This is a genomic window from Bacillus sp. FSL H8-0545 (genome assembly GCF_038006105.1).
GTDB lineage: Bacteria > Bacillota > Bacilli > Bacillales > Bacillaceae_G > Bacillus_A > Bacillus_A cereus_U.
Map to the genome: position 1 here is coordinate 2,547,987 of NZ_JBBOUO010000001.1, position 57,671 is coordinate 2,605,657.

Sequence of the window (57,671 nt, forward strand, 5' to 3'; positions counted from 1 at the left end):
TAAATCTAAATCAGTGTATGTTTCTTTCACTTCTTTTTTAATGAGAACTGACGATTGATATGTACCAGACAATTCAGATGAAAAGGCTAAATATATACAAGGGTTACCTTCTTTTGCATAGGAAACAAATTTTTCTTGGAATGTTTCAAGTGAAGGCAATGACGTTTTATAAACTGCGCCTTCTCTCATTTTTTGCAATAAAGTAACTGATTTTAATGTAACCCCATCTAAATACTCTGTTTCTGCTTCATCATATACACGGAGTGGAATTAAATCTATATCATATGCTTGCAGCAATTCTACCGGTAAATCCGCCGCACTATCCGTAATGATTTTAACACTCATTTTTAAACCTCTATTCTGTTATAAATATATAAAAAAATAAAATAAAAATATTACTTTTAAATTATATACGTAAAACAAGAATGAAGAAAGGGAAAGTACTTTATATTGTATGCACTCTTCCTCAAAACTTGAACTGCTAAGAAAAATGATTTTGATTTATCCTCTTTCCACTAGTTATTGAGCTATATATAATGAGAATATTAATACTTTTCCAAAGGGGGTTACTTATGAGTATACAACTAGCTACTTCTAAAGATTTAGAATGGATTAATAATCAATACGAATCAATAGGATTTGTACCAAGTGATTTAAAACGGGATAAAGTTGCGATTATTACATACAACGGCGAGTTTGCAGGTGTAGGTCGTTTAGTTCAAATTGATGAAGATACTATTGAAATGGGTGGTATTTTCATACTTCCTAAATTTAGAGGCTTACAATTAGCCGGAGAACTCGTTTTATTTTTAGTACAAACAGCGAAGGAATTACATATTCAAAATGTATTTTGTCTCCCTTTCGAGGAATTAAAAAACTTTTATAAAAAATACGGTTTTACTGAAGTCGATACTACGCAAGAGGTTGTCCATCCAATTATTCTAAAAAAATATAATTGGTGTTTAAAAACTTATGATAAAGATGTATTACTTTTTAAGTTGTGAGTTTTCTATAATTAAAGGGGATACACATTGTATTACACCTCATGTTTTAACAAAGATTTATCCGTTTCATCTATCTTAATAACTAGTATTTTCAATCGATCCATCAGTTATAGTTCACATCTTTTCCCACGCCTTATTAGCTAGCTCGTTTGCAAACTTGCTAGCACTATTTTTAAATTTCTCTATTACATACTCCTGAAGAAATTTTTAGCTAATCGATGGAGATATGATTATTTATGTAATCCGCACACGAACTTCCTGTTCTTGCAATAATTGAATAGTCAATTCCAATACAATATTTTGCATTAACTGATAGAGCTTATCATGAGATGTACTTTGTTCTGAAATAAATTCAATACATTGAAATATATAGCCCTCTACAAATAAGCTCCCTTTTTCAATTATAGATGGATTATGTCCTTTCTTTATTATTTTTGGCAATAAGAATTCTTTTTTGGTCAAAATAATTTCCTGTGATACCTCTTTTATTCCTATAACTTTTTCTTTAAATACCACCTTTTCTTGTAAGCTAATTTCACCTTTATATCTCCCTATTTCTATTGGTAGTTTCCCAGTTATATAATTATTTACGTCTGCTTCATCTTCCTTCTCTAATATTATACCGTGGATAGGAATCCACGAAGATGTGCCTATCCAATTCTCTTCCATATTCCCTTTTACTTTTTGATTAGAAAATTCTAAAAGCACTCTCTTTTCATGAAGATTTGAAGAAACTAAATTACAATTAACTTCTCCATGATAATGTTGCACTGTAGTTAATAACTTAGCATCCAGTTCACGACCCCTAGCATCTTTTTCATTACGAAATACAAATGCTTCTTGTTTTTTTACATTAATATTAGGAAATTTTATAAAACTAGTCACATCCGAAATAATAGAAAATGGAGTTTTCACTATTATTGAACGCACTGAAGTCACTATTTTTGATCCTGAATCTATACTTTCTTTCTTTGATTCATTTGTTACTTCTTCTTTTGCTGGTTCAGTCTCTTTACTTTCTTTCTCTAATTCAATTGTTTTATCTTCTTTTTTTGACTCTGTCTCTTTACTTTCTTTCTCTAATTTAATTGCTTTATCTTCTTTTTTTGACTCTGCTTCTTTACTTTCTTTCTCTGATTTAATTGCTTCTTCTTCTTTTTTTGATTCAGTTTCTTCGCTTTCTTTCTCTAATTCAATTGCTTTATCTTCTTTTTTTGACTCTGTCTCTTTACTTTCTTTCTCTAATTCAATTGCTATACCTTCAGTCTCTGATTTTGTTTCTTCACTTTCTTTCTCTAATTCAATTGCCTCTTCTTTTTTTGATTTTGTTTCTTCACTTTCTTTCTCTAATTCAATTGCTTCTTCTTCTTTTTTTGACTCTGTTTCTTCACTTTCTTTCTCTAATTCAATTGCTTCTTCTTCTTTTTTTGACTCTGTTTCTTTCCTTTCTTTCTCTGATTTTATTGCTGTATCTTCTTTTTTTGATTCTGTTTCTTCACTGTTCTTCTTTTCTCTTATTTTGCTTGAATCATCTTGACCATTCAGCATTTTCCCTTTATAAACTTTGTTCCATATTCCCTTACCAATCCATGGCTTATTCATCACCATCCCCCCATCCGATGAAATTCATAAAAATATGTTTTTTGTACGCGACCATTTCATCATTATATATGTTTTATAATAATAAAAAAGACATTGTCTTTTTAGTTCTATACTCGTACTTGTTGTACTTGTAAAACTTTTAAAGTAAGGTCTAGTACAATTTTTTCACGAAGAGTATCAAATGGTTCATTTAAGTCTGTTGGACAAGGGGAAAAGTCTAATTCGAAAAATTGAGCACTGACTAATTCGCAATATGGTTGTTCGTTATAAAAAACTGTATTTTCGAAGAAGTATTTGTCTAAACGTGGTATATCACCATTTTTAGGATTAATAAAGTGAGAAGTAGTATCTGAAGAAGCAGCTACTAAAGCTTGTGATAGAAAATCTGCTGCTGTTAAATCTGCAAAACCAGAAAATGGAACATTTGCAATACGGTCATATAGCACTCCTTTACACTCATCATTTGCATATTCAATATTTTTACGAATATATCCTTGTACAAATAATTTTGCTCTTGTAACTCGGCGGTAATTTGTACCTTCTACTGGAGTAAATGCTACAGGAACTAACTTACATTGTGTTAAAAATGCATTTTTTAAAATACGTTTAATTTCAACTGCTGGAGGATCTAAATAGATATCGGACTCTACAACAATTTGAATTGTTCTTTCTGCTAATACAACTGGTATTTTTACAATCGGTGCTTCTGGAGTAAGAATTGGTGTTGCAGCTGCATCACTTAATGGTGTTTGAGTTTGTCCATCTACCTGACATGGTACATTAATTGGGCATTGTTCGCTCATATTTTATAAGCTCCTTTATACAATATTTTGGAGTTTTTAACTCTCTATACTGTATATGTATCTATTCTATTAATGCGTGGGTTCCTATAATAGTTACTTTCATCATTTACAAAAAAATAGAAATTTTATTGTTAGTTAAACACTCATAACTAAATATATTGAGCCTTTATATGTATCTACCTATATAAAAAGAGAATTTCTGAACCCTCATCGTGGAAGTAGGAACTGATGTGTTAATTATATTCAATAGTAAAATCAATATTGGTATCACTCTACTGTTGAAAAAAATAAAAACCGACTAAAAAAAGTCGGTTTTTATACCCAAATTTTTGCAAAATCCCTTCATCCTTATCATTAATATCATTGTTTTATTCTCAAATTTTTCACTAGAATTTATCAACTCTTCTTAGGAAACCAATCTTGTCGTCATTCTTTTCCCTTAATTTCATTTATTAACATCTCTTTTAATGCCTTTTTATCTTTGGTTAGTTTAGTTTTTGTTTGCAATTATAAAAAATAAGACTACTAAACGTTAATTTACTAGTCTTATGACCTTTTACAATCCGTACACGCTCCCGTTCATTCACCTATTGTTTACAAAATAAGTATCATACGCCTTATCAAAAACATATCCTAATTTTTCAGCTAGTTTAGCAGAAGTGCTATTGGCTGCATCCCAGTTTGGATATTTCCCATTTTCTAAACAATCCAATATTAACGCTGCACTAACTACAGTTGCCAATCCCTTTTTTCTATGCTTCGGGTCAGTAGCAACTTCAATTTCAATACCATCATCATAAATACTATATGATGATGCACCACATACAACTTCTCCATTATACAAAATACAATAACCTATACCTCGATTTACATAATCATCTATTGAAAGGAATTGGCTTATAAAATCTTCAGAAACCTTGTGTAATGATGGGTTATTCGCGATATGCTCATCTATCTTTCTTAATTCATACCCTTTTGGAAGTGCCGATATAAAAGATTGTAATTTTGTATGATTAAACAATTCTGGATTCCGTTTGAATTTATACCGTAAAAACTTATCTATTTTTATTTCGTGGAATGTTTCTAAACGCTTTTTCCATTCATCACTATTTACGATTACCAAAATTCTTTCAGGGATGTTACGTAATAACTCTTCTGTCTCTTTCGCATTTGGATCCCCAGCGTAAAATGTGAAAATTCCTACCGTAATCTGTGCTACTGTCGGGTTTTCAAGATTGTTCACCCAAGCGATGCCCATATGTCCTTGTAAATAAGAAAGTAGAACAACATTATTAAAATCCTCGAACATAGAAACTAATTTTTTTCTTGTATGTATATTTGCTTCATATATCATTTACATTCCCGCTTTCTTTAAAATCAACTAGGCTCAACATTTTCATGAGTTAACTTTTATTAGTATTTTTATACACACTTATTTATTATCTAAGTAAATGTCTATGAAACTCAACCTTCAAATATCAAATAATTATAAATTATACGTAAATGCAAATTTATTATAACATCTAATTCTATTGAAATGATTTTCCTATAAAAAAATGCTACATACTTATCTACTCATTAATTTAGAATTAATATTCCTACTTTCTGCAAACTTTACTCAGTTTCAGTAAAAATTTAAAGAATTAGAGCGATGGGATCCAAGATACATTTAATCGATTAATATATTTTATGTAACAACTCTCATACATAGCATAGTATAGTGTATGAGAATTAATTGAAATAGATACGTTATACCTCCTTCTTAGAAGTATAAGATTCCGTCTCACCATTTATATATAGTTTAGTTAACTTAATAATTGAATTGTACATCATACTACTGTCGTTAATAATCTCTTTTTTCATCTCTTCTATTTCGACATTACCTGTTCCACTCTCTATTTTTAAACAGTTCGTTATATTGAGGTATCCCCTTGATGCGAAAAGAATGATAAACGTAATATCAGGGAAATTAATAAATAGTAATCCGAATTTCAAAGGATTCCCAGCTGTATCCGATAAGATTAATCGAAAATCTAACAGTTCAGGTACCGAAACGAAATCTTTAGAAACAACCGCTTCACCTACTATAGTAATTTGCTTTACTACATTCCCAAGCTCATCTACAAATTCAACACATCTAGGTGGATTAATCGTTTTTGCTTGTAAAGATAAATTTAAGTCAGGATTATTAAAATCAAAAAAAAGTGTACTTCCCTCAGTTAAGCATTGTGGACAAACATTTCCAAGTAAACTGAATTCCTCTTCAATAAATTTAACTTTCGTTTTACAACTACAAACTTTCCCTATGCGAATCGCATCAATTCTTGAACAATCTACAAATATTACCTCACTGTCTTCTTGTGCAAACGACACTATACCTTTTATCTCATTAAATGAAATAAAATAGGATACAACTATTTCGTTTCCGTCTATTACGATACTCTCAACTCTAGAATAAGGATTTAAACTTTTCAAAAATTCACATATACTATTTTGACAACATTGACAATCACGTTTCGGCTCACAATCCACTGATTCTCCATTCCTTTCCTATATGTTTTACCTAATAAATATAATATGAAAGGCATGTAAGAAAAGCTTGGACAATATAACTCTAATATTAGTCTAGATAAGTATACAGACATATGCCTGTCAAATTAAGAAACTAATCGTTCCTCAAATAAGTAATAAAATATACTTTTCACTATAAATGCATATAACAATTTCATCTTTCAACAAAAAAGCGTTATAATAAAGTGAAACTTCTATTAGCGGGGAGCTTTATCTCCTACTAATGGTTAGCCCTCACCAATCGGGCTCTTACGGGCAGTTATCTCCCACCGTCCTCATCATTTGCTTCTTCATCTTGAGGTGGGAGTCTACTGCCCGTTATTGCGGGATGAATTGCAGCCTCTAAGATTACGTTATAAAGGAGATTAAAACAATGACTAAAATTAAAGTATATCAAGTAAAAGAAGAAAATATGGAAGCAGTAAAAAACATTATTGATGTTGAGGAACAAAATCCAACTGCTGAAAACCTACAAAATCTATACGCATGTGTATTAGATACTGAAGATATGGCATTGCCTGAATCATACATTGAAGAAGATATCTTAATTGATTCTATGGAAGTTATGGTTAACGCTTCTCAAAGCAAGCTAAGAGACTTAGGTACATATGATGTAATCGAAGTTCAAAACAAAGGTAAGAAAACACACATTTTATTATTAGCAGACGAAGAATACGAAATTATCGAAGGCTAATTCGACTCCGTACATAAGAAAAAGCTCCTTTCAAAATTGAAAGGAGCTTTTTCTTTACGCTTTTGATGTTTCACTTTTCACCTTGTTTTGTTCTTTCTTATATACCATGCGCTCATTTCCCATAAAGAAAATGAATACGAACGCTAAACTTGCTGGGACTAACGCCCACATAAATGTCTGAACGATTGAACTAGAAAGAGCTTCAATAATTTTATCTAATATTTGCGGCGGAATTTGAGATCTTGCCGATTCTGATAGAATAGCTCTTGAATCTCCTAAAGCGTTTGTATTCATTCCCCCGCTCATACCTTTAAACGCTTCTTCTAATTGATCCTGGAAACCAGTTCTTTGAATCATTCCGAAGATTGTAATACCAAGTGTCATACCTAATGAACGAATGAAGTTACTCGTTGAAGTCGCAGAACCGCGTTGCTCCATACCGAAGTTATGAATAGCAGCCATACTTAGTACAGAGAATGAGAAACCAACTCCAAAGCCGATAATAACCATATAAATTGTTAATAATATACGACTTGTTTCTGGCGTTAATGTACTTAATAAGAATAATCCGATTAGCATAATTACAGCAGAAATAATCATAATGTTTCGGTAGCTAAGTTTCGATGTTAAAAATCCACCTAACTGTGCTGTAACTACTGATCCTAACATCATTGGTAATAACAATAATCCTGAGTTTGTTGCCGTACCACCGTATACACCTTGAATAAATAACGGAATGTACACAGTTGCTGACATAAATGCCGCCCCGTAACATAAGGCAATAATTGTACTCATTCCGAATAGACGTTGTTTAAACATCTCAAATGAAATGATTGGTTCTTCTACTTTTCGTTCAATAACAATAAAAGCAATTACTAAAATAGCGAACCCAGCAAATAAACTTAAAATAAAGCTAGAATCCCAATCATACTTTTGTCCGCCTAATTCTAAGGCGAACATTAAACAAATTACTGCACCAACTAAAGTAATTGCGCCAAACCAATCAATCTTTTGTTCTCTATGAACTCGTGACTCTTTATAAAATAATGTAATAAAAATAAGTGCTAAAATTCCAAGTGGTAAGTTAATATAAAACACCCAGTGCCAGCTAATATAATCCGTAATATATGCGCCCAGTAGTGGCCCAAAAATACTTGATAAACCAAATACTGCTCCGAATAAACCACCCATTTTCCCGCGCTTTTCTGGAGGGAAAATATCAAAAACGATAGTAAATGCGATCGGCACTAGTGCCCCACCGCCAATACCTTGAATGGCACGATAAATGCCTAACTGTGTAATATTTTCAGCAGTACCACAAAGTGCCGAACCAATCATAAAGACGATTAAACCGAAAATAAAGAATCTCTTTCTACCATACATATCTGATAGTTTACCGAAAATCGGCATACCTGCCATTTCTGCGACCATATAGGCAGAAACGACCCATACAAAGTTTTCAAGGCCTCCTAAGTCACCAACAATCGTTCCCATCGCTGTTACGACAATGGTATTATCCATTGATGCCATTAAGATACCTAGCAATAAACCGGTAACAACGAAGCCGAGTTTATTATTCTTCTCAACCATATTTCTTGCTCTCCCTCATACTACTTATATTTGTTTGTTTTCTTTTACGACTGAATTCCCTTTTTGGTTAAAACTAGTATGATATTCTACAACACTAATTTCACAGCCAGGGCCAATCATAACATGATTTCCTCTTACTACGTCTGCTATTGTATGTTCTAAATAAATATCATCCCCCTCAATAATTGATGTTTGAAGGCTTCCTGCATGACTTGTAAAAGGAATAAATCTCGCTTTTTTACGTACTGTAATCTTTTTCCCACCGATTTCTCTCACTTTACTTCCTTCATAACGAAGTGAGATTTCAATATTTTCAGCATTAAGCAAACCATCACTTTCAAGACCACCAGTTAGTAATAATTCCTCTACTTCTATATCTCCCTTCACATTTAAAGCGCCTTTCACATCTACGAAATCACCGGATAGCTTCCCTTTAAATTCTATCATACCTCTAACTTTTGTTTTATTAATTTGTCCGTCACCTTGTACTTGGGCATTGCCATATACTTTTACATATTCCGCCTCCATATTCCCCTGTACTTCACTATCTCCATACACGACATAATTTTTCGCTTTCATATTGCCACGTACTTCACTCGTACCATACGTTTTAAAATCATTACAACTCATATGATTAGAGATTGTTCCTTCGCCGCGAATCTTCACTTTATTATAATCTCCACCTGCCGAGCTACCTGATCCATTTACAGTAAGACTATGTTGATTTTCCATATCGATTGCTCCCTTCCTTTAAACCTGCTTAATTTCTTTCACACTTGCATTTTTATCAACATTAAGTACACCTGTATATTCAATAAGATCAATCTCACAGTTCGGTCCTACTGTAACATTGTTTCCTCTTACCGTTTTAATGTGAGCATAATCAATATCGATATTGTCACCTTCTAACAATTCAGCCTCTAACTGCAGGCCAAATACTGTTTTAAAAAGTTTACTAAAAGTACTCAATCTATGTCTTACTTTAATTGTTTGACCGCCAATTTCTTTCGCTCTACATGTACCGTGAATATTAATATTAATTTCATCTGCGCTTAATAAACCACCTACCGTAAACTGTCCCTCTGAAGAAAAAACATCAACCTCGCAATTACCATCAATCGTCGCTTGGCCATTGATTTTAAATTCTTCACCGGTGACATTTCCACCTATCGTACCTTTTCCTGCAATTTTTAAACTGTTCGCCTTTACATCTTGTGTAATTGTCGCTTTCCCATCGATTCGCATCATTTCTGCGCTAACTGTACCATCAACTTTACCCGATCCGCTAATTCTTGCATTACTACTTTTCAAATCACCAGTAACTGCACCGTAACCATTACATTCAAATTGCTCACATTCAACGTTTCCATTAACAGTTCCTTTTCCGTTTAGCTGTACTTTGTGAAACTCACCGCCATTCGATGTACCGTAACCGTTTATAATTAAATTTTCTGTACGCATGATTTCTCCTCCACTACAACAGTTTAGTTTTTAATGCTTCGGTATATTTCGTAATCGCTTCACGTAAAACAATTTTTGTTCCCTTTTCAAAAATTAAATCATCCACATTTGAAACTAAGAAACATGTAGAAATCCCTAACTTTCGAACGATAATTACGTCACAATTTTTATGCTTAATCGCTTCGTAATTTTCACTTAATACTTGTAAGACCATTTTCCCCTCTTCTAAACTAACGTCTCCTGATTGAAGAAGTTCTTCTAACATATACACGTAAAGAATATCTGCAAATTGAAACTCTGCCGTTTTATTCGTTTGTTCTATAAAAAATTGTAAGACTGGTTCTGATGCAATACCCTTACGTAACAAATCATCCTTTGTTAAAAGAATTTCTGTCACGCTCGGTGAAAACATATTTGCTAATTCATCAAGTGATAAATCCTCTTTCATCGTTTGGATTTTATTAATACGTTCTAATATCTTTTCTTTCGGAAAAAATGTTTCCTGGCCTGTGAACGTTGACTTCCGTACAAACCAATCTTCCGGTATTAAATTTTTTCTCTTCCACCTATATAACTGTCCGTATGAAATACCAGTTAGTTCTAATAAATCTTTTTTTGAAATTAAATCTGTACTCAACTGTATAACACTCCTTCCTGATAACAATGTAACATAACACTGTTACGCTGTAAACGGACTTTTATAATAAGTAGCGTAACAATGTGTAAAACAAACCTCCTTTTTATATGAAAAAAGGTTCTTGCGCATTTCATCAAAATGCATAAGAACCTTTATATATCAAGCTTTAAACCATATATCGTAATAATCAATCCAGCCTTGTGAATTAATCATTACATTTTGTATTTTTTCGTGTGAACTTACTCGCTGTTTATTACGATATAAAGGAATGATATGTATTTCACGTAACAGTGTGCCCTCAATATCGCGTAACAGTGTCACCCGTTTCTCTAATTGATTTTCTGTAAAATAAGGCTGCAATACTTCGTTAAAGTTTATATCGCTATGCTGATGAATAAAGCTGTTTTTTGTAAGAAACATATATAGTAAACTATCTTCTATCCGTTCGCTAATTGTCGCACTATCGTGCATTATATCAGCCTTTTGTATCGTACTCATTTGCAATAACTCTTCTTGTTCAAGAAACTCAATATCAATTTTAATTCCGTATTTTGCACATTCTTTTTGTATCCAATGCGCATCTTCAACGTGATCTTGCCCTGTAAATGTATATAATCGCAGTGTTTCATTACGGTAAGAGCTGCATTTAATAAGTGTATGTATATCCCTGTTAATTTGAATTGTACCGTTCTTTGTGAGTACTAATTCATCCGCTACTTCTCCGCGCTCTCCCTGTAATTCTTCAACAATTTTATTACCATGAATAATTTTATATAAAGCTCTACGAAACATCACATTTTGCATAGGTCCTTCTTTTGCAGTATTTAACGTAATGTAAGTTACATTCGACTCAAGTCTAGATACTTCTTTATGATGGTTTTCTATATTTTTATAACGTGCTTTCGCTAATATATCGCACGTATTAACTCTGTGCTCTACATTCCATAATTCAATTCGGTCGAGAAAAGGTCGCTCGCGAAAATATAAATCATTTGCTTCTAATACGAATACATCCTCATTCTTTTCACATAACCGAAACGGTCCAGTACCGATTAACTTCCCGTCTTCATCTTCATTTACAATCGAACACTGTTCTGTACTTAAAGCATGTAAAAACAACTTATTATCTGTAGATAAACGAATCTGCACAATATAGTCATCAAGAATATGTAAACTTTCAACGTGCTGTAACATCCAAGCATGTGGATTATTTTTCGCTTTCAAGAATCGTTTAAATGTCTGTTCAACATCATAAGCGGTTAGTTCTTTTTTATTATGAAATTGAACACCTTTTCGTAAGTAGAAGGTCCATATATATTTCTGGTCATCATATTCCCAATAAAACGCAAGTCTTGGCTCTACACTGTTTGTATTTCCGTCTACATACACTAATGTGTCGTATATATGTTTTACCATATGACATTCCGAACGCATCGTAGCGTATACAGGGTCTAATGCAATATCTAGATTCATTTGCACTTGCAAACGTAGCACATCTTTTCTTCCTTGAGACGTCCTCTCAACTTGATAACCGAATATCGAATCTATCCAAGTTTGAAATTGAGTTTGAAGCGATGGGAAATATGAGCTATACCTTTCAATAAATGCACTCCCGCTTTTTACATCCCCTTGTTTCGTTATTTCTTTTCCTCTTTCTAAAATTAAAGAAAGTGGATGTTTTTGAAATAACAACTTTGAACGATTCCCTCTCCCTCGGCCTGGAAACCACATAATCCAATTTAATTCTTCTAATTTTTTTATGATTAATTTACTATTTCGCTCTGTACAAAATAAAGTTTCAGATATATTTTGTATTGTTATTTCTAATCTTTCGTCCTCTGCTCTCCCTTTTCCATACTGGAGCCAAAGGTGCATATATTGCTCCAAAATAGTCATAAAACGCCCCCTAAAAGATGAAAAATCTTCCTCTTTCATTCTACCCTTTTTCATTTCTAGCTTCCATCTTATCATTTCAATATAGAAAGGAGGAAATAAAAATGAAGTATCTTTTAAAACGTTATAATAAGCCTATTCTCATTCGATTGTTCGGTGAATTGTTAGTCCGAACGACTGAAGCAATGTTAGCTATCATTTTTATTGTTCATGTTAATAAAGCTTTAAATGGTAATGTCATAGTTACAATGCTTCTTTTCGGATTACAGCCTCTCGCTGATATTGTGTTTACATTAATCGCTGGGGGTGTAACAGATAAATACGGCCGAAAGAAAATAATGTTACTCGGATTACTTTTACAAGCTTTTGCCGTAAGCGGATTCGTTTTTGCTGAATCGGTCGCCTTTTTCGCCTTATTGTATGTAGTAAATGGTATTGGCCGCTCTTTATATATTCCGGCACAGCGCGCACAAATCGCTGACTTAACGAAGGAAGAACAACAGGCAGAAATATTTGCTGTTCTGCATACTACTGGAGCGATTGGCTCTGTAATCGGACCAGTAATTGGTGCCTTTTTCTATACTAGTCACCCTGAATATTTATTTATTTTGCAAGGTGTAGCCCTTACGCTATATGCTATTCTCGTTTGGACGCAGCTTCCTGAAACCGTTCCACTTAGACAAAACGTTAATAAAACTAAAGAAGTATATCCGCCAAAACAATTTATTTCGAAACATTATGCTGTGTTTGGGCTAATGGTTTCTACGCTACCGATTAGTTTTTTCTACGCTCAAACCGAATCCAATTATCGTATATTCGCCGAAAGTGTATTTCCAGATTTTTTATTCATACTCGTGTTTATCTCAACTTGTAAAGCAGTCATGGAAGTGCTTCTTCAAATTTTCCTTGTGAAATGGTCAGAACGATTTTCTATGCCTAAAATCATTGTTATCTCCTATACTTGCTATACGTTAGCTGCGATTGGCTACGGTTATTCCACAACAATATGGTCATTATTCTTCACATTGCTCTTTTTAGTAATTGGGGAAAGTATCGCTTTGAATCACTTACTGCGATTCGTTTCACAAATGGCTCCAAGTCATAGTCGCGGATTATATTTTTCTATATACGGTATACATTGGGATATTTCAAGAACTTGCGGGCCTTTTGTAGGAGCATTGTTATTAAGCAAATTAAGCGGTAGTACTCTATTTTATATTTGTGCCTTCTTATTAATAATTGGCGGTATCATTCAATCTGTTTTTGTTCAGTCATTAGAGAGAACAAAAGCAAAAGAGCTGTCCCTATAGGAGCAGCTCTTTCATTTAACCCGCCATTTTATTAATACTATCCTCCGGTGAAAACACAGAAATATGATGTACTTTACCAGTTGAATTTGGAATAACGAATTTCAATTCAAACTGGTTATTTACTTTATAAACGTAGATTTTGTCATTACCATTTACTTTAATCGACGTCGGTTTTCCTAAAGCCTTTTCTATTTCTTGTAACGTAATCACCTTAAGTTCTGAATGGTAAGATTGCACGTCAAAAACTTGTGATCCTTTATTAAAGCCAAATGCAACATTTTTACTTGTAAAAGTCGCATACGTCCCGTTCCCTGCTTGATCAGTTTTATCTGCTTTTCCCCACGCTTTTTCTATTTCCTCGATATCACCTGTATGTGCTGCATATGGTACATTAGGTACTTTACCTTCTTTCGCTTGCTCAAATAAATCTTTTACATGGTTAATTGATTTTTGATTAAGCACTGTATTTTTCGAATTAGAATCTGCTGTAGGTTTTGCTGAATCTTGATCTTTTGGTTTTTCCATAGGTTCTTTCTCTGTTTTTGGAGCGGTGTCCTCATTCTTTTTACTGGTTTCTGACGTATCGCTCTTTTTTTCCGTACTATTTTCTGATGTTGAATTCGTTTGTTTCTTTTCCTCAGCGTTATTACACGCGGTTAAAACAGCTACACACGTTAAAGTTAGGAATAATATAAGCACTTTCATATATACTTTCATCATTTTCAGCCTCCCTCTTCAACATATTCACTTTTGCAACCATTCCATAACACTGTCCCTTAAATTATTTTTGGTCCATAAAGGAAGTACTTCGGTTTACGAAAGTTTTAAAAAGCTTGGAATTGTATTATTAATCCTCTTATTGATCTCCTTGTATACACTTTCTCACCTTAATTGTTATATCCTTCTTTTATTACTTGACATGCGCTGTCACAAAAGCTCATTTCAATTAATAAAACGACAGTTAGTGGTGTTGCAACTGAAACATAGCAGGAATAAACAGCCCCCGTAACGATTGAATTTCCACTCTCAACTTGTTTAACCTATAAGGCTTGAGGGAATGGCACTTGAAATAATATCTTAATAAAATTAAAAAAACTGCCCTATTAAAGGACAGCTTCAAATATGTATTTTATACTTCGATAGATTTACCATCTTCAACGATATGGTAAAGTAAATGCGCTAAATGATGAATTGGACCATTTTCTTCCTCTTCTTCATTTGTCTCACCTTGGAATTCAAGATCATTTAAGTATAGTGCTAAAAATTGATAGAACAATTTCAAATCAAATCCGTAGCAAGCACTTGGTTCTTCATGATCTCCTTCATATTGTAACATTAAGTATTGCTCGTTTCCTTCTGCATCTTCAGCATCAAAGAATACGAAGAAACCAACGTTTGTATCTAAATCAAATAGATGACGAGTACCTTTTTCTGTTGCTTTATCGAAGTCCTCTTCACTTAATTTATGTACTGTTGTTGCCTTTGCATTATCCTCTTGATGAAAATTTACTGTAAATGATTTCAATGCTGACACCTCCTGATTGTATAAAAGTAGCATAACAGATTAAACAACATAATACAAAGGGACTGCTCACAAATGTAAACAGCCCCTTATTATTTATTTCCGTATAGCTCGTAATAAGAAGCTCACAATGAAAATTAATATGACCGCACCTATTAAAGCTGGAATAATTGCAAATCCGCCAATAACAGGACCGAATTTACCAAGTAATAACGAACCAAGCCAAGAACCAATAATACCAGCAATAATATTACCAATTACACCGCCCGGTACATCCTTTCCAGTGATCAGACTTGCAAACCATCCTAAAATACCACCGACGATTAAATACCAAATCATATATTTACCTCCTTTATTTTTGAACAATAAAATTATAATCAGAAACAATTGCTTACCATTAGTTATGTTACATTTTTCATAAGTTATTCGTCTTATGAAAATCATTCAAATCTGCTCAACATATTAAGGACAATCTGGCTTCAATATTGTTCTCATAAATTCGTCTTTAAACGCTTGATAATTAAATTCAACGGCAATTCTTTGTATAGGACGATTATCAAACGTCGTTGGCTCAGCTATTCTTCTAAAATCTGCAACACTTTGCCCTCTCGTTACATCATTTGTCGTACTTATCCAAACTGCTGATTTTTTATATTCAAAAATATCATCATTCATAAATGAAATGAACGGAAGTAAATCGTGAATCGGACTCCCAGCAATACCTGGATATTCTTTTTTGTAAAAATTTTCGTAATAAAAATCGATCATTGGCTTAATAAGTTTCGCCTGTCCTGTTCCTTCTTTATCAATAATATCGACCATTTCAGGAGTAATAAGTGCTTCTTGCGTTACATTTAACGGATATATAGTAGCGTTCTTCGCATATCTCATTACGATATTTGCCGCAATTGGATCGCCGTAAAAATTAGCTTCCGATACTGGTGTAACGTTCCCCGGAAAAAGAAAAGCACCACCCATTATATAATAAGAACATACTCGATTCATTAAATTGGGGTACAATAAAAATAATGTTGCAAGTGTTGTTAATCGTCCCGTCGCCACTATAATAATATCTTCAGGACAAGGCTCAATTAATTTAATCAATTCGCAAAAATTTTCGCTCTCACAAATTCTCATTTTCGGTGGAATGATTGGACCTAAACCGTGATCCCCATGAATTTCCGGGAAAAATAAAGGTTCTTCAGCTGTCATCGGTCTACTGGCACCTTCAATAATTTTTACTTTTGTAGCATAGTATCTTTCTAAAAAATAAACATTTTCCGTTACAATTTCTCTTGATACATTTCCATACTCTGCAACGATACCTATAATATCTAATTTGCATGTTTTATTCGCATAAATTAACGTTACTGCATCATCAATACCAAAATCTCCGGAAAAGATTATTTTTTTATTAACTTTTCTCACCCCTCTCCAGCATAATCTACTATCATTATTATGCAAAAAAGACAAGGCGGTGAAACGGAGATAATTAAAAAAGCCGCCTATTTATTGGCGACTTCAATCTTCTTATACGATAAATATGCTAGTACATTTTTGCTTGAATCATATTTCGGATTATTCCCTTTTCTCGGTTCTCTCATATGTGTTTTTTCAAACCCAGGAATGTCAGGCATTTTCTCTAAAAATTCAAGCATCTCTTCCTCAGTTCCCTCAATACGTACACGAATCATTATTGCTATTCCTCAATTCTCATTTTATCTGTACTAAGTATATCGTACATCAGAAAGACTGCAAGAAATTTATCTTTTTAATGTTGAACTTTTTTTACATATGAACAGTGCCATTTCAGTATAGAACGATTCTATTTTATTGTTTTCAAATTGAATTTTGAAAAATCCCTGCATTTCATTTGATGTTTTCATCATACACTCTGTTATCTTTACACGTTTTTGCATAGGTACATCCATCATATCGCACCACCAATCAAAATCGAACTTCTTGTCAAAAGTATGACATGACTGCATTTGTAAACCATGTTTCTCTAATAAAGTAATCCATTCTGTTTTTTTCAAAGCTCGTTCATGGCTCGGATCTCTCTTCTTTTCGATAAAGTTATAAAATGTATCAAATTCATTATTTTCTGGTGAAACATTATCAATTAATATAAATAATCCATTATTTTCTAACGTTCGATGTACTTCAAAAATAAATTGCAAAGGATCAACAAAGTGATGTGCGGCAATTCGGCATGTAATTGTATCAAAGGCTTCATCAGCAAATGGTAAATTTTCTGCATTTCCTGCTACAAATGATACATTTTCATGCCCGTTCCCTTCTATAAAACCTTTTGCTTTTTCTAACATTTTTTCTGTTAAATCAAGAGCGACTACCTCTTTAAACATTGGGGCTAACAAATTTGCAACATGTCCACCACCAGTAGCAATATCAAGAAGACGAGTATTATGACGAGTTTCAACTTGCTGAACTACATATTGTAAATCCGGTCCATTTGCATGAATTTTACTTTTCACATACTTCTCTGCATTACTACCAAATTGTTGTTTCACAAGTTCTTCTTTACTCATTTTTATCATCTTCTTTCTATAAAGTATTATATTTAATTTATAAGTTCTCTCTATATAATTTCAAATCCTCTTTTAGTCTCGTCTCTTCTATTAGAGACCTTCTATCAAAAAAATTTAACTCTTTTATTTTTAAGTACAAAACAAAAAAGGTTATGGGAACTTATCCCACAACCCCACAAAGTATCTCTTATATTTGAGGATCTTCTTACACGTCTAAATAGCTTAATCCCCCTGTAACTTCACAAGAACTTCTACTTCGCTATTAGTAGCCTCTCTTGCATGAAATCCATATTGATCCATGCCAATCCATATCCACCCAGGACTATCATAAAGAATATCTATGTTGAAATGCTCCAACTTAGTAAGTTCTGACCTAATAAATTTATTCCTACTAGCGATTTGCTTATCAAGCAAACCATATTCTTTCCCATTTTCAAATAGCGCTATAATCTTTCCTGCAAGTGGATGTATACGAACAATAAAGTGATATTCCTTTTCATTTATATTCGCCACAATCTTACTAGAATCAGGTACATCCCATCTAGAATTAGGCATATTCATATCAATCAGCTCCTTTATTGGTTTCATTAACATCATAACAGATGAATATTTAAATATTATTAATATAATGTAAAAAATATAAAAGCTGACTTCCCTTTAGAAATCAGCTTTTACACATTGTTTATCTTTAAACTTTCTACAAATTTTATAATGTTTCTTTCTCTTCATCATTTCCGGAAACTAAATCTCCTAAAACATCCACCGTAACTTCAACTACAAATTCACAAATCCCTGCTACAACTTCTCCAATTACTTCCTCCATCTTTCTACCTCCTTGTTTTATGTAACTTATTTGTAGTATAGGAGATATTGGTTAATTTTAACTATCGTTAAAGGTGACAAAAACATTACAGATTTGTAAGCTGTTTCAATGTTTTTTTGAATTTATACTTCTTCCCTTTGAAACTTTAAGTATTATTAACAACCAGATAGGTCATCATAATAGAAAGTATTTAAGAATCCTAATTTAAAGGAGGCGTGTAAAATATACTACGTAAAATTAATTAAAGGTCAATCTTTCTATGCTTTTGATCATCGTTTCTTAATATCTCAAGAAGAAGCGGTTTCGGAAAAAATTTTTAATTACTTACGCCGTAATGAATTCTTTGAAGTGCGTAAAGAAGAATATTCTGCCTAATGTACAAACAGCATCAAGAAACAACTCACAGTATTGTGATTCTTTCTTGATGCTTTTATATTATCGCCCTATATTCAACTGTATTCTCAATTCTATTAACATCTTCTAGTATATGTCCAAGCTAATACATCGTTACTTTCATATTTTAGTATATGAGGAGGTGACGAACATGACTCATATCATTGATTACCAAGCTACTCAACCAATAAATAAAACTGGTGAAACTACTTTTACGATTCCCCATTCCCCAAACAAAGCAATTCTAGCTAATATTAAATTAAAAATTTCTAGAGGAGATGCATGTAATAATCGAGTAGAATTAATTGCTACAGTTGGAGTTGAAGGTATAACTGAGATTTCACAAGTTTTATTCCGAATTTTCCGTGACAATACAGAAATCTTCAACGCTCAAGTAGGAATTGAATCTACAGATTCTGAGCAATTTTACGCGCAAACATTTCAAGCTATAGATCAAAATGTTAGCTGCGGGACTCACGAATATTCATTAACTGTAGAAAACCTTACTAGTGGTGCAAGTGCAGATGTTGTTGGTCCACTATCTTTTAGCGGTTTAGCTATTGGACAAGATCATAAGTGTTGCTAAAAGAATCTAGTGTTTGATGTTGCATTTGAGAAAAGTGAGAAGTAGTAACTACGTTCTCACTTTTTTATTTTCTCTATGTTTTTCTTTATTTTCAATTTGTATTTAATCAAGAGTTTTTCACATTTTGAATTACTTATTTCATCATATAATTAATCAAATTTTCAACAAATCAAAAAAATTGAAATCCATTAATGAAACACGTAATATAGACTCTGACTCTAAAAAAGCGCGTTAAAAAATAATGAATAAAATACGGAGGTTTTATATACGAGTTTTTAATTTCAAAAGACTGAGAGGTTTAAATTATGTGGCGTAATAAAAATGTTTGGATCGTATTAATTGGGGAGTTTATTGCTGGTCTAGGGTTATGGCTTGGTATTCTTGGTAATCTTGAATTTATGCAAAAATACGTCCCTTCTGATTTTATGAAATCCGTTATATTATTTATCGGACTGTTAGCTGGTGTTCTAGTTGGTCCAATGGCTGGACGTGTCATTGATCAATATGAAAAAAAGAAAGTTCTTCTTTACGCTGGATTTGGTCGTGTGATTAGTGTTATTTTCATGTTTTTCGCTATTCAATATGAAAGTATCGCCTTTATGATTGCTTTTATGATTGTACTTCAAATTTCAGCGGCATTTTATTTCCCTGCATTACAATCTGTAATCCCACTCATCGTTCGTGAACATGAGCTATTACAGATGAACGGTGTACATATGAATGTTGGTACAATCGCTCGTATTGCAGGTACTTCACTAGGTGGAATTCTTTTAGTTGTAATGAGTTTACAGTATATGTATGCCTTCTCAATGGCAGCATACGCTTTATTATTCCTCTCAACTTTCTTCCTACAATTTGAAGATAAAAAATCAGCTACATTAAGTAAACAATCAGCTAAAGATAATAGTTTTATGGAAGTATTTCGTATTTTAAAAGGAATTCCTATTGCTTTTACAGCACTTATATTAAGTATTATCCCTCTATTATTTATAGCTGGATTCAATTTAATGGTTATTAACATTAGCGAAATGCAACACGATCCAACGATTAAAGGATTCATATATACAATTGAAGGTGTAGCATTTATGTTAGGTGCCTTCGTTATTAAACGTTTATCTGATCATTTCAAACCTGAAAAGTTACTATATTTCTTCGCAATTTGTACCGCTTTTGCACACCTTTCATTGTTCTTTAGCGATATAAAATGGATGGCTCTTACATCGTTTGGTTTGTTTGGCTTTAGTGTCGGCTGTTTCTTCCCTATTATGTCGACAATTTTCCAAACGAAAGTAGAAAAAAGCTATCACGGCCGCCTCTTCTCATTCCGTAATATGTTTGAGAGAGTTATGTTCCAAATTGTCTTACTTGGAACTGGCTTCTTCTTAGATACAATTGGATTACAGTATATGGTTCTAATTTTCGGCGTCATTTCATTGTTGATTATATTTATTTCCCTATCTAAACAGAAACAATATGAAAAACAACCTTCGCAATCTGCGAATTTATAAAACTAATACTTCTTAAGAATGGATCCAGTATTTTAATATGGCTCCATTCTTTTTCAATTTCTAGGATTGAAATTTATATGCTTTGTATAGTTCCAATTTTTAAAGGAGTATCCCCTACTACTTTCGAATACAATAAATTATAGATTCTTCAAAAAGGAGCTGTGGAAATGTCTGCTGGTATGCAATTATTAATTACCCTTCTGTTTTCATTCGTTATGTTTGGCGTCCTTAATTTTTTAGCCATTTCCCTATCTCAAAATAACTTTAAAAGAAGGATTGTTGCAGGTTTCTTATTTTTACTGTTAACTCCCATTATCTTTTTGACTACTACAGCATTCGCTTCTATATTCGATAAAGGTGGTTTTGGTGCAGCTAACCTAGCCTTTATTATTACAGATGTATATATTGTAAACGGAATTTTCATTCTTCTTTCCGCTTCATTTATCCTCAAAAAACATAACATAAGATAGACTGCTAGGCATGAATCTGGTATTACACTAGATTCATGCCTTTTTATTTTGAAAATCTCATCTTTATCCAAATTTTTATGTGAAATTTAGTAATTCTTTATAAAAATTTAAACTTTATTTTTTACAATATTCCTATCGTATTCGCACGTTTATAGAAACTAATAAGAAAGGAGTACACAATGAAAAAGTTTCTACTTGTTTTTCCTATATTCGTCGTTCTACTTAGTGGATGTAGCAATAATGATATATACGGCTCTTGGGAAGTCATTGATAATAAAAAAGGTGAATGCCCTGTATATTATAAATTTGAAACAGTTGTAAAAGAAGAAAAGAAAGAAAAGGTTGTTCACAATTTAGTGGAAATGCAAACAACAAATAAAAAAGAGGATTTATTTAAAGGAACGTTTGTTAAAAATTCTAACGTTTATCATATTGATTATGGTAACTCGTTTACATCAGATCAATCTTTAAAAGTTGTCGATAATAAATTAAATGTATACTTTTTTACAACTGAAAAAACATGTACATATAAAAAAACAAACAATTAATCTCCATTTATAACGTAGAAAATATTTTCTGCGTTATTTTTATTTCTCTCCTTATTATCCTCCCTCTAAATTTGTCAATCGTTTTAATTTTCATAAAAAAATGATAAAATATAAACATGTGTTTTCAGAATAATTAAAAACGCAGAAAGAAAACACTGTTTTTAGGAGGGGTTTTGATGACTTACACGTTAGCAACTAGAATGAAAGCATTCCAATCTTCTATATTTAGTGAATTAGGGGCCTATAAAAAAGAGAAAATTGCAGCAGGTCATAAAATGATTGATTTAAGTATCGGGAATCCCGATATGCCTCCTGCTGATTTCGTAAGAGAAGCAATGGTACATACAGCAAGTGCAAAAGAAAGTTACGGATATACGTTATCTGGTATTCAAGAATTTCACGAAGCTGTAACTGAATATTACAACAACACTCATAATGTTATATTAAATGCTGAAAAAGAAGTTTTATTATTAATGGGTTCACAAGACGGACTCGTTCATTTACCTATGGTTTTTGCAAATCCGGGAGATATAATACTAGTTCCTGATCCAGGATATACAGCTTATGAAACAGGAATTCAAATGGCCGGTGCAACATCTTACTACATGCCATTAAAGAAAGAAAATGATTTCTTACCTAACTTAGAAGTTATCCCTAAAGAAATTGCCGATAAAGCGAAGATGATGATTTTGAACTTCCCAGGGAATCCAGTTCCAGCAATGGCTCATGAAGATTTCTTTAAAGAGGTAATTGCATTCGCGAAAAAACATAATATTATCATTGTCCATGATTTTGCTTATGCTGAATTTTATTTTGATGGTCAAAAGCCAATTAGCTTCTTATCTGTACCTGGTGCAAAAGAAGTTGGTGTAGAAATAAACTCTTTATCAAAAAGTTATAGTTTAGCAGGTAGCCGTATTGGATATATGATTGGAAATGAAGACGTTGTTGGTGCACTAACACAGTTTAAATCGAATACAGACTACGGTGTATTTTTACCAATTCAAAAAGCAGCATCTGCTGCACTAAGAAATGGCGCAGAGTTTTGCGAGAAAAACCGAAGCATTTACCAAGAACGTAGAGATACTTTAGTGGACGGATTCCACAAATTCGGTTGGAATGTCGATAAACCAGCTGGAAGTATGTTCGTTTGGGCTGAAATTCCGAAAGGATGGACTTCTCTAGAGTTCGCTTATGCACTTATGGATCGTGCAAATGTCGTTGTCACACCAGGCCATGCTTTCGGTCCTCACGGCGAAGGCTTTGTACGTATTGCACTTGTTCAAGATAAAGTAGTATTACAAGAAGCAGTTGAAAACATTAAAAATAGCGGTATTTTCTCTATTGAAAAAATAGAAGAATTAGTTAAGAATTAATAATAACTCCCCTGCTTAACTTTAGCAGGGGTATTATTATTCCTGGAGGTACGATATGAATATTAAAGATACTCTTCCACATCGCTATCCATTTTTAATGATCGATAAAATTACAAACGTTAAAGAATCTCAATCAGCTACAGGATACAAACTGATCACAAATAACGAGTGGTTTATTAATAACAATCAAAACTATATGCCTCATATGCTAATTGTAGAAGCACTCGCTCAACTTAGTGCTTTTGTAAGTACAGGTGAATCTGAAGGACTTGGTTTCCTCTCCTCTTTAGATGGGGTGGAATTTCATGAAAATGCGTATCCCGGTGATAAACTTGACTTACATTATGAATTAACACGTAACAGACGAGGTTTTATTCTTGGGAAAGGAATTGCCTCTGTAAACGGTCAATCAATCGTTACCATTGAAAAGCTATTAATATATCAAGCTGATTAAACAGATTACATAGTAAGGAGTAGAAAAATGCGGAATGTTGTTGGTATTGATGCTGGGGGAACATTAACAAAAATTGCTTACTTTAACGAAATGAACAAATTAGTTTTTGAAAAATTTTATTCATATGAACAAAAAAGAATTAAAGAATGGCTTCATAATAATAATTCAATTACACAATTATGCATTACAGGTGGTAAAGCTAAACAGGTAGAACAACTACTTTCAGGTTCATATAAAATAGTAGAATTAAACGAGTTTGAAGCTACTTTAGCAGGCGTACGCTACATACTAAAAGAAGAAAAACGTGCTATAAACAACTTTGTATTAACAAATATCGGTACAGGTACTTCCATTCACTATGTTCACGACAAGCAATACGTTCGCGCTGGGGGAACTGGCGTTGGCGGTGGTACTATTATGGGCCTTTCAAAACTATTAACAAATATAGATCATTTTGAAGATGTGATTCCGCTTACGAATATAGGCTCCAGAAAAAGTCTAGATATTACAGTTGGAGATATTTATGGTGGGATTCTCTCCCCTATTGATAATAACTTAACTGCTAGCAATTTCGGAAAAGCGGCCATTACAGATTCAAATTATAGTAGTTCAGATATACTAGCTACCGTTCAAGGACTTGTCGGTGAAGTCGTCACAGCATTAAGCCTTCAATTCGCCGAAACGAAAAATATTGACCATATCATTTACATCGGTTCTACTCTATGTAATAACGTACATCTTCAAAGTATTATAAGTAGCTATACAGAATATCAAAATAAAATACCAGTCTTTTTACAAGACGGCGGTTATAGTGGTGCGATTGGTGCTTTACTTCATGGTACGAAATAAAAAAGCTGACTTTTGTCAGCTTTTTTGCAATGGTACTTCAAATTCAATAATTGACTCTCCATTCTCACCAATTCGTTCCACACTAATTCTATTAATTACACAGTCCAACTTCTCATGAAAACTAGGAATCCCCTTCGCTATTTCAGTTGCTAACTCCGCGCTACCTTTTCTCCCAACTGTTACATGTGGTATGTATGGAATATCCGTTCTCAAAAATTGTAGTAAAGGACCTGTATACAATCTATCGTGCAATTCTTCTATTTTCTCTTTCCCTATCACTTAGATTCCCGCACAGGATGTTCATCAAAAAATTGCTTTCGAAAATCTTTATTATTAACTAGCTTTTCTATTTTTTCTTGATTACCGTAAAAGAAGTTCATTACGATTCCCTTATTCCATATAAGATCATCCTTTGGCAAATCATTAAATTCTTTATAAAGTATGGGTAAAAGTTCTTCTCTTTTCAATGCAAAACTTTGATTTTTAACCTGAAACTCACACCCTTTCGCATTTGGTACTAAAATTGCAAGATAAATAGCATTAAAGAGAAAGTTCTTTTTCATCGTATCCTTCCCATCAAACCAATACGTCTCAATCATGTCATCTGTAAGATTTCCATTCTCTTTTGCACCATATTTCACTTTAATATTTTCATTTTCTAAACTGATACTTTGAACTGTTTCTCCACCAGATAAGTTTTTAACAATCGCAAACACGTCGGAATTATTTCCAACGTATGTCCCCGTATATTTTTTAAAAACCCCAGGTTCAATATGTGATATTTCTTTTATTTGTTCCCCATTAGAACAAGCAGTAACAAATAAAAAAATTGTTAGCATAACACCTGCTATTCTAATCATATACTTCATTAGACACCCCCAAGTTCTATTTATTATCCAATCTATACAATGTATCCATTAAAAACCCTTTAAAATATACGCATTTTAATCAAAATTAAAAATTTTCAATTTTTATGTTTACAATTATCCATTAATTGTATATAATTACTAACGTAAGAAAAATATTCTAAAAGGAGGTCGAAGGAAATGATGAAATTACAATTAGATGCTTTAACTTTAGCGTTAACTGCACCTGTGTTTTTCGGACAATTAAATATGAATTCGACCACCCTAATGGAGAATTGAAAATCGCACTTTATTTCTATTAATTCATAAATTCGCCACAGGAGGTCGTATACTTTCCTGTGGCTTTTTCACGCCCAGCCATAGGAGAACGATATCTTCCTGTGGCTTTTTTGTGCGATTTTTTAGTCTCATACATTATTTTTTAAAGAAAGGAGCAACATTCGATGACTATTAGCGTATTGTTTTTAAGTATTACGATTCAAAGAAATACACTTTCCAAAGCTGAAATTCTTCATAATGAGCAAATTGCAAAAGCTATGAATGATGTTAAGGAGCGCCAAGTGCTTTATTGTGATCACCTGTAATTCCTTTTCGAAAGGAGGAATTCGTCTATGACTTTTCATATTTTCTTTTTTACGACAGCACTTCAGAAAAAAACGTTATCTGAAGCTGAAATATTTCGTAAACAACAATTAAAACAAACTATGGATAAAATAACGGACATTAAAAGTTCGTATTATACACAAATGTATTAAAAATATTTTTTAAAGGGGTAATAATCTAATGAAATTTAAAGCTTTCTTTTTAACAATCACCATTCAAAAACGCAAACTTTCAAAAGGTGAAATTTCTCACGAACAACAAATTAAAAATATTATGGACGGAGTAAAAGAGCGCCAGTCCTCTTATTACAATCGTCTTTACTAAATAAATTATAAAGGGGCAATATCCTAATGAAATTTAAGGCTTTCTTTTTAACGATTACCATTCAAAAACGTAAACTTTCAAGAGATGAAATTTCTCGTGAACAACAAATTAAAAATATTATGGACGGAGTAAAAGAGCGTCAGTCCTCTTATTACAATCGTCTTTACTAAATAAGTTATAAAGGGGTAATATCCTAATGAAATTTAAAGCTTTCTTTTTAACGATTACCATTCAAAAACGCAAACTTTCAAAAGATGAAATTTCTCGCGAACAACAAATTAAAAACATTATGGACGGAGTAAAAGAGCGCCAGTCCTCTTATTACAATCGTCTTTACTAAATAAATTATAAAGGGGTAAAAATCCAATGAAATTCAAAGTATTATTTTTAACAATTACCATTCAAAAAAATAAACTGTCTGAGTTTGATATGCTTCATGGCCAACAAATTGAACAGGCAATGGACAACGTAAAAGAACGACAAAGTCATTATTGTAGTCACCTGTAATTCCTATTCGAAAGGAGGAATTCATGTATGAAGTTTCACCTTTTCTTTTTAACCATTACGATTCAAAAAGAAACTATATCTGCAAATGAAGCAAAACAAGAGGAACAGTATAAAAAGATTATAGATGAAATTCGTGATCGTAGAAGCAAGTACTACACTCACCTATAATTGTTTGAACTTATATTAGAAATGAAAGGAGTCGATTATGATGTTAATGACGCAGTGTAAAGAGATGATTTGGATAGTTCAGAGGGATTCCACATAGTTTATAAAGTTTATTTAACAAAAAATTATCGCCTGATTTGATGTGTAAAAAATATATAATAATAAGTATTTCATACACTCTAAAAAAATAAAAGATACACCAATTTAAGCGGTGTATCTTTCTCAACATATTCTATTTCCGTTTACTTCGTTTCGTCTTAAACAATCTCACTAAGTTCGAAACAACTGTTTTCGTTACCGCATAAACAGGCACTGCTAAAATCATTCCGATAATTCCCGCGAAATTACCTACCCCTAAAATAAGGATGATAATTGTTAACGGATGGATGTTTAATTTCGAACTCATAATACGTGGAGATATGATGTTACTTTCAAACTGCTGTACAATTGTTACAATAATAATTACGTACAGAGCTTGCATCGGAGATACGAACAGCCCTACAATTACAGCTGGTGCTGCTCCGATAAATGGACCTAAGTTCGGAATTATATTTGTAAATGCTGCGATAATCCCTAAAACGAAAGCATACGGTAAACCGATAATTAAATAACCAGTAAATGTAAAGGCACCTATAAATAAACAAACGAGCGCTTGCCCTTGAATATATGCAGATAATGTTTCGTTCGTTTCCTTTATGATACGAAGTCCTTCTTCACGGTAAGACTCTGGTAATACACTAACAGCTTTTCCTGGAAATGCATGTCCATCTTTAAACATATAAAATAAAATGAACGGTACTGTAAAAATAACTAACGCCACGTTCGTGATAATACCAAATAAAGCCGTTGCACTCGACGTAATTGTGTTTGGTATTTCCTTTAAGTATTCAATCGCATTTTTCTCAATTGTTTCAATGGAAACGTAGTTTTGTGTAGATAACCATTCAAATAACCTATGATGGGATAGATCTTGTATGTATACTTTCCCCTCTTTTATATAAGTCGGCATGTTTTTCACTAGATCCATTAGCTGTTGTGAGATGGTTGGAACAACTACTCCAATAGCAACTCCAGTTAATGTGATAATAAAAAGATACAGTAGTAAAATCGCTAAACCTCTAGGTACTTTTTTATTCTCCAAAAAGACTAACAATGGGTTAAATATGAAGTATAAAAATAACGCGATTAAAATTGGGAAAAATAATGTTGATATGAAGATACCAATCGGTTGAAATAGAAACGATATTTTTGTGCAAATAAATATAATTCCTACAACCATCAGCACTTCTAATGTCCAAAAGTGCACTTTCGATTTCAAAAAAACGTCCTCCTTTAAACTAGCACTTCTCTTCATTGTACCAAATTAAACTTAGATTTCACATAATATTTTCCTTTACAATATTCCAAAATCCCATTAAATACACTACAATGAGATTACAGACAAATTTGCAGGTAAAGGTGATAAATATGACACAATGCATCATTTGCAGAAAAGATACGAAAGAACTTAGTGAACAATATGTCATTCCAGAGATATTATGTGGATATTATTTCACAAACTCAATTTGTGATTCCTGTCATGAACATATGACAACAAATATTGACCGTCCTTTAATTAGACATAAATTAAGTCAATATAAGATTGAGCAAATGAAAAAACAAATCGACTCCCCTCTCTATACGAATGAACATGGTGAGGAGCTAGCAGCCGCTGAGACAGATGTAGTCGAAGTAAGTGATGAGATACTTTATTCTAATGCATTAATTATGAAACTATGTAAAAAGCACGATATTTCATTACATAATGAAATTTGGAAAGAGGAGCGCGTAACAAAAGTAGCTAGTTCTATTCAACGTGAATTGCTTTTAGATAACCGTAAATATAAGATGAGTGTATTAAAAATGGCCTATACTTTTGCTGTACAAACAATTGATGGCTACTTTGACGATCCAGATGCGATTGATATTTCTACCATTCTATTAAATGCCGATTTCATGGAATTAAAGGAAAAGAGTATCGTTCGTGACTTAAGCAAAAGCTCTTTATGGAATACATTAAATACAACGAGCGAAAACCATTACTTTATTTTACTTAGTGATAAAGACGGTCTGTTCTGCTTCATTCGCCTATTTGATATTTTTGATGTTGTTGTTCATTTATCAGAAAAAAGATACAATCTTCCATCACCAATTGTCGGCGTAAATAATGTAGACAAAAAAGGATTTTTTGTGGAAAGTTTAAAACAGTATATGGATGGGCTATTTAAAGAAACTACACGTTCTATTTAATCCACATAAGAACATACGGTCTCCTTTCTTCATGAAAAGACACTGTGTTATAATGAGTATGAAAAGAACAATACAATCACATAAAACAATTAAAAACTGTATATAAATAAAAAAGACTAGTGTGCGGCTACACACTAGTCCACGTAACTTAGCAGATTGGATTGTTCATTTATCCTATTTGTTTCGTACAAACACAACAACCCACATTCTATAGGCATAGGTGGGTTGTTATTTTTTGAGTTTGTCAATTAAGACGACAATAAACGTTAACAATGCAATGAGAAACAGTCCACCTTGCAGTAACAACGTAATTTCACTCACTTATTATCACCCCCCTCCTACTCGGAGAAGTGATAATTGAACAACCAACCGTACCATAAGTTACCTCTTAATTTTATCATATTTTTTAATTGTTTACGACGAAAACCCGCAAGCTATTAAGTTGCGAGTTTTTTTATTTTTCACTATTTTTACTCCTATTTCAACTTCTCCATAACCGCATCATAAAATTTCCGTTCATCGTCTACATTTAAGTGAATACGACTTACTGTTTTAGAAAATCCATATAACAACTGTGCTTTAATTGGCTCTTTTAACGTTATTTCAAAAGTTGCAGGTTCTTTTATAAATTCCATAACAGTTGCGTCAAGAACCTCTTTCTCTTCTTCTTTCGTTAAAGGTTCGCCTTTATAAAACGCAATGTTATCAATTTGTGTATATGGTATAACGATTTTCTTTCCTAATCCAATTTGAATGATCACTTTTTCTTCCGCAACGATAATTGGATTTTTACGCATCGCTTGGATTTCAGCTAAAAAATAAAACATCGCATATATGTTCAAAATGAGTAAAATCCAAGCTATAACTGGATTCCATTGATGAAGTAAATAATGAAAACCGATACTTTCAATTAATGTTGCATGAATAATCATGATATAAACACCTATTGCACCGGTCTTCTTATGATATGAATATATGAATTCACTTTCTAGTACTTTTTCACGCCACGATAAAAAAGCATAATAGAGTAATTTACACTCTGTTAGAATGATATTTACTGTCTTACTTCTCTTCATATTAGCATCAAATGCTGCATCAATCGCATAAGAAAATGAAGAATACTCACTTCTATATTCTTTATATCGTTTTATTATTTTAGGAAGTACTCTTATAATTTTATATATCAGAATCAGTTCAAAACATACGAACACAATTTCTCCAGCAACTATTACATACGAAACAAATGAAAAAGCTTGTAAATAATCACTAGGAATTATAAATCTTGCGAACACATATCCAGCTATAACTACAGGAAACATATACGTTAACGAATATCTTTTCCTTATAATAAAGAAATATGTGATGATTGGAATTACAAACATAAAATCTAATAACGAACCAAGCACTACTTCTTTCGGGGCAGCTGGCACTATTGGAAGGGCATACAATAAATAGTTTGATAACATAATTAAAGATATGAGCCCAATCCAAATGCCTTTTCGCCTTCGTGAAATTGATGGATTCATTCCTTCTCTCCTCTATTCAAAAACCTCATTTAAATGATCTTTATAAAATGAAATGGCACGTTCAAATTCTTTTACTTCCTCTATTTTTACGACCATTTCAAGTAGTAATTTCATCGCGGATTCATGATCGTTTACGTTATATTTTGCTAATGATAAAAATACTTTCATCACGTCATTTTCCGGGAACTTCTTTATCCCTGCTTCTAATACAGTAATCGCTTTATCATATTCCCCTATACAACGATACGTACTGCCAAGACCGATATACGCACCGCGAAGTGATTCACCATCAAGTCCGTTCGCAATCGCCTGTTCATAATACGGAACCGCCTCCATTTCAAGACCCATGACATCATGTATCCAAGCGCATTGATATAGCACTTCTGCATCTCTCGTAAAATTTGTTAATCCTATAAGTATCTCTCTAGACTGCGCATATTTCTTTTCATTTCTAAGTTTAATAGCTTGCTTTAATAAATGTTCCATACAATCCACTCCTCACAAAATGTTCATTATGCATATATCATGTATTACACATTTACGAGCAGCTAATGGCCTATTCCATTGATTTGATTCAATTTAATACTTAGTGAGGGATACGTTCCCCCACTAAGTTAATATTAACTCCATTATATACTATGCGACTGCAGCTCTTTCTAAAAGCTTAAATTTACATCGCAGTAATACGATTGCATAAACGCTCTAACATATTGACAATTTCTTTTGCAGTTTCATCTTTCCCATTACATAACTTCACATTACCATCTTGTCCAATGACGTGATGCACGGCGCCGCGGGAATATAAAGAATGCGGTGAGTTCGCTACCATCACACTCGCTTTTGCACCTTCCATTCTTTTGCTTGCTCTTTCAATAAGTTCTGCTTCATTTACATCACTTTCAAGTTTAAAGCCAACGAGTATCGTTTCTGGATCCCAACTCTTTATTTGTTTTAATATTTTTGGCGCTTTTTGAAAATGAATAATTGGTGCGATATCACTTGAAATCTTTCCGTTCATATTAAGAACATTTCCATCTTGATCACAAATTTTTTCGACAACCCAATCTGAGCCAGCTGCAGCCATAATAACTGCATCTACTTTTTCATGTGTAATAATACTTTTCATCTTATCTTGTAAATCAATAATCCCTTCAAATGGGTGCAATTCTAATTGGTTATTTACAGCCATTGGCTTCTCAGCAAAGTAGCCATGCAAATATATTACATTTGCTCCTTTTGTCATTAGCTCTTCTGCAATGATTCTTCCAATCGTACCTTTTGCTAAATTTGTATGTCCGCGTACTTGATCCCATTTTTCTAGGCAACCGCCGCTCGTAATTAATACTTTTTTCCCCTTCATAATAACCATCCCTTACTGATTTTTCGCACGAAACCACTCTGTTCCAAAGTCAACTGCATCACGTTGCCTCATAAAGCGGCACGTTGCATTCCCTATCTTCCCACGCGTAACTGTTCCTTTACGCTCATATTCAACTCCGATTTCTACAAACGTGTCAGAATCGTAATCCATTTCAACGAATTCTTTCCATACTCTTACCCCTTCTTCTATAATAGGCGCTCCTACCTTTATTAACTCACGTGCACCTGTACGTACCTCAGATAAATGTATGGACGTATTGGAGTCATAACCGACACCAAGTAATAATATGTATCCATCTAAATCGTATATTTTTCGTAATGGCGATTCTTCACCAAAACTTATGGAAAGTGAATGATTCGCTGTAATTTCTTCTGCGTGTTTCCCCCATGCTGCAAAACTACTGAGCGGATGATTACTGCGCAATACATTCGGATATGTACGAAAACATTCAACTACTTCTCCCATTGCCCTTGTTGGTGTTATACGTGGGTCAAATGCTGGGACGTTATCCCGAATAATTTGCCACCAGTCTTTTGGTACAGGTGGTCTTGACCAATGTTTTGGATCGGATAAGTCTGAAGATTGGGTTGGCATAATGATTGTTCCCTCTTCCGTAATGACTTTCATTAACGCCTCTACTACTGCAACTGCTCCGCCAGATACCCAACCAATCGAACTTAATGATGAATGAACAATAACTGTCATTCCTTTTTCTATCCCTAATTCTTTTAAATCATTTGTAATTGTTTCGATTGTATTTGGAAGTTGTGTACTCGCCACTATTTCATTCATTTTCACGATTGTTCCCCCATTTTACTTTAAACTAATACATACATATATTATCATATTTTTCTTAATTTTTAACATAATCATTTTCAAACAAAGCATAAAAATAGCTGTTCCAATTCTTTCTCTGCCAACAGTTCCTTTTTCCTTGCAAACCTATTTATTACCTATACCCTTCATTTTTAAATTTGTCTTAATGTTTAATCCTTTGTGAAATTTCATACGCCGTATGTGAATTTATTTATTTTTACATTCAAATTATATAAAAACAATGGTAAGATTACTTCGATTTATCTTACTACTTTAAGGAGGTATTTTTATGAAAAAAATTGTCGGGTTGTCTCTAGCTTTTGTTTCTGTCATATCTATTACCATTCCTTCTTCGACATTTGCAGCAAATCATTATGACACATTCGGAGGGAAGTTAACGGGTGGTGTAGGAAATTGGGGGAAGTCCACACAATATTATTGGATTGATAGTTCAGCTTCTGGAGAATCCTCTAGAATTAATAGTTCTATGAGCGCTTGGGTTCATACAGGTAAAATTGTATCGACGCCTATTCCTTTTAGAAATACTTCAAACAAGCCTTCTAGTGTAATAGATATTTACAAAGGCAATTATTATCCACGTTCAAGTGGTATTCTTGGTGAAACAAAATTTTATAGAAGCGGTAGTCAAATTGATCCGTCTTCTAACTATTCTTGGGCAAAAATTCAACTCAATTCATCGTCATTCGATTCTCTAAATACTTATCATAAGTCAGGAACCATTGCTCATGAAATGGGACATGCATTTGGCCTTGCTCATAACAATTATGAAGGTGACTCTATTATGTGTCAGTTTGGCTCAGGTAGAACTGTAAATACACCAGATTCAGGTTCACTTTACGGAATTAACTCATTGTATTAATTAGTATTCTATATTAGGAATGGAGTGAATTATATGAAAAAGAAATTTATTGCGAGTGGACTTATATGTATCATATTAACTTCAAGTGTTGCATTTTATATTTATAGTGGTTCACAAGAAGTAGAAATGAAGCAAAGCTCTCCCGTATCTTTGCTAAAAGTATCATCAAAAAAATCTGTTTTCAAAACAAACGATATTACACAAGTAATTCATAAGGCCGACTTTGAAAAAACATATAATGATGTAAAAGAATTAGCTTTAAATGCTGATATTATAGTAGAGGGGACAATTATTGAATCTCAGTATTTTGATTTTAATACAAATACATTTACGCGTTCAAAAATTCAAGTTTCAAAAAGCTTTAACAATGCAGTGAACCCCGGTGATATAATTCAATTTATTGAAATTGGTGGTGTCACAACAAAAGGTAAATTACAAGAGTATGATCCAGAAAAAATTAAAATACAAAAAAATGAATTAAACGAACCGATTGAAGTTTTACTAGATGGTGCTCCAACTTCTAAAAAGAATGAAAATGTTCTTCTATTTGCCAAAGAAGATATGGAGGATTTTTTCAAACTTAAAGAAAAAGTGTTCATTTCTTTAAATTCTTATCAAGGTAAATTTACAATTGATGAGAATAACAAAGTAAAACGGTATACTGAAAAGTATGATCACAAACTAAACAAACCGGCTTCTCATTCTACTAATAAATATAATTCAGGCGAAGCAAATTTATTAAATGATACTTCCTTAGAAACTACATTACCTGATATGGAAAATCAAATTACTAGTAGTTTGAAAAATAATTAAGAGAATAATAGTGTTTTCATGAGATATGTAAAAGTAAAAAAGAAGCCGTCCAAAAAGTATTCTGGGACGGCTTTCTTTTAGTAATAGGTTTTGTCATATTTTGTCGTTAAGTCGATATAATGTGAATTGTGTTCGATATAATTTCATTTACTATCGTTATCTTAACAAAAAGATTAAACTTTTGGGACAGCCCCTTTTTACGCTACGCTGTTATTTTTTCTTCTTTTTTCACAACTACAGCTACATAACTATGCAATATCATTCCGACAATAACGAGGCTCATTCCAATCCACGATAAAGAAGACGGGATTGGAGCAGATAACCAGATAAGCTCTCCTACTAACGCAAATAAAACTTCACCAGACTGTGTCGCTTCGACTGTTGCTAATTTTTGCGGATCATCTTTTACAAGATCTGTCGCATAGAAGAATAATACTGTCGCAATTAAACCTGAACTAATCGCAACGATAAAACATTGAAAAACTTGACTACTTGACGGTAAACCGCTTGTAGATACTTCGTAACCAGAAAGTAAAAACCAAAATGGTAAACTTGCTAATGTCATACCGAGAACTCGTTGGAAGACATCTAATTCGCCCTTACATACTTGCATCATTTTTCTATTTCCAAGTGGATACGCAAACGCTGCAATGAGTACCGGAACTACACATAAAATGGTTTCACGAATTCCTAAAGAAGAAGCGTGTTCTACTTGCATAAGAACAACACCGAATAAAATAATGCCTGACATTACTAATTCCTTCATCGGAAGCTTCTTATGTAATGGGTCTACCGCGAAAAATGGTGTTAATAAAATTCCTGCAACTATCGTAATTTGCCAAGTTGAAGCAACGAGCCACCCCGGTCCAAACGCACCCGCGAAACTAAGCGGTGCATAAAAGAGACCAAATCCAACAATACTCCATAACAACCATTCTTTCGGATTGTTTTTCATATATTGAAAGAGTTGTTTTAAGTTCCCTCTATACATAACAATAAGTAATAGCATGGGAACCATAAAGTAATACCGTAGTGATGCACTCCAAATCCAACTTCCGCCTTCTAAGTCCATCGACCGGTTTAACACAAAGGTAAAGGCAAAGAAAAACGATGCCACTATCCCTACTGCAATAGCTTTCATTATAAAACCCCTTGTTTAGTTTCTTGTTATACTATACAACAAAATGAATATAATTAATATTCGAAAATCTCATTATGGATGTAGTCTTTAAAGAAACAACACCATATTTTCATCATCACTATACACACCATTCATCTTTATAGCTCTTTTTTCAATTGCATACGTTTTAAAGCCCATTGATTCGTACAATTTTTTTGCTGGTTCGTTTGTGGATACAACCCCTAAGTTCAATTGCTCTAGTTCTATTTCTCTCGCTCTTTGAATTGCATTTGCAATTAACTCACGTGCCAGTCCATTACGTCTATTTTGTGCATCTACATACATCGCAACGATATGACCTTTATGTTTATATGCCTCTTTCTCTTCTGTTAGTAAAGTGACAACTCCAATTAATTGATTTTTCTCATTAAAAGCACCGAATGTACAACTAGTTGTAGCTGTTAAATTACTTTCCACTCGCTTAATAGGATTTTCCTGGCGAATCGCCTCTTCATAAGTTGTTACAAATGCCTCTGGGTTTACTTGTAATGCTTGTAAACGTAAGTCCCAATATTGCTCCGCATCTACTTTAGAAAGTAATCGAATCATTTTCCCTATCCCCTTTAAGTTTACATAATATTTTTATAGACTATTAAATAAAAATTGATATTCTTCTTTTAACATACTATAACGATAGCGATGAATGAACTTACCTTGACGTAATCGATCATTTCTCATTATTCCTTCACAAACAAATCCAGCTTTTTCATAACTCTTTCTTGCTTGTAAATTATCTTCGTCTACTCGTAGCCAAACTTTTTCTAATTGGAATTCAGAAAAGCCGATTTGTAACATACTGTATAGAGCTGCCATTCCATATCCTTTACCCCAATATTCTTTATTTCCAATTGCAATCCCTAGTTCGGCATTTTTATTTGTATTATCAAAGTTTTTTAGGTCTACCCATCCAATGTGTATACCTTCCTTTGTAACGATAGCTCGTTGTTCATAACCATTCTCTCGACTTATGCATGCTTCAATCCACCTTCTCGTATCTTCACGAGTGAACGGTGGATATTGATTTGGTACAACTAAATGCTTTGTTACTTCTGTATCTAATGACCATTGATATCGATCTTCTACATTGTCTAGTGTCAATTCTCTTAATTGAACGAATGGTATATTCACTTTGCTATCCCCTTCTCATTTCCCTATAGAAAATCCTTCGAACATTCTTCCTCCGTATTGATCTAGCGTGTTTTCTACAAACGTAATTAATTCATTTTTCTCCTCTGTTTTATAAAAATGATCAAAAGCCGCTACAAAATGTTCTGCATATTGCTCGTCATACCTTCTTAACACTCTAATAAACCATTTTGAATTTCCAAGCCATTGACCATTTACCCTTAAAACATATTCATGTACTAAATCAGCTAATAAATTTGCGATGAACAATTCTTCTTCTCTCTTTGTTGCACCAATGAAGTCATCCAAAGTATCCGTAATAAAATAGCGTTTCTGTTTCATCGTTTCTTCTGACCATTTCTCTGGTCCTTTATTTAATAATCCATTCGCTTCTCTTTTGAGTATCTCTACAATTTTATCTTTACCTTTTAATTCAATCCCTTCTGAAACTAATTGAGGTAATGAAGGTCGCCCGCGCTCACAATCACTTTTAAAAAAGGTTTTGTACGTTTCAAAATTATGTACGAATACTTCAACAGGCCAGCCATTACTATAGAAAGATTCTCTATAACAAGATGACAAACTTTGGTCAAATATTACAATATCAAGGTCAGATGTTTTCGTAGCCTCTCCTCTAGCAACACTTCCCCCTAGTAAAGCAACATCAAAATTCGAAAATTGTGATGTAATAATACTTCGTGCCGCTTCAATTGGTTTCATAGCCTTTCTCCTTCTCTTATTTTACTTTCTTCTTTTCAGCTCTTTCTCGTGTCTTTTTAATATAGGATTCTGCATCTGGTGTTTTGCATGACGTTTCACCGTGATCAACTTCTACTTTTCCAACTTCACGTGAGATTTCAATTGCTTGTTGCTCTAAAGCTTCATTTCGAACCCCTAACGCAATTAAAGCTCTATTCATCGCTTCTCTTTTACGATTTTTTTCATTATGTATATGAACTTTAATCTCTTCTAAATACGGTAAGAAAAAGTCATCGTCAAACGTTTTATTTTTTATTGCGATATTCGCTAATAATGACCAACCAGCTCTTCCAATCCATTCATCATCAGACTTCGTCCATTCTTCCATTCTTTCTATCGCGATTGGCGACGTACATATAGCTGTCATAAGAACGTCCATTAAACAATAATAATCAACATCTTGAACCCATCTATTTAGCTGTTCTGACGTTAGTTTCTTCGGATCTAAAACCATTGTTGCTAAAGTCATTGCGTCCATATTTTTTGTTTCCCATAATGAGATTGCTAAATCATGATCTTTTTTTATCTTCTTTTTCAACAATTTTAAATTTGCAAAACTAACTCCAAATAACGGCTCTTTCGCCCCATGGTTTTTATACGTCTTACGAGTTTGTTCTGTCCCATATTCTTCTAGTTGCTGCATTACTTCTTCAAGTAACATAGGTCCACCTCTTTTATATATTTTGTTGACTTCACATATGTATGTACGATATATTCTACATTACTTTTTGGTTTTCCTATATTTATTTTTAAAATACGGTATGTGAAATTTTAAAACTGGCCTCAAAAAATCTTTTCATCTTTTTAGCCCATAACCATTTCACTTCCTAAGCAATGCAGTATAAGTTGGTCCAATCTATATCGTTGGACCGATAATCTATTAATAAGAATGACCTTTCTAAAGGAATGTTTAAAACGTATAAAAGCCACTTTCCTTAAATGAAGAGAAAAGGGCTTTTATAATTTAAAGTTACTTATTTCTATTTTTATGCTGTAAATTTTACTAATCCGCAATTACTCATTTTCTTTTTTCTCTTTTCTTTCTTCGGAAGGTTCTTCAGTTGGATCTGGCTCCTGTTCATCCTTTTTATTTAACTCATTATTTTTTTCTTTAGAAGGATCTTGCTGTTTATTCTCATCCTGTTTTCTTTGCTCAGAAGGTTCCTCCGTTGGATCTGGTTCCTGTTCATCCTTTTGAGCTGTATTACACCCAAATAGCAGTCCTACTGTAAATATGCTTGTCATACATATAGAAAGTATTTTTTTATACTTCAATTAAAGCACCTCCTAAAATTAATATCCTTTGTAGTGTTTCCTATTAAAGATTAAGATTATCCATTTTTTTATCCCATTTATTTAAGACGCAATTATTATAAAATCTTGCATACTTTTGGACAAACTTTTTTGCGCTTGTAAAAAAGTTTTTTTGCATTTCCCCCTCTAAAATTGCTAATATAGTAGAGTAGAACTTTTATAGAGAGTAGGAAAATTATGCACAATGGAATTCGGATGACAACTTTAGTGAAAAGGGCTCTGTTGATTTGCGCCGGGGTATTATTTACATACGAAGCTGCTTACGGATCAACACATATCGCTCTAGCAAGTACAGAGGATGACGCTAAATCTGTTCAACTTGTAAGTGAAATTCAAACATCCCTTGCTCCGAAAGAAGCTCCAAAGCACTATAACGGGCAAGTTAGAAAAGTCGCTTACTTAACATTTGACGATGGTCCTGGAAAATACACAGCTGAGCTTTTAGATATGTTAAAGAGTGAAAATGCAAAAGCAACATTCTTCCTAATTGGTTCAAACGTAAAAGCTTTCCCTGATCTTGTAAAACGTGAAGATGCTGAAGGCCACTATGTTGGGATGCACAGTATGACTCATAACTACAAGAAGCTTTACACAGAAGGTCATTACGTTGATGAAATGAAAGAAGACCAAGGCTTAATCGCTGGCGTTCTAGGCAAATCACCAGTATTAACTCGCCCATCTTACGGCTCAATGCCAGGATTAAATGAAGCCCTTCGCAACAAAGTTGTTGAGAATGGTTTAAAAGTATGGGATTGGACAATTGATTCATTAGACTGGAAATACAACAAAATGCCAGTTGATGCTGCATCTGCTAAAATCGTAGAAAACGTTCTAGCTGGTGCTACAAATCCAACAGAAGTTATTCTTATGCACGATATTCATCCACAATCAGTTAAAGCAGTACCTGGAATTATTAAAGGGCTGAAAGAAAGAGGATATGAATTAGAAAGCTATCATGAGAACGAACACTTCCCATTAAACTTCTGGCATGATAATCGTATTTAATGAAAAAGACTTGATTTCCTCTAGTAGGTTATCAAGTCTTTTTATTATCGTTTTGGGAATTTCTTTCGCTGCTCTTCAATAGAACGAATAATATTCTCTCTATTATCTTGAGTGATACTGATAGAGAATTCGTACTCCTCTTCCTTACACCATGAGGGATTAAGTTCCAGCGATAAGCGAATGATAAGGTGAAACTCCCCATCTTTTTCTCCCATAAATTCAAACGCTAAATTTATCCGTATTTAAATATAAAATTTTCACTCTTACATCAGTCATTAACGTACTCATTACGATGATTATGTATGCTGATTTAATTCTTTTACCGATTTACTTGCAAAATGGACGAGGTTTCACTGCTTTTGAATCCGGTTTACTTCTATTACCTGGCGCTGTAATTAATGCCTTCTTATCACCTATCACAGGTAAAATGTTTGATAAATACGGGGCAAAACCACTCTTTATTACAGGTTTAATATGTATCATTATATCAATGTGGGGTGTAATTGACTTGACCGAATCCACCACTTATATGTATTTAATGGTTCGTACTATTATTCTACGCATTGGACTAAGTTTCATTTCGATGCCTTTAAATACAGCAGGTTTAAACGCTTTACCAAGAGAATTGGGTTCACATGGCTCCGCAGTGAATAATACCGTACGTCAATTAGCTGGTGCTATAGGAACAGCAGTCATTATCACTGTGTATACAATTCAATCCACTTCACATACTTCACAGTTATCTAGTGAGAACGGAAGCATATCAGCTATGCAAGTAACGAAATTAGCTTCTATCTTCAGCTCAAGTGATGCCTACGTATTTATGTTAGTCTTATCCTTTGTAGCTTTGATTATTGCATGTTTTATGCCTAAAAAAGTAGCACTCCAAAAATTCGAAAGTAAATCTTAAAATAAAAAATCCTACCCGTATGGAATACGAGTAGGATTTTTTATTATTTATTTTGTTTCCCCGTCTTCAGTCGTCTTCACCTTCGTTTTATCTTTATCACGATTGTTATAGTTATATTTAGAAGGTTCTACTGGTGTAAATCCTTCTGGTGTGTAGAATCGTAATAAGTCACCGTTAACAACTTGATCGGAGTATTTTAGTGATTTTTGAACCATTTGTTCATTTTGTTTTATTTCATCTGTAAATTCTACAGGTTTCCCAGTCGCTGTATCATAATATTTGCCGTTAAGTGCTGTAACTGTTGGGCTTACGTAGTTACCGTTACGGAACGGAACGACTTGTTTATGCTCTGGTGATAATAAATCTGACCCGAATTGGACATAATTTTTCGTATCTGTACCTAGTAAGTGTAATAACGTTGGTAGAACGTCAATTTCTCCGCCGTATTGATGTTGTACACCGCCTTCCATTCCTGGTACGCGAATGATTAAAGGTACACGTTGTAATTGAGCATTTTCAAATGAGTTCATTTCTTTACCCATTATTTGAGACATTGCTGCACTATGATTATCTGAAATACCGTAATGGTCACCGTACATAACGATAATTGAGTTATCGTATAAACCAGATTGTTTCAAGTAATCAATGAATCCTTTTACAGATTCATCTAAATAGCGTGCTGTTTGGAAGTACGTATCTACTGATGAATCACCTGTTTTCGCTGGTTCAATCGTTGCCTCCGCTTTATCAATCGGATAAGGGAAATGGTTCGATAACGTAATGAACTTCGAATAGAACGGTTGCTTCAACGTTTGTAATAACGGAATTGATTCATTAAAGAACGGTTTATCTTTTAAGCCATAGTTTACTACATCTTTTTCATTCATATCATAGTATGACGCATCAAAGAATTTATTAAAACCAAATGATTTATAAATTTCATCACGGTTCCAGAACGTTTTGTAGTTACCGTGGAACACTGCTGATGTGTATCCTTGTTGACCTAAAATAGCTGGTGCTGATTGATACGTGTTATTAGCTTTATTTGTAAAAACAGATCCTTGTGGTAATCCGTACATTGAGTTCTCTAACATAAACTCCGCATCAGATGTTTTACCTTGTCCTGTTTGATGGAAGAAGTTATCAAAGTATAACGTATTCGCATCTTTTGTAAATGAGTTTAAGAATGGTGTAACCTCTTGGCCATTTAGCTTATAGTTTAGTAAAAAGTTTTGGAATGACTCTAAATGAATATAAATTACGTTCATTCCTTTTCCTTTACCGAAGTACTCAGGATTTGGACTTGCATATGTTGATGTAAGATAGTTTCTAACTTCTGTCATATTATCTCCATCCGCTAATGCTCGTTCTGTTGATGCTTTCGCACTTTGAATACCATCATAAATCGTAAAGTTATACACTCCTAAATATTTCACAATATAATTGCGGTCAAACGTTCTAGTTAATAACTGAGGACGATCCGATTCTGCGAGTCCTAGGTTATTACTAAAGAATAAAATACCTGCTACAAATACTAGCGATAATTTATGCTTCGCAACACGGATTGGTTTAGGATTTACAAATTTCGTTGCGACTAAAACAATTAAAATGATTGTATCTAAGAAATATAGTGGATCATATAAGTGTAGCAATGCAAAAATACTATTACCTAAATCTCCAAAGTTATTCGATTGTGTTAATGTCGGGAACGTAATAAAATCGCTGAAAAAGCGGTAATATACTACGTTTGCGTATAAAAGTATAGACATTAGCAAATTAATAATAATTAACCAAATGTAAGCTCGTTTCCCTTTTGCGAATAATGCAAGTCCTAAAAATAGAACTGCTGAGCTTAACGGGTTAAAAAACAGTAAGAACTTTTGGATTGTATTCGATATCCCTAAATTAAATTCTATCACATATGCTGCATATGTTTTTAACCAAAGTAAAATAACTGCAAATACGAAAAATCCAAAATGATTACTTAATACTCGTTTACTCTTTAATAACAATTGTTGCATCTCTCCACCTCTTTTAATCATCCAAGGCTTATTTTGTATAAGTCTTTCTCTCTATTCAATTTTTCTTCTTCACATAGATTTTATTTATTTAACTATATGAAGAATATTAGTAATTATAATTTGAAGTTATTATTTATTCAACTATTTCTTTCTAAACATTTTGACCTTGGTTTCTATTTAACAAAATACATTTGTAACATTTCCTGTTTTCTCCCAAGACTCATCCACTAATTATGACTCCACAAACTATAATCCTTTATTTCCTCATTTGCAAACTAATCTATCTCCAATTTTGGTACATATTTCACATAAGAAAAAGTGTAGTTTGAAGTAATTGCTCAAACTACACTTTTTCTACAATCCTATCCTTTATAACTAACTTCCCCAATTACTCGATAATCTTTTCCATCACGATGATCAACAATTTCCTAACTTACTCCTACTTCAGGAGTATTTTCCGTTACTTTATTCGTCCCTTCCAATGTAAAAAACCATTTCTTCAGGTGCAACATCAAAATTTCTTATCATCACTAATGTTATTTTTGAATAATTATTCATTTTAACTCTCCACCACTTCATATTAAAACGAATGTTTTTTTCTTGAAAATATTACACAAAACCCCCGCTCTCATAAAAGAGAGCGGGGGTTTTAATCATTCATTATTGACCTTTGTACATTGCATCAACTTGTTTTTGAAGTTCTTCATTTTCTAAGAACTCATCATACGTTGCTACCTTATCAACTACACCGTTTGGCGTTACTTCGATAATACGGTTTGCAATTGTTTGTACGAACTGATGGTCATGAGAAGTGAATAGTAATGTTCCTTTAAATGTGATTAAACCGTTGTTTAATGCTGTAATAGACTCAAGGTCTAAATGGTTCGTTGGATCATCTAATGTTAATACGTTTGCACCGCTTAACATCATTTTAGATAACATACAACGAACTTTTTCTCCTCCAGATAAAACAGAAACGTTTTTCTTTACTTCTTCACCAGAGAATAGCATACGGCCTAAGAAACCACGTAAGAAACTTTCTGATTCATCTTGTGGAGAGAACTGACGTAACCAATCAATTAAAGTGTAATCACTGTTCTCGAAGTACTCAGAGTTATCTCTTGGGAAATGAGCCTGAGATGTTGTTACACCCCATTTGAATGAACCGCTATCTGGCTCCATTTCACCCATAAGAATTTTAAATAATGTTGTCATCGCAATATCGTTACGTCCGATAAATGCAACTTTATCACCTTTATTTAAAGTGAAGTTCACATTATCTAATATTTTTTCGCCATCAATCGTTTTCGAAATACCTTCAACTGTTAATAGGTCATTTCCTACTTCACGTTCTGGTGTGAAACCAACGAACGGATAACGACGTGATGATGGTCTAATATCATCTAATGTAATTTTATCTAACAATTTTTTACGAGAAGTTGCCTGTTTCGCTTTAGATGCATTTGAGCTAAAGCGTGCAATAAAGTTTTGTAACTCTTTTACTTTTTCTTCTTTTTTCTTGTTAGAATCTTGCGTTAGTTTTAATGCTAATTGGCTTGATTCATACCAGAAGTCATAGTTACCAACGTATAATTGAATTTTACCGAAATCAAGGTCAGCCATGTGCGTACATACTTTATTTAAGAAGTGACGGTCATGGGATACAACGATAACTGTATTTTCAAAGTTCATTAAGAAGTTTTCTAACCATTGGATCGCTTTTAAGTCCAAGTGGTTGGTAGGCTCATCTAGTAATAGAATGTCAGGTTGACCAAATAAAGCTTGAGCAAGTAATACTTTTACTTTCTCTGCCCCTGTTAATTCAGACATCTTTTTATCATGAATATCTTCACCGATGCCTAATCCTTTTAGAAGGATTGCAGCTTCTGACTCAGCTTCCCAACCGTTTAGCTCAGCGAACTCACCTTCAAGTTCTGCAGCACGCATGCCATCTTCATCACTAAAGTCTTCTTTCATGTAAATTGCATTTTTCTCTTGCATTACTTTATAAAGACGTGTGTGACCCATCATTACTGTTTCTAGTGCAGGGAACTCTTCATATTCGAAGTGATTCTGTTTTAATACTGCTAGACGCTCACCTGGCGTAATATGTATGTCACCTGTTGATTGGTCAACTTCTCCAGATAAAATCTTTAGAAATGTTGATTTACCAGCACCGTTTGCTCCGATTAAACCGTAGCAATTACCTGGCGTGAATTTTATGTTAACATCTTCAAATAATTTGCGATCTGCGAAACGCAAACTAACGTTACTTACTGTAATCATTTGTGTCCTCCTACTAATACCGCTTATTTCAGCGTTTTCTCACCGATTGTCCTAAAAAATCGCATATTACGACTCAATTATTGTAGACTATAGCTATTATATAGTAGAAGCTGGATGAATAGCAACGATTGATTACTTTTATAGTGTGGTTATTATATTGATTTACTAGCTAATACAGCGTTTTAAAGAAATGTTATTTACATAATACTAGTAACAATACTCGAAACAAACGGAAACACACGATATTCCATTGGGATATTATGTATTTTAAAAAAGAGAATATAAATGAATCGGTCATTTCGTTATACAAATTAATATCAAAAAGATATTCACACAACCTCAAGAATATAATTGCCCCAACAAAACTTAAAATACCATACAATAAACGAATGATCTGGTTGTTACCCATAAACCCCTCCTACTGCAAAAAAGAGCGTGGATATTTTCCGCATCTCCCTAACTATATTTCACCATATATTAGAAAGTGTTTTTCCGTTTATTCGCAAACGTTCTTCACTCTGTTTTTCAATAAAAAACTGTAGAGAACACACTCTCTACAGTTTTTTATTACTTCGTATCAATTATTTTCTTTTTATAACTTTGTATTTTACTCGTTAACCCTATTAAAGCTGGTAATAAAATTGGCATAACAATTAAAGCTAGTAGTATAAGGGCAATGCCAACAACTAATGCCACTTGTATTAGCGTTAATACACCTGAAGGAATTAACGCTGCAAATGTCCCGCCTAAAATAAGTGCCGCTGATAATACGACTCCTCCTATATGACGAGATGCATTTACAATTTTCGTTACTGAATCCCCTTCTAGCTCATTGTATCGCATCATTATGAAAATGCTATAATCCACTCCTAAAGCGACAATCATAATGAAGCTAAAGAATGGAACATTCCAGCTTAATGACTCTACGTTTAATACATGTGCACTAATTTGTTCACTAATACCAAGCGATGCAAAGTACGCTAAAATTAACGATCCAATGATAAAGATTGAGTTTAAGAATGAACGTGTGATCACGATTAAAACAAGCGTAATACCAATTAACATAATCGTAGCAGTACGTAAGAAATCTTGCCCGGTTACTTCTTTTAAATCAACGTTTCTAGCTGTTGTCCCGCCAATTGCTTTTTTCGTACTTTTTATTTCAGTTCCATTTAAAGTACCATCTATTGTTTTATTAATTTCTTGAATAATTGGCATCGCTTCTTTTGAATACGGATTTACATCTAAAATGATTGTCATTTTAGTAGTTTTTCTATCATGTGACATGTACGTATTCAAAGCTTTTTGGAAATCTTCTCCCTCTAAAACTTCTTTTGGAATATAAAATTTCTCAGAACTTTTTGATTCATTAAGCTCGCCTAAATATTTTTGAGCATCTCCTAGACCGTTACTTACTTTGCCTAAACCTTCTGTACTTTTAGATAAGCCTGATTGTAATTGCCCCATCTTTTCTTGCAAATCCTTAAGCCCAGTTAATAACTGTCCTTGCCCATCATTTATTTTCGTTAAACCGGATTTTAACTCAGCTGATTTGTTTGCAATTTGTTTTGAACCTGTGGCTCCTTCATTTAATCCATTTTCCAGCTCACCAGCGCCTTTTTGTAATTGTGTAACGCCATTATTCATTTCTTTTAAACCTTTATCTACTTTCAGTAACGACTGATTCGCTTCTTTAAATGAACCCATTGCTGCTTTATGCTGCGTTGCTAATTGATTTAATTCATTTGAAAGTACACTTAATTGCTTCTGAGCTTCCTTTGCAATTCCTAATGTTTGCTGAATGTTAGGATCATTTGCTAATTCTGGTTTCGTTTGAATGAAATTGTTCATTAACATTTCAATTTGTTCGTATCCTTTTTTCGCACCATCAATCGCTTGAGAAATACTTCCGAAATATTGATTGTAAGAACTTAAACCTTTTTCTAGCTGAGCATAACCAGCATGAAGTTGCGAAGTTGCATTAGATAACACATTTATATTTTCGTTTAATGAAGCTAACCCACTCTCAATTTGCTTCGCTCCTTGTGCTCCATCGTTTATTCCATTCGATAATTGATTTAAAGCTGTTCCTAATGCCGATACCCCATTTTTCGCCTCGTTCGTTCCATCAATTAACTTTTGAACATTCGCAAGACTATTTGAGTCATTACCACCCATTTTATTTTTAGCATCCGTTAAACCATCATTAATTTCTTTTATGCCACCATTGGCATCTCCTAATCCTGTATTTAGTTCTCCTGCCTGTTTGTTTAAATATAATTCTTTTATCTTTTCACCGGTTGGACGCGTCGGTGAATATACTTCTGAAACTCCTTTAACTTTCGAGATTTTATCAGTTAGTTCATCTAAGGTTTGTAGAGAAGTCGCCTCATCTAACTTTTTATCCGATTGAATGACTAACGTACTTGGTGAAGAAAAACCAGGCGAAAAATGCTCTTCTATTACGTTAATCCCCATTTTTGATTCATATTTATTATCCACTTCAAATAAATCATTGTAATTAAGCGTGTTAGAATATTTTAATACGAAAGGAATCGATATCACTAATACAATAATTAAAGCGATAAATGGTCTTGCTACTGAATTTTTCGCAAAGAATCCCCATAAACGACTATCCTCATGTCCTTTAAATGTTTTAACTGGATAAAACATTCCTTTTCCTAATAGCACCATGAAAAATGGATTTAAAGTGGTTAATACGAGTAGTAATACTGCGACACCAATTGCTACCGCTGAAGTAGATTGATATAATTTAAAACTTGCTAAAGCAAGTGCTGCAAAACCAATTAGCACTGCAATTCCGCTATATAAAACGGTTTTACCTGCTGATTTAAATGTTTCTTTCGTAGCTAAATATGCATTTTCTTGTTTACTTAATTCTTCTTTAAACCTCGTATATAATAAAATGTTATAATCTGTTCCCACTCCAAACAGTACGACAACTACAAATACTTGCGTAAAGTTAGAAAACGGAAAATTAAATTGATCTACAAGATGAGAAATAATCCCCATTGAGACTAAATACGATACACCAACTGTAAGAAGAGAAACAATCGGAACAACTGGTGAACGGAATACAATGATTAATACTACAAGAATGAAAATGATTGAAATAACTTCTGTCTTTTTCACTCCCTCTTGAGAGGATGTAAGAAAATCACCCGCTATTAAATCACTTCCTGTTAAGTACGTTTTAACTCCTTTCGGTTTAATTTTATTATGAAGTACATTTGCAACTTTTGATATTTCACCATGTTTTTTGTCTACCGATATTTGCGTTAAAATAGTCGTATTATCTTTAGAAACTAATTGTTTCTCAAGATCTTTATTATCTAAATGTGAAACTACTTCCTTAATTCCCAATTGCTCTTTTTCATTTTGTAAAGCGTTGATTGTTTTTGTTATTTCCTCTTTTTGTTCCTTCGTTAAAGCGTTTTTATCTCCACTATTAAAAACGGCTATAATTTCATACTTTTGAGCCCCTTCTTTATCCATCTCTTTTATCATTTTGTCAGCAATACTGCTTTGTTCTGTATTAGGAATCGTAATTTGCCCTTTTTCTTTCACTAATTTATCCATATTAGGCATCGTTACGACCATTGTAATAGTAATAACTATCCATAATAGAAAAGATAAACTTCTCCAACTTTTTAACTTGCTCATATTAATCATCTCCCACTTTTAGAGGTTTATGTTTCCTTCGGAATGAATATTCATTCCTATTATTTGAAAACTATCATTTTGGAATGAACGTTCATTCCTATTAAATTATTTTATAAACGCTATTAAACTACTCTTACCAGAATGAATATTCATTCCTTTAGCTATACAAACATATCATCTCCAATTTTCATATCTATTTAGGAATGAATGTTCATTCCTATCCTTATAAAGCTATAGAATCAAATGATTCTAATAGCATTCCAAGAGCTTTCTTCCAATTCTTTTACTAATTCTTTTGAGTATTCTAATTGCCCTGTCGCCATTACTTTTGTTAATTTTTCAAGCGGCTGATATACAATAATAATTAAAGCAACTGGAGGTAATGGACGAAGAAGGCCTTTTTCAATCCCACCCTCTATAATATTCATAAAAAATCCTATAAAGTCGTCAAATATTTTCTTACTCTGTTCATCAAGAAAATAACTATCACAGTGAGAATTTGTAAAAAGAAAAGCATCCACATTGTTTCTCGCAAATTCAAATAAACGATTATACGTATGACTAAATTGTTCACGAATATTTGCTTCAACAGGAAAATCTGTTTTTATTGTTTCAGATAGTTGTAACATACTTTCTGAAAATAATGAGTTAACGAGTGCCTCTTTATTTTCAAAATAGCGATAAATAGTACCAGCGCCGACATTAGCTTTTTCAGCGATCATCGGAATCGTCGTACCATCGTAACCTCGCTCTGCGAAAAGTTGCATCGCAGCATCAAAAATATCCTCTTGTTTATTTTTAGCCACTTTTCCCACCTCAATTTCCAGGAATGAAAATTCATTCCGTTTTTAATTATAAATTACATGGGTTAAAAGTCAAGTGTGCGACAAAGTAATGTAGCATTTTTATATCCCATGATTGTGAATAAAATTATATCAGCGATTTTCAAGATATATCGACTCACCGACAAAAACTGACAACGATTAGAGAAAGCTGTACCAAAATTTCTTTTGGAGACAGCTCGATTTCATATTTCCAAATTAAAAGAAATCATATATAAATGCTTCACGCACCGGTACTACATTTTCAAATACTCGTATCTCCTCTTCGCTTCCACTAATTAATTCCAGTTCATTTAGTTCTAATGGGCGCTTGTAGCCAAACATTATTGTAGATAGCGCATTAATATCCAGCCTAATTCCTTTATCTATTGTTTCTTCTTTCATAATTGTTATTTCATGATTTGCAAGTCTCACTGATACGTTATTCCACGGAGCAAATGAATCTGTAATCTGTAAGATCACTTCTTGCTGCGCATTGTTCCAATTAAACTCATATTGCTTTAAAAACTGCTCCACATCTACAATTCTACCCATAAAATATGGTTTAATTTCTGCCTTCACTCGTGGCTCTTGCAATGTGTAAAGAAGTGGTTCTGTCTCACTTAGTATCATTTCTAGATCTTTTATCATAGAATCATGTTGGCAAATGAAATTCCAAAGGCCATTTCTCGCTTCATTATGTAATGGGACAAATTCTTCTACTGTCATTTTAGAATTCTCTATTTTGTATAAAATGTAACCAGCTGCATTCTTATTTTCATCATAGTAAACTGCCAATGTTAATTCATGATATACCGCTTGTAGCCACCATTTAGACCCTCGAACTAACATACCAGAAAAACGTTCTGCAAATGTTTCATAGATCTTCTCGACCTCTTCTGGGTGATTTTCTTTATTGAATCGTTTCACAGTACCATTCACTTGTTTTTTCATAACTAAATCGCTCTTCGTCATATGACATGTAAGGCGATTCGCACAAAGTTCCCAGCCGTATTTACGGTAAAATGAAACGGCAAATGGATGTAGCATCGATACACTATATCCATCTTTTTTCATCGTTTGAAGGGAGTGCTGAAGCAACTCTTTTACATATCCGCTTCTTCTAAACTCTGGATACGTCGCTACCCCTGCAACGCCGCCCATTTTAAACTTTTCTTTTCCTATGTAAGTATGAAACGGAATAAGATGCAGTTTTGCCGCTAACTCTTCACCTTCCATAATGCCGTATATTTGATGACTTTCCTTCATTCGTGTAATTTTCTGCTCTACCGATTCTTCATTTGCTTTATATTGAAAAGCATATTCTGATAAACGTAATGCTTCTCTAAACTTATCTTCTTTTAATTGTATAACGTTCATATATTTCTCCTCCATTCCTTGTTTGAATTGTACCATAATTCTTAATATTCCAGTACAGTGAATGAAATTATATCGACGCTTCGACAAAGAATATCGACACCTATCTTATATAAAAAAGCAGATACATTACGCATCTGCCTCTCATCAATTTATTTAGCTAATATTTGAAGCTCTTCAAAAAATGTAGGATACGATACACCTACTGCTTCTGCATCTTCAATTGTTGTTTCTCCTTCAGCAATGCAGCCAGCAATCGCAAGCATCATTCCAATGCGGTGATCACCGTGACTATGTACTGTAGTTCCTTTTAGCTTACATTTACCGTAAATAATCATTCCATCGTCGGTCGCTTCAATGCGAGCTCCTAGTTTCGTTAGTTCAGCAACGACTGTATCGATACGATTCGTTTCTTTCACTTTTAGCTCGTGTGCATCTTTAATGACTGTAATTCCGTCTGCTTGTGTTGCTGCTAAGGCGATAATTGGAATTTCATCGATTAGTCTCGGAATAATATCCCCGCCGATTTCGATTCCTTTCAGTGACGATGTTTCAATTGTAATGTTTGCAGCTGGCTCTGATGCACCTTCGTTAATTGGCTCTACAGTAAACGTAGCACCCATCTTCTCAAGAACATCAATAATACCTGTACGAGTCGGATTCATTCCTACATTTTGTAATAATAGTTTACTATTTGGAATAATTGCACCTGCTACTAAGAAAAATGCCGCAGATGATACATCACCCGGAACTTGAACGTCTGTTCCTTTTAGATTTTGTCCACCAGCTAGTTTTACAGTTTTCCCTTCGCGAGTTACTGTAACGCCAAACGCCTCAAGCATTCTTTCTGTATGATCACGCGAAACGTGAGGTTCTGTAACAGTTGTTACACCTTCAGCACGAAGACCTGCAAGTAAAATAGCTGATTTCACTTGCGCGCTTGCGACAGGTGAAGCATATTGGATCGCTTTTAAATCTCCTCCGCGTATTGTTAGCGGCGTAAACGTTCCTTCTTCTCGACCATCAATTTTTGCGCCCATTTGCTTTAGTGGATTTGTTACACGCTGCATCGGTCTCTTCGCAATTGAAGCATCACCTTGCACGCAAGAAAAGAATGGTGTGTTTGCAAGTATTCCTGACATTAATCGAATCGTTGTACCAGAATTACCAACATCTAATACAGCTTTTGGCTCTTGTAAACCTTCTAATCCTTTTCCAATTACCGTAACTTCGTCTTCATTTTGCGTAATCTCTACTCCCATTTCTTTAAAACAAGAAATCGTACTTAAACAATCCGCACCAGGAAGAAATCCTTTAATTGTTGTTTTTCCATCTGCAATTGCGCCAAACATGACAGCGCGATGCGAAATTGATTTATCACCTGGGATTGTAATTATTCCATTCAATCCATTAGTTACAGGTTGTATTTTTGTTCCCTTCACGTTCTCACCTTCTTTTTTAAATTGTTTCATACGTTTGGTATTCTTCTTTTCCTAGCGCCAGCTTTGCCTGCATGCGGTCTTCTTCTCTTTGGAAGCTAATTCTAAGCACCCCAAGCAATCCTTCGCGCGCTTCTAATATTTGCAAGTTTGTAATGCTAATTTCTTCTTCTGCTAAAATACTCGTAATATGAGCTAATGCCCCTACTTTATCTAAAACATCGACGTATAAGTCGTGATAGGCAGGAATTGCGCCTCTCTTTCGCACCGGTAAAGAGTCACGGTATTCTTTCGCATCTGCAAAATAGCTTTGTATTTCTCCTGCATCTCCTTTAGAAACCGTCTTATATAACTCTTCCATTTCTGAGATCCATTCTTCTAATAGTTCCAATAAATGACCGCGATTTTGTTTTACGATATCACTCCACATTTTCGGACTACTTGATGCAATGCGTGTTATATCTTTAAATCCACCTGCCGCCAGTTGATGAATAAGTGGGTTATCCCCTGCATGTTTCTCAACTTGTTTTACTAATCCTGCTGCGATTAGATGCGGAAAATGACTAACAATGCCAGTTACATAATCGTGTTCTTTTGTATTTAAAACGAGAAAATGTGAACCTGTTCCTTTTAACCATCCTTTTAGCTCATCTACTTGATCAGCCTGCACGTGATTCATTGGCGTTAAAATGTAAAATGCGTTTTCGAAAAGGTGCGCCTTTGCACTTTCAACACCAGTTTTATGAGAGCCTGCCATTGGATGTCCACCGATAAAAGAAACTTTCTTTGATAATAAAGCTTCCGCTTCATTCATAATTGTCCCTTTCGTACTTCCTACATCGGTAACAATAACATCTTCTCGTAAATGAAATGATGCAAGTTTGTGTAATAACTTTTTCGTTTCTTCAACTGGAGAGGCAAAAACAATTAAATGTGCCTCCTCACATGCACTCTGTAAATCTACTGCTACTTCATCAACTACATGTAATTCTTTTGCGCGCTCTACTTGCTCTTTAAATATGTCATAGCCGGTAATCGTTACATCGTGCTCTTTTTTTATCGCTAATGCAAGTGAGCCTCCTATTAATCCTGTTCCAATTAATACTACCTTTTTACACATTTGCCTCATCTCGAGACTTACTTTTTTTATTTTCAAAGTGTTGTTTTAACACTGAAATCACTCCCTCATTTTGTTCCCTTGTTCCAATTGTAATGCGCACGCCATTTGGAAACGGACGAATAATAAAACCAGCGTGCGCGCAAGATTCATAAATTTCTCCAGCATCATCTACTGGTAAGAAGATAAAGTTCGTTTGCGACGGATAAAACGGGATTTCATTTTCTGTACAAAAACTTTCGTACTGGTGTAATCCCTCTTTATTAATACGTACTATTTCCTCAATAAACGCTTCATCACTAAAGGCAATCGTTGCCGCTTTTTGCGCTAATGAAGATACGTTAAATGGCAAACGGACAACATTTAATTTCTCAATTAACTCTTCCTGTCCAATTGCATATCCGACGCGGAAAGAAGCTAATCCGTATGCTTTAGAAAATGTTCTAAGTACAAGAATGTTTTTATGCTTTTCCAGAAGTGGTAATATCTCTGGAAAATCTTTTGCTGTTACGTATTCATAGTACGCTTCATCAATGACAATTAACGTATTTTCACTAATACCTTCAATAAATTGAGTCAATTTTTGCTCATTAACATATGTGCCTGTCGGATTATTCGGATTACAAATCCAAACGATTTTTGTATGTTCATCAATTGCTGAAGAAACTTCGTCTAGATCATATACACCGTTATTTAAAGGAACTTCTTTCACTTTACATCCTTCAATAACCGCATGATGACGATATTGAGGGAATGTTGCACCAGCAGTAACAATGTTATCTCCTGCTCTGAGCACTGCACGGCTTATAATTTGAATGACTTCATCGAGCCCACTACCACAAAGCACTTGTTCCATTTTCACTTGTAATTTCTCTGCAATCGTTTGACGGAGCGTTGTAGCTCCGCCATCTGGATACAATGCATGTTCCTGCCACGATTTTTGTAATTCTCCTAAAACACGAGGTGAACAGCCAAATGGATTTTCATTTGATGCTAACTTAACAAATGAATGATTCCCGTATACTTCTTTCATTTGCTCTGGTGATTTACCTGGTTTATACGGTTGTAATGATGATAGTTGATCTTTTACTCGCATGTTAACCCCGCCTTTTCATTAAAATTCTTTTGCGTATTTGTTATGTTGCGTAATGTTTTGCTTTAGTAATTCCATGCGGTCTTTTCCGAATTGTTCGACTAGTGCATCTGCAAGTTCCCACGCAACAACAGCTTCAGCTACAACACCTGCTGCAGGTACTGCACAGCTATCAGATCTTTCAATACTCGCTTGGAACGCTTCTTTCGTATCAATATCTACACTTGCTAACGGTTTATATAATGTAGGAATTGGCTTCATTACGCCTCTTACGACAATTGGCATTCCCGTTGTCATACCGCCTTCTAAACCGCCGGCATTGTTCGTTTTTCTCGTGTATCCTTTTTCTTCATCCCATATAATTTCATCGTGCACTTTACTTCCTGGCTGTCTTGCCGCTTCAAAACCAATTCCGATTTCAGCACCTTTAAACGCATTCACGCTCATAATAGCCCCGGCAAGTTTTGCATCTAATTTACGGTCGTAATGAACATAGCTACCAACTCCAATTGGCATACCTTCTGCAATTACCTCAACAATACCACCGATTGAATCTCCGCTACTTTTCGCATCATCAATCGCATCCATCATCTCTTGTTCTACTTCTTTATCTAAACATCGAACAGGTGAGTTTTCAGTAATCGTTTGAATTTCTTCTATCGGCAACTGAGTAATAGGCTTCGCTTTTACACCGCCAATTTCAAGAACATGTCCTGCGATTTCCACACCTAGTTCTTTCAAAATTTGTTTCGCAACTGCACCAGCCGCAACTCTAACAGTCGTTTCTCTTGCAGAAGAGCGCTCTAATACGTTTCTTATATCACGATGACCGTATTTAATTGCCCCGTTTAAATCCGCATGTCCTGGACGTGGTTTTGTAATCGTACGCTTCATTTCTTTACTTTCTTGCTCTGAAATTGGTTCTGCGCCCATTACTTTCGTCCAATGTTTGAAATCATCATTTTTTACGATTAACGTAATCGGTGAACCGAGTGTCATCCCGTGACGTACACCACTTACAATTTCAACAGTATCTGTTTCAATTTGCATGCGTCTTCCGCGCCCATGCCCTTTTTGTCTTCTTAATAATTCTTTATTAATATGTTCCGCTGTTAATGTTAAACCTGCTGGTACACCTTCTAAAATAACTGTTAACTGCGGACCATGTGATTCTCCAGCTGTAATGTATCTCATTTCTCTTACCCCTTTATTATTTTTTTGTACAAAAAAGTCCCTACTGAGCGCTCAGTAGGGACGATGTTTATCGCGGTACCACCCTAGTTGTAGACTTATTTCGTCTACCTCTCTTCTTCTTTAACGATCGTTTGACCGTCCTTCCCTTCAAAAGCTGGCGGGAAAGATGCTCCAAGGCTGTAATTCATGCTTACCTTTGTACTGATTCACACCGACCATCAGCTCTCTTTAACAGTGAGATAAGCACTACTATTTCCTCTTCAGCGCATATATGATATGGAATTAAGATAATTTATTTTTGAAACCTTTTAACTCATCCATGAATCTATGGAATTCTGGAATATCCATTTGTTGCGCAGAATCTGATAACGCAACTGCTGGGTCCGGATGTACTTCCGCCATTACTGCATCTGCTCCAATTGCAAGTGCCGCTTTCGCTGTTGGTAATAATAAATCTCTACGCCCTGTTGAATGTGTTACGTCTACGATAACTGGTAAATGTGTTTCTTTCTTTAAAATCGGTACTGCTGAAATATCTAATGTGTTACGTGTCGCTCTTTCGTATGTGCGAATACCGCGCTCACAAAGAATAATTTGGTCATTACCTTGTGCAATAATGTATTCCGCTGCATTAATGAACTCATCAATTGTTGCTGCTAAACCACGTTTTAATAATACTGGCTTGTTAACCTTACCTACAGCTCGTAGTAAATCGAAGTTTTGCATGTTACGTGCTCCAACTTGAATTACATCAACGTATTCTAGCGCCATTTCTACGTCATTCGGATTTAAAATTTCACTAATAATTGCTAAGTCAAACTCATCTGCTACTTGGCGTAAAATTTGTAAACCTTCTACTCCTAAACCTTGGAAATCGTATGGAGATGTTCTCGGTTTGAAAGCACCGCCGCGCATTAATTTAAGTCCTTGATCTTTCATCGCTTGCCCTACTTGGCGAACTTGCTCTAAACTTTCTACCGCACAAGGTCCCATAATGAACGTTTGTGTTCCGTTTCCAATCAATTCACCTTTAACATTAACGATTGTATTTTCTTTTTTCTTTTTACGTGAAACTAGTAATGCTTTACGGTTATCATCTTCTTGCAATTCTAAGCTTGCTTTGAAAATCGTTTTGAAAATATGTTGAACCGTTGACGTTTCGAATGGTCCTTCGTTATGCTCTGCAAGCATATCAAGCACTTCACGCTCACGTACTGGATCGAAGCGTTTCGTACCTTGTACTTGTTTTTGCTCTCCAATTTTTTGAACGATTTCACCGCGTTTGTTTAAAAGGTGTAATAGTTGTAAGTTAATTTCATCTACCTGTTTACGTAATTGATCTAATTCATGATTTGCCATTTGGAAATCCTCCTCTAATGTTTTAAAAGTATAGTAAGAGAATGTAAAATTCTCTATTTTCTGAACTGATAAATTATACAATTTCTTCGTGGAATCGATACCTCTTCTTATTTTAAACTAATAATTACCATAAAGACACTATCTACTAGTTAAAAATCACTTTTTTTGTACAAA

General features: G+C 33.8%; 62 protein-coding genes, 3 pseudogenes and 1 other annotated feature (1 of these 66 only partly in view). Of the genes and pseudogenes, 23 read left to right on the forward strand and 42 right to left on the reverse strand.

Going from position 1 to position 57,671, the window contains the following annotated elements; all coding sequences use genetic code 11:
* A protein-coding gene (locus MHI07_RS13345; protein WP_070146613.1) for a DegV family protein crosses the window boundary here: on the reverse strand, nt 1-345 show its 5' end (the start). Its footprint begins 516 nt before the window's first position; only the first 345 of its 861 coding nucleotides appear in the window; its start codon is at nt 343-345; the stop codon falls past the left edge of the window.
* Nucleotides 346-572: 227 nt separating this feature from the next.
* Between MHI07_RS13345 and MHI07_RS13350 the strand changes: the two genes are divergently transcribed.
* Complete coding sequence (locus tag MHI07_RS13350) at nt 573-1,004, forward strand: GNAT family N-acetyltransferase (protein WP_340824303.1); 432 nt, start codon at nt 573-575, stop codon at nt 1,002-1,004.
* 234 nt (nt 1,005-1,238) lie between these two features.
* On the opposite strand, the gene MHI07_RS13355 is transcribed toward MHI07_RS13350, so the two are convergent.
* The 4 genes from MHI07_RS13355 to MHI07_RS13370 form a co-directional block, all read right to left on the reverse strand.
* Nucleotides 1,239-2,606, reverse strand: a complete 1,368-nt coding sequence (locus MHI07_RS13355) for a BC_2427 family protein (protein WP_340824305.1) — start codon at nt 2,604-2,606, stop codon at nt 1,239-1,241.
* Nucleotides 2,607-2,713: 107 nt separating this feature from the next.
* A complete protein-coding gene (locus MHI07_RS13360; protein WP_340824307.1) occupies nt 2,714-3,409 on the reverse strand; it encodes a CsxC family protein in 696 nt (231 codons plus the stop codon).
* A 583-nt stretch (nt 3,410-3,992) separates the two neighbouring features.
* Nucleotides 3,993-4,763, reverse strand: coding sequence for a GNAT family N-acetyltransferase (locus MHI07_RS13365; RefSeq protein WP_340824309.1), 771 nt, complete (start codon nt 4,761-4,763; stop codon nt 3,993-3,995).
* A 395-nt stretch (nt 4,764-5,158) separates the two neighbouring features.
* A complete protein-coding gene (locus MHI07_RS13370) occupies nt 5,159-5,941 on the reverse strand; it encodes a BC_2878 family exosporium-associated protein (protein ID WP_215578782.1) in 783 nt (260 codons plus the stop codon).
* A 412-nt stretch (nt 5,942-6,353) separates the two neighbouring features.
* Here MHI07_RS13370 and MHI07_RS13375 point away from each other — a divergent pair, with 412 nt between their 5' ends.
* Nucleotides 6,354-6,674, forward strand: a complete 321-nt coding sequence (locus MHI07_RS13375; RefSeq protein ID WP_002136820.1) for a hypothetical protein — start codon at nt 6,354-6,356, stop codon at nt 6,672-6,674.
* Nucleotides 6,675-6,728: 54 nt separating this feature from the next.
* Here the strand turns inward: MHI07_RS13375 and MHI07_RS13380 are convergent, their stop codons facing one another.
* The 5 genes from MHI07_RS13380 to MHI07_RS13400 all read right to left on the reverse strand — a co-directional run bounded on the left by MHI07_RS13380 (nt 6,729) and on the right by MHI07_RS13400 (nt 12,297).
* Nucleotides 6,729-8,264, reverse strand: coding sequence for an MDR family MFS transporter (locus MHI07_RS13380; protein ID WP_340824315.1), 1,536 nt, complete (start codon nt 8,262-8,264; stop codon nt 6,729-6,731).
* A gap of 24 nt (nt 8,265-8,288) precedes the next feature.
* Nucleotides 8,289-8,996 (reverse strand): polymer-forming cytoskeletal protein, encoded by a 708-nt coding sequence (locus tag MHI07_RS13385; protein WP_002161452.1) that lies wholly within the window; start codon nt 8,994-8,996, stop codon nt 8,289-8,291.
* 18 nt (nt 8,997-9,014) lie between these two features.
* Nucleotides 9,015-9,725 carry a polymer-forming cytoskeletal protein gene (locus tag MHI07_RS13390; protein ID WP_002110399.1) on the reverse strand — a complete coding sequence of 237 codons (711 nt, stop codon included), beginning with the start codon at nt 9,723-9,725 and terminating at the stop codon, nt 9,015-9,017.
* Between the two features lie 13 nt (nt 9,726-9,738).
* On the reverse strand, nt 9,739-10,362 hold the full coding sequence (locus tag MHI07_RS13395; RefSeq protein WP_215578784.1) for a YhbD family protein: 624 nt from the start codon (nt 10,360-10,362) through the stop codon (nt 9,739-9,741).
* A 159-nt stretch (nt 10,363-10,521) separates the two neighbouring features.
* A complete protein-coding gene (locus MHI07_RS13400) occupies nt 10,522-12,297 on the reverse strand; it encodes an SgrR family transcriptional regulator (protein ID WP_215578786.1) in 1,776 nt (591 codons plus the stop codon).
* 62 nt (nt 12,298-12,359) lie between these two features.
* On the opposite strand from MHI07_RS13400, the gene MHI07_RS13405 reads away from it, so the two are divergent.
* Nucleotides 12,360-13,565 carry an MDR family MFS transporter gene (locus MHI07_RS13405; RefSeq protein ID WP_340824321.1) on the forward strand — a complete coding sequence of 402 codons (1,206 nt, stop codon included), beginning with the start codon at nt 12,360-12,362 and terminating at the stop codon, nt 13,563-13,565.
* Between the two features lie 15 nt (nt 13,566-13,580).
* Here MHI07_RS13405 and MHI07_RS13410 read toward each other — a convergent pair whose 3' ends face one another.
* From MHI07_RS13410 to MHI07_RS13440, 7 genes are all read right to left on the reverse strand, one after another.
* Complete coding sequence (locus tag MHI07_RS13410; protein WP_340824323.1) at nt 13,581-14,285, reverse strand: YjgB family protein; 705 nt, start codon at nt 14,283-14,285, stop codon at nt 13,581-13,583.
* Nucleotides 14,286-14,694: 409 nt separating this feature from the next.
* Entirely contained in the window at nt 14,695-15,090 is a 396-nt protein-coding gene (locus MHI07_RS13415) for a hypothetical protein (RefSeq protein WP_002110404.1), read from the reverse strand.
* Between the two features lie 93 nt (nt 15,091-15,183).
* Nucleotides 15,184-15,426, reverse strand: a complete 243-nt coding sequence (locus MHI07_RS13420; RefSeq protein ID WP_002110405.1) for a GlsB/YeaQ/YmgE family stress response membrane protein — start codon at nt 15,424-15,426, stop codon at nt 15,184-15,186.
* A gap of 123 nt (nt 15,427-15,549) precedes the next feature.
* The gene (locus MHI07_RS13425) at nt 15,550-16,515 is read right to left on the reverse strand and encodes a nucleoside hydrolase (protein ID WP_215578790.1); all 966 of its coding nucleotides are present in this window, start codon (nt 16,513-16,515) and stop codon (nt 15,550-15,552) included.
* 77 nt (nt 16,516-16,592) lie between these two features.
* A complete protein-coding gene (locus MHI07_RS13430; protein WP_002110407.1) occupies nt 16,593-16,781 on the reverse strand; it encodes a DUF3970 family protein in 189 nt (62 codons plus the stop codon).
* Nucleotides 16,782-16,850: 69 nt separating this feature from the next.
* Entirely contained in the window at nt 16,851-17,636 is a 786-nt protein-coding gene (locus MHI07_RS13435; RefSeq protein WP_340824328.1) for a class I SAM-dependent methyltransferase, read from the reverse strand.
* A 222-nt stretch (nt 17,637-17,858) separates the two neighbouring features.
* Nucleotides 17,859-18,197, reverse strand: coding sequence for a hypothetical protein (locus MHI07_RS13440; protein ID WP_204210073.1), 339 nt, complete (start codon nt 18,195-18,197; stop codon nt 17,859-17,861).
* A gap of 484 nt (nt 18,198-18,681) precedes the next feature.
* On the opposite strand from MHI07_RS13440, the gene MHI07_RS13445 reads away from it, so the two are divergent.
* The 8 genes from MHI07_RS13445 (at nt 18,682) to coaW (ending at nt 24,643) form a co-directional block, all read left to right on the forward strand.
* Nucleotides 18,682-18,834 carry a YqbF domain-containing protein gene (locus tag MHI07_RS13445; protein WP_080018204.1) on the forward strand — a complete coding sequence of 51 codons (153 nt, stop codon included), beginning with the start codon at nt 18,682-18,684 and terminating at the stop codon, nt 18,832-18,834.
* A gap of 169 nt (nt 18,835-19,003) precedes the next feature.
* A complete protein-coding gene (gene exsC, locus MHI07_RS13450) occupies nt 19,004-19,438 on the forward strand; it encodes an exosporium protein ExsC (RefSeq protein ID WP_215578796.1) in 435 nt (144 codons plus the stop codon).
* A 305-nt stretch (nt 19,439-19,743) separates the two neighbouring features.
* Nucleotides 19,744-20,946, forward strand: a complete 1,203-nt coding sequence (locus MHI07_RS13455; protein WP_340824333.1) for an MFS transporter — start codon at nt 19,744-19,746, stop codon at nt 20,944-20,946.
* 167 nt (nt 20,947-21,113) lie between these two features.
* Nucleotides 21,114-21,416: a hypothetical protein gene (locus MHI07_RS13460; RefSeq protein WP_215578798.1), complete on the forward strand. Its 303-nt coding sequence runs from the start codon at nt 21,114-21,116 to the stop codon at nt 21,414-21,416.
* 179 nt (nt 21,417-21,595) lie between these two features.
* Nucleotides 21,596-21,964: a hypothetical protein gene (locus tag MHI07_RS13465; RefSeq protein WP_340824336.1), complete on the forward strand. Its 369-nt coding sequence runs from the start codon at nt 21,596-21,598 to the stop codon at nt 21,962-21,964.
* Between the two features lie 176 nt (nt 21,965-22,140).
* A complete protein-coding gene (locus MHI07_RS13470; RefSeq protein ID WP_340824338.1) occupies nt 22,141-23,340 on the forward strand; it encodes an LL-diaminopimelate aminotransferase in 1,200 nt (399 codons plus the stop codon).
* A 55-nt stretch (nt 23,341-23,395) separates the two neighbouring features.
* Nucleotides 23,396-23,794, forward strand: coding sequence for a 3-hydroxyacyl-ACP dehydratase FabZ family protein (locus tag MHI07_RS13475; RefSeq protein ID WP_016105142.1), 399 nt, complete (start codon nt 23,396-23,398; stop codon nt 23,792-23,794).
* Nucleotides 23,795-23,821: 27 nt separating this feature from the next.
* A complete protein-coding gene (coaW, locus tag MHI07_RS13480) occupies nt 23,822-24,643 on the forward strand; it encodes a type II pantothenate kinase (protein ID WP_340824341.1) in 822 nt (273 codons plus the stop codon).
* Nucleotides 24,644-24,658: 15 nt separating this feature from the next.
* Here the strand turns inward: coaW and MHI07_RS13485 are convergent.
* Nucleotides 24,659-24,916, reverse strand: a pseudogene (locus tag MHI07_RS13485) (hypothetical protein); the annotation flags it as partial.
* A gap of 2 nt (nt 24,917-24,918) precedes the next feature.
* The gene (locus MHI07_RS13490; protein ID WP_340824345.1) at nt 24,919-25,512 is read right to left on the reverse strand and encodes a DUF4825 domain-containing protein; all 594 of its coding nucleotides are present in this window, start codon (nt 25,510-25,512) and stop codon (nt 24,919-24,921) included.
* 440 nt (nt 25,513-25,952) lie between these two features.
* On the opposite strand from MHI07_RS13490, the gene MHI07_RS13495 reads away from it, so the two are divergent.
* The 7 genes from MHI07_RS13495 to MHI07_RS13525 are packed head-to-tail and all read left to right on the forward strand — an operon-like array spanning nt 25,953 to nt 27,111.
* Nucleotides 25,953-26,093, forward strand: a complete 141-nt coding sequence (locus MHI07_RS13495; protein ID WP_002110421.1) for a YrzI family small protein — start codon at nt 25,953-25,955, stop codon at nt 26,091-26,093.
* 27 nt (nt 26,094-26,120) lie between these two features.
* Nucleotides 26,121-26,264 (forward strand): YrzI family small protein, encoded by a 144-nt coding sequence (locus tag MHI07_RS13500; protein ID WP_000142704.1) that lies wholly within the window; start codon nt 26,121-26,123, stop codon nt 26,262-26,264.
* A 28-nt stretch (nt 26,265-26,292) separates the two neighbouring features.
* Nucleotides 26,293-26,436 carry a YrzI family small protein gene (locus MHI07_RS13505; RefSeq protein ID WP_256415964.1) on the forward strand — a complete coding sequence of 48 codons (144 nt, stop codon included), beginning with the start codon at nt 26,293-26,295 and terminating at the stop codon, nt 26,434-26,436.
* 26 nt (nt 26,437-26,462) lie between these two features.
* Nucleotides 26,463-26,606 carry a YrzI family small protein gene (locus MHI07_RS13510; protein ID WP_002120144.1) on the forward strand — a complete coding sequence of 48 codons (144 nt, stop codon included), beginning with the start codon at nt 26,463-26,465 and terminating at the stop codon, nt 26,604-26,606.
* Nucleotides 26,607-26,632: 26 nt separating this feature from the next.
* Nucleotides 26,633-26,776 carry a YrzI family small protein gene (locus tag MHI07_RS13515; protein ID WP_016100548.1) on the forward strand — a complete coding sequence of 48 codons (144 nt, stop codon included), beginning with the start codon at nt 26,633-26,635 and terminating at the stop codon, nt 26,774-26,776.
* A 26-nt stretch (nt 26,777-26,802) separates the two neighbouring features.
* Nucleotides 26,803-26,943 carry a YrzI family small protein gene (locus MHI07_RS13520; protein ID WP_070146635.1) on the forward strand — a complete coding sequence of 47 codons (141 nt, stop codon included), beginning with the start codon at nt 26,803-26,805 and terminating at the stop codon, nt 26,941-26,943.
* A gap of 27 nt (nt 26,944-26,970) precedes the next feature.
* The gene (locus tag MHI07_RS13525; RefSeq protein ID WP_241875651.1) at nt 26,971-27,111 is read left to right on the forward strand and encodes a YrzI family small protein; all 141 of its coding nucleotides are present in this window, start codon (nt 26,971-26,973) and stop codon (nt 27,109-27,111) included.
* A 229-nt stretch (nt 27,112-27,340) separates the two neighbouring features.
* Here the strand turns inward: MHI07_RS13525 and MHI07_RS13530 are convergent, their stop codons facing one another.
* A complete protein-coding gene (locus MHI07_RS13530; RefSeq protein ID WP_002110426.1) occupies nt 27,341-28,426 on the reverse strand; it encodes an AI-2E family transporter in 1,086 nt (361 codons plus the stop codon).
* A 149-nt stretch (nt 28,427-28,575) separates the two neighbouring features.
* Between MHI07_RS13530 and MHI07_RS13535 the strand changes: the two genes are divergently transcribed.
* On the forward strand, nt 28,576-29,397 hold the full coding sequence (locus MHI07_RS13535; RefSeq protein ID WP_002110427.1) for an HNH endonuclease: 822 nt from the start codon (nt 28,576-28,578) through the stop codon (nt 29,395-29,397).
* 228 nt (nt 29,398-29,625) lie between these two features.
* Here the strand turns inward: MHI07_RS13535 and MHI07_RS13540 are convergent, their stop codons facing one another.
* From MHI07_RS13540 to MHI07_RS13560, 5 genes are all read right to left on the reverse strand, one after another.
* On the reverse strand, nt 29,626-29,718 hold the full coding sequence (locus tag MHI07_RS13540) for a putative holin-like toxin (protein WP_087945754.1): 93 nt from the start codon (nt 29,716-29,718) through the stop codon (nt 29,626-29,628).
* 155 nt (nt 29,719-29,873) lie between these two features.
* Nucleotides 29,874-30,923, reverse strand: a complete 1,050-nt coding sequence (locus MHI07_RS13545; RefSeq protein WP_340824356.1) for a hypothetical protein — start codon at nt 30,921-30,923, stop codon at nt 29,874-29,876.
* A gap of 12 nt (nt 30,924-30,935) precedes the next feature.
* Nucleotides 30,936-31,409 (reverse strand): tetratricopeptide repeat protein, encoded by a 474-nt coding sequence (locus tag MHI07_RS13550; RefSeq protein ID WP_002161428.1) that lies wholly within the window; start codon nt 31,407-31,409, stop codon nt 30,936-30,938.
* Between the two features lie 184 nt (nt 31,410-31,593).
* Nucleotides 31,594-32,283, reverse strand: a complete 690-nt coding sequence (locus MHI07_RS13555; protein WP_340824357.1) for a phosphopantothenoylcysteine decarboxylase domain-containing protein — start codon at nt 32,281-32,283, stop codon at nt 31,594-31,596.
* 12 nt (nt 32,284-32,295) lie between these two features.
* Entirely contained in the window at nt 32,296-33,096 is an 801-nt protein-coding gene (locus tag MHI07_RS13560; protein ID WP_340826900.1) for an aminoglycoside N(3)-acetyltransferase, read from the reverse strand.
* 313 nt (nt 33,097-33,409) lie between these two features.
* Between MHI07_RS13560 and MHI07_RS13565 the strand changes: the two genes are divergently transcribed.
* Together MHI07_RS13565 and MHI07_RS13570 are read left to right on the forward strand one after the other, a co-directional pair.
* Nucleotides 33,410-34,000: a hypothetical protein gene (locus MHI07_RS13565; protein WP_340824358.1), complete on the forward strand. Its 591-nt coding sequence runs from the start codon at nt 33,410-33,412 to the stop codon at nt 33,998-34,000.
* A 33-nt stretch (nt 34,001-34,033) separates the two neighbouring features.
* Nucleotides 34,034-34,813, forward strand: a complete 780-nt coding sequence (locus MHI07_RS13570; protein ID WP_340824361.1) for a hypothetical protein — start codon at nt 34,034-34,036, stop codon at nt 34,811-34,813.
* A gap of 202 nt (nt 34,814-35,015) precedes the next feature.
* On the opposite strand, the gene MHI07_RS13575 is transcribed toward MHI07_RS13570, so the two are convergent.
* From MHI07_RS13575 to MHI07_RS13600, 6 genes are all read right to left on the reverse strand, one after another.
* Nucleotides 35,016-35,954 (reverse strand): DMT family transporter, encoded by a 939-nt coding sequence (locus MHI07_RS13575; protein WP_078174309.1) that lies wholly within the window; start codon nt 35,952-35,954, stop codon nt 35,016-35,018.
* Nucleotides 35,955-36,041: 87 nt separating this feature from the next.
* Nucleotides 36,042-36,542, reverse strand: a complete 501-nt coding sequence (locus MHI07_RS13580; RefSeq protein ID WP_286097669.1) for a GNAT family N-acetyltransferase — start codon at nt 36,540-36,542, stop codon at nt 36,042-36,044.
* Nucleotides 36,543-36,575: 33 nt separating this feature from the next.
* Complete coding sequence (locus MHI07_RS13585; protein ID WP_340824367.1) at nt 36,576-37,121, reverse strand: GNAT family N-acetyltransferase; 546 nt, start codon at nt 37,119-37,121, stop codon at nt 36,576-36,578.
* A gap of 15 nt (nt 37,122-37,136) precedes the next feature.
* A complete protein-coding gene (locus MHI07_RS13590; RefSeq protein ID WP_340824369.1) occupies nt 37,137-37,838 on the reverse strand; it encodes a nucleotidyltransferase domain-containing protein in 702 nt (233 codons plus the stop codon).
* A 16-nt stretch (nt 37,839-37,854) separates the two neighbouring features.
* The gene (locus MHI07_RS13595; protein WP_340824372.1) at nt 37,855-38,538 is read right to left on the reverse strand and encodes a DNA alkylation repair protein; all 684 of its coding nucleotides are present in this window, start codon (nt 38,536-38,538) and stop codon (nt 37,855-37,857) included.
* A 353-nt stretch (nt 38,539-38,891) separates the two neighbouring features.
* Entirely contained in the window at nt 38,892-39,152 is a 261-nt protein-coding gene (locus tag MHI07_RS13600; RefSeq protein WP_002161418.1) for a hypothetical protein, read from the reverse strand.
* Between the two features lie 216 nt (nt 39,153-39,368).
* Between MHI07_RS13600 and MHI07_RS13605 the strand changes: the two genes are divergently transcribed.
* The gene (locus MHI07_RS13605; RefSeq protein WP_340824376.1) at nt 39,369-40,196 is read left to right on the forward strand and encodes a peptidoglycan-N-acetylglucosamine deacetylase; all 828 of its coding nucleotides are present in this window, start codon (nt 39,369-39,371) and stop codon (nt 40,194-40,196) included.
* 44 nt (nt 40,197-40,240) lie between these two features.
* Here the strand turns inward: MHI07_RS13605 and MHI07_RS13610 are convergent.
* Nucleotides 40,241-40,438: pseudogene (locus MHI07_RS13610) on the reverse strand (WapI family immunity protein); the annotation flags it as partial.
* Here MHI07_RS13610 and MHI07_RS13615 point away from each other — a divergent pair.
* Nucleotides 40,423-41,106: pseudogene (locus MHI07_RS13615) on the forward strand (MFS transporter); the annotation flags it as partial. The pseudogenes MHI07_RS13610 and MHI07_RS13615 overlap by 16 nt on opposite strands.
* Nucleotides 41,107-41,153: 47 nt before the next feature.
* On the opposite strand, the gene MHI07_RS13620 reads toward MHI07_RS13615, so the two are convergent.
* The 10 genes from MHI07_RS13620 to MHI07_RS13665 form a co-directional block, all read right to left on the reverse strand.
* Nucleotides 41,154-43,127 carry an LTA synthase family protein gene (locus MHI07_RS13620; RefSeq protein ID WP_340824378.1) on the reverse strand — a complete coding sequence of 658 codons (1,974 nt, stop codon included), beginning with the start codon at nt 43,125-43,127 and terminating at the stop codon, nt 41,154-41,156.
* Nucleotides 43,128-43,787: 660 nt separating this feature from the next.
* The gene (locus MHI07_RS13625) at nt 43,788-45,413 is read right to left on the reverse strand and encodes an ABC-F family ATP-binding cassette domain-containing protein (protein ID WP_002161410.1); all 1,626 of its coding nucleotides are present in this window, start codon (nt 45,411-45,413) and stop codon (nt 43,788-43,790) included.
* A gap of 567 nt (nt 45,414-45,980) precedes the next feature.
* Nucleotides 45,981-49,097 (reverse strand): MMPL family transporter, encoded by a 3,117-nt coding sequence (locus MHI07_RS13630; protein WP_078181104.1) that lies wholly within the window; start codon nt 49,095-49,097, stop codon nt 45,981-45,983.
* Nucleotides 49,098-49,336: 239 nt separating this feature from the next.
* On the reverse strand, nt 49,337-49,903 hold the full coding sequence (locus tag MHI07_RS13635) for a TetR/AcrR family transcriptional regulator (protein WP_016105167.1): 567 nt from the start codon (nt 49,901-49,903) through the stop codon (nt 49,337-49,339).
* 234 nt (nt 49,904-50,137) lie between these two features.
* Nucleotides 50,138-51,298 (reverse strand): GNAT family N-acetyltransferase, encoded by a 1,161-nt coding sequence (locus tag MHI07_RS13640; protein WP_078174298.1) that lies wholly within the window; start codon nt 51,296-51,298, stop codon nt 50,138-50,140.
* A gap of 149 nt (nt 51,299-51,447) precedes the next feature.
* On the reverse strand, nt 51,448-52,737 hold the full coding sequence (aroA, locus tag MHI07_RS13645) for a 3-phosphoshikimate 1-carboxyvinyltransferase (protein WP_340826901.1): 1,290 nt from the start codon (nt 52,735-52,737) through the stop codon (nt 51,448-51,450).
* A 16-nt stretch (nt 52,738-52,753) separates the two neighbouring features.
* On the reverse strand, nt 52,754-53,854 hold the full coding sequence (gene tyrA, locus MHI07_RS13650; RefSeq protein WP_340824385.1) for a prephenate dehydrogenase: 1,101 nt from the start codon (nt 53,852-53,854) through the stop codon (nt 52,754-52,756).
* Nucleotides 53,847-54,947, reverse strand: a complete 1,101-nt coding sequence (hisC, locus tag MHI07_RS13655) for a histidinol-phosphate transaminase (protein WP_340824387.1) — start codon at nt 54,945-54,947, stop codon at nt 53,847-53,849. Before hisC ends, tyrA begins: the two co-directional genes overlap by 8 nt.
* 18 nt (nt 54,948-54,965) lie before the next feature.
* Nucleotides 54,966-56,138, reverse strand: coding sequence for a chorismate synthase (gene aroC / locus MHI07_RS13660; RefSeq protein WP_002161402.1), 1,173 nt, complete (start codon nt 56,136-56,138; stop codon nt 54,966-54,968).
* 53 nt (nt 56,139-56,191) lie between these two features.
* Nucleotides 56,192-56,411 (reverse strand) — a binding site (T-box leader).
* 9 nt (nt 56,412-56,420) lie between these two features.
* Nucleotides 56,421-57,497, reverse strand: coding sequence for a bifunctional 3-deoxy-7-phosphoheptulonate synthase/chorismate mutase (locus MHI07_RS13665; RefSeq protein WP_002161401.1), 1,077 nt, complete (start codon nt 57,495-57,497; stop codon nt 56,421-56,423).
* Nucleotides 57,498-57,671: the final 174 nt, after the last annotated feature.

Coding starts and splice junctions, on each gene's coding strand:
- MHI07_RS13350 (WP_340824303.1), top strand. CDS start 573: ATGAGTATACAACTAGCTACTTCTAAAGATTTAGAATGGATTAATAAT.
- MHI07_RS13355 (WP_340824305.1), bottom strand. CDS start 2,606: ATGAATAAGCCATGGATTGGTAAGGGAATATGGAACAAAGTTTATAAA.
- MHI07_RS13360 (WP_340824307.1), bottom strand. CDS start 3,409: ATGAGCGAACAATGCCCAATTAATGTACCATGTCAGGTAGATGGACAA.
- MHI07_RS13365 (WP_340824309.1), bottom strand. CDS start 4,763: ATGATATATGAAGCAAATATACATACAAGAAAAAAATTAGTTTCTATG.
- MHI07_RS13375 (WP_002136820.1), top strand. CDS start 6,354: ATGACTAAAATTAAAGTATATCAAGTAAAAGAAGAAAATATGGAAGCA.
- MHI07_RS13380 (WP_340824315.1), bottom strand. CDS start 8,264: ATGGTTGAGAAGAATAATAAACTCGGCTTCGTTGTTACCGGTTTATTG.
- MHI07_RS13385 (WP_002161452.1), bottom strand. CDS start 8,996: ATGGAAAATCAACATAGTCTTACTGTAAATGGATCAGGTAGCTCGGCA.
- MHI07_RS13390 (WP_002110399.1), bottom strand. CDS start 9,725: ATGCGTACAGAAAATTTAATTATAAACGGTTACGGTACATCGAATGGC.
- MHI07_RS13400 (WP_215578786.1), bottom strand. CDS start 12,297: ATGAAAGAGGAAGATTTTTCATCTTTTAGGGGGCGTTTTATGACTATT.
- MHI07_RS13405 (WP_340824321.1), top strand. CDS start 12,360: ATGAAGTATCTTTTAAAACGTTATAATAAGCCTATTCTCATTCGATTG.
- MHI07_RS13410 (WP_340824323.1), bottom strand. CDS start 14,285: ATGATGAAAGTATATATGAAAGTGCTTATATTATTCCTAACTTTAACG.
- MHI07_RS13420 (WP_002110405.1), bottom strand. CDS start 15,426: ATGATTTGGTATTTAATCGTCGGTGGTATTTTAGGATGGTTTGCAAGT.
- MHI07_RS13430 (WP_002110407.1), bottom strand. CDS start 16,781: ATGATTCGTGTACGTATTGAGGGAACTGAGGAAGAGATGCTTGAATTT.
- MHI07_RS13435 (WP_340824328.1), bottom strand. CDS start 17,636: ATGAGTAAAGAAGAACTTGTGAAACAACAATTTGGTAGTAATGCAGAG.
- MHI07_RS13440 (WP_204210073.1), bottom strand. CDS start 18,197: ATGAATATGCCTAATTCTAGATGGGATGTACCTGATTCTAGTAAGATT.
- exsC (WP_215578796.1), top strand. CDS start 19,004: ATGACTCATATCATTGATTACCAAGCTACTCAACCAATAAATAAAACT.
- MHI07_RS13455 (WP_340824333.1), top strand. CDS start 19,744: ATGTGGCGTAATAAAAATGTTTGGATCGTATTAATTGGGGAGTTTATT.
- MHI07_RS13460 (WP_215578798.1), top strand. CDS start 21,114: ATGTCTGCTGGTATGCAATTATTAATTACCCTTCTGTTTTCATTCGTT.
- MHI07_RS13465 (WP_340824336.1), top strand. CDS start 21,596: ATGAAAAAGTTTCTACTTGTTTTTCCTATATTCGTCGTTCTACTTAGT.
- MHI07_RS13470 (WP_340824338.1), top strand. CDS start 22,141: ATGACTTACACGTTAGCAACTAGAATGAAAGCATTCCAATCTTCTATA.
- MHI07_RS13475 (WP_016105142.1), top strand. CDS start 23,396: ATGAATATTAAAGATACTCTTCCACATCGCTATCCATTTTTAATGATC.
- coaW (WP_340824341.1), top strand. CDS start 23,822: ATGCGGAATGTTGTTGGTATTGATGCTGGGGGAACATTAACAAAAATT.
- MHI07_RS13490 (WP_340824345.1), bottom strand. CDS start 25,512: ATGAAGTATATGATTAGAATAGCAGGTGTTATGCTAACAATTTTTTTA.
- MHI07_RS13495 (WP_002110421.1), top strand. CDS start 25,953: ATGACTATTAGCGTATTGTTTTTAAGTATTACGATTCAAAGAAATACA.
- MHI07_RS13500 (WP_000142704.1), top strand. CDS start 26,121: ATGACTTTTCATATTTTCTTTTTTACGACAGCACTTCAGAAAAAAACG.
- MHI07_RS13505 (WP_256415964.1), top strand. CDS start 26,293: ATGAAATTTAAAGCTTTCTTTTTAACAATCACCATTCAAAAACGCAAA.
- MHI07_RS13510 (WP_002120144.1), top strand. CDS start 26,463: ATGAAATTTAAGGCTTTCTTTTTAACGATTACCATTCAAAAACGTAAA.
- MHI07_RS13515 (WP_016100548.1), top strand. CDS start 26,633: ATGAAATTTAAAGCTTTCTTTTTAACGATTACCATTCAAAAACGCAAA.
- MHI07_RS13520 (WP_070146635.1), top strand. CDS start 26,803: ATGAAATTCAAAGTATTATTTTTAACAATTACCATTCAAAAAAATAAA.
- MHI07_RS13525 (WP_241875651.1), top strand. CDS start 26,971: ATGAAGTTTCACCTTTTCTTTTTAACCATTACGATTCAAAAAGAAACT.
- MHI07_RS13535 (WP_002110427.1), top strand. CDS start 28,576: ATGACACAATGCATCATTTGCAGAAAAGATACGAAAGAACTTAGTGAA.
- MHI07_RS13545 (WP_340824356.1), bottom strand. CDS start 30,923: ATGAATCCATCAATTTCACGAAGGCGAAAAGGCATTTGGATTGGGCTC.
- MHI07_RS13550 (WP_002161428.1), bottom strand. CDS start 31,409: ATGGAACATTTATTAAAGCAAGCTATTAAACTTAGAAATGAAAAGAAA.
- MHI07_RS13555 (WP_340824357.1), bottom strand. CDS start 32,283: ATGAAGGGGAAAAAAGTATTAATTACGAGCGGCGGTTGCCTAGAAAAA.
- MHI07_RS13560 (WP_340826900.1), bottom strand. CDS start 33,096: ATGAATGAAATAGTGGCGAGTACACAACTTCCAAATACAATCGAAACA.
- MHI07_RS13565 (WP_340824358.1), top strand. CDS start 33,410: ATGAAAAAAATTGTCGGGTTGTCTCTAGCTTTTGTTTCTGTCATATCT.
- MHI07_RS13570 (WP_340824361.1), top strand. CDS start 34,034: ATGAAAAAGAAATTTATTGCGAGTGGACTTATATGTATCATATTAACT.
- MHI07_RS13575 (WP_078174309.1), bottom strand. CDS start 35,954: ATGAAAGCTATTGCAGTAGGGATAGTGGCATCGTTTTTCTTTGCCTTT.
- MHI07_RS13580 (WP_286097669.1), bottom strand. CDS start 36,542: ATGATTCGATTACTTTCTAAAGTAGATGCGGAGCAATATTGGGACTTA.
- MHI07_RS13590 (WP_340824369.1), bottom strand. CDS start 37,838: ATGAAACCAATTGAAGCGGCACGAAGTATTATTACATCACAATTTTCG.
- MHI07_RS13595 (WP_340824372.1), bottom strand. CDS start 38,538: ATGTTACTTGAAGAAGTAATGCAGCAACTAGAAGAATATGGGACAGAA.
- MHI07_RS13605 (WP_340824376.1), top strand. CDS start 39,369: ATGCACAATGGAATTCGGATGACAACTTTAGTGAAAAGGGCTCTGTTG.
- MHI07_RS13620 (WP_340824378.1), bottom strand. CDS start 43,127: ATGCAACAATTGTTATTAAAGAGTAAACGAGTATTAAGTAATCATTTT.
- MHI07_RS13625 (WP_002161410.1), bottom strand. CDS start 45,413: ATGATTACAGTAAGTAACGTTAGTTTGCGTTTCGCAGATCGCAAATTA.
- MHI07_RS13630 (WP_078181104.1), bottom strand. CDS start 49,097: ATGAGCAAGTTAAAAAGTTGGAGAAGTTTATCTTTTCTATTATGGATA.
- MHI07_RS13640 (WP_078174298.1), bottom strand. CDS start 51,298: ATGAACGTTATACAATTAAAAGAAGATAAGTTTAGAGAAGCATTACGT.
- tyrA (WP_340824385.1), bottom strand. CDS start 53,854: ATGTGTAAAAAGGTAGTATTAATTGGAACAGGATTAATAGGAGGCTCA.
- hisC (WP_340824387.1), bottom strand. CDS start 54,947: ATGCGAGTAAAAGATCAACTATCATCATTACAACCGTATAAACCAGGT.
- aroC (WP_002161402.1), bottom strand. CDS start 56,138: ATGAGATACATTACAGCTGGAGAATCACATGGTCCGCAGTTAACAGTT.
- MHI07_RS13665 (WP_002161401.1), bottom strand. CDS start 57,497: ATGGCAAATCATGAATTAGATCAATTACGTAAACAGGTAGATGAAATT.